This window comes from Legionella steigerwaltii, assembly GCF_001468065.1.
GTDB lineage: Bacteria > Pseudomonadota > Gammaproteobacteria > Legionellales > Legionellaceae > Legionella > Legionella steigerwaltii.
Genome location: NZ_LNYZ01000005.1, coordinates 1 through 57,671, shown reverse-complemented (window position 1 = coordinate 57,671; position 57,671 = coordinate 1). Strand labels below are relative to the sequence as shown.

Genomic DNA, 57,671 nt, shown 5'->3' with positions numbered 1-57,671 from the left:
AAACATGGCCTGGCAAGGAATAGACCTTACCTTCGCTATCAAAAAAGAGAATTTGCTGGTTTGAGCGCGCCATGGCTTGCGCTTTGAACTCATCACCTGCTTTGTAACTTAGCTCACTACCAAGAACATCATATCCTTTAGCCGCTCTTACCCAGCCTTTTTTGGAGAGCACTACAGTAATAGGCTCATTCGGTAAAATATCCTCTTCTTTTAATGCTTGTGATTCTTGACGGGCAATAATTGGAGAGCGGCGGCCATCGCCAAACTCATCCCTGTCTCTAATAATTTCCTCTTTAACCAACGCTTTTAGGCGTTGCTCTGAAGCGAGGATGTTTTGAAGATTATCTCGCTCTGCACAAAGTTCATCCAGCTCGCCACGTATTTTTATCTCTTCCAGTTTTGCCAAATGGCGCAATTTCATTTCTAAAATCGCTTCGGCTTGACGATCACTGAGATTAAAGCGAGCCATTAATCCTTGTTTCGGTTGTTCGTGCTCACGAATAATTGCGATAACTTCATCGATGTTCAGATAGGCAATCAGTAGTCCTTCCAGCACATGAATACGATCCAGTACTTTTACCAAACGATATTCCAAACGTCGTTTCACTACAGTTAATCGATAAAACAACCACTCCGTTAGGATATCCAGTAAATTTTTTACTTTGGGTTTGCCATCAAGTCCTATCATATTGAAATTAACACGATAACTTCGTTCTAAATCGGTAGTGGCAAATAAATGAGACATTAAGCCTTCCACATCGACTCGATTTGAACGCGGGATAATGACTAACCGAGTTGGATGTTCGTGATCGGACTCATCGCGCAAATCCTCTACCATAGGCAATTTTTTCTGTTGCATCTGCAATGCGATTTGTTCAATTATTTTGGCACCAGATACCTGATAAGGCAGAGCGGTGATCACTATATTTTGTTTTTCCTGGCTGTAAACCGCTCGCATTTTTATTGAGCCATTGCCTGTTTCATACAGCGTGGCAATTGCTTCAGGTGGCGTAATGATTTCAGCTTCAGTCGGAAAATCTGGTCCCTTGATATGCTGGGTAATTGCAGCCAAATCTGCTTGAGGATTATCCAATAAGTGCACACAAGCATTGGCTACTTCGGTTAAGTTATGTGGCAGAATATCCGAAGCCATCCCGACCGCAATACCGGTTGCACCATTTAATAAGATATTAGGTAAGCGTGCTGGCAATAATGCGGGTTCTTGTAACGTTCCATCAAAATTGTCAACCCAATCAACAGTACCTTGCAATAGCTCTGAAAGGAGCACTTCCGCATAAGGAGATAATCGAGCCTCAGTGTATCTCATGGCCGCAAAAGACTTAGGATCATCAGGAGAACCCCAGTTTCCTTGGCCATCGACAAAAGGATAACGATAAGAAAATGGCTGGGCCATTAATACCATAGCTTCATAACATGCGCTATCACCATGCGGATGGAATTTACCCAGGACATCCCCGACTGTACGTGCTGATTTTTTATATTTAGCCGTGGCTTTCAAACCAAGTTCCGACATGGCATAGATAATACGTCGCTGAACTGGTTTTAAACCATCTGCAATATGGGGTAAGGCCCTATCTAAAATGACGTACATTGAATAATCAAGATACGCTTTTTCTGTAAACTCAGTTAATGCTTTTCGTTCTGTAACTTCATTCATTGTTTTTTTATTCATGAAAATAATTATGTACTATTTAACCATTGGGATGCTCTATTGCAAAGTAATTTTAGCAAAGTTCGCATAGTGCATATAGAGAAATAACTTATATATTGTGAGTAACTTTACTCTTTCTTCGATATTCATTACGATTTAATTCGTAACCAACTGAAAATTAAAGCATTTTAAAAGATGTTGTTTTTTAAGTCACTTTTTGCCTGTGGATAACTTTGTGTATTGTGATTGAATAACCGTGCTAAGTCTTTGTAATTACCATAAAAAATTATGGCTTCTTTTTACTCACAATTTCCTATTGCAACGAATTGCCTGAATAATGATATATAATTGAATAAAGGGAAGAACAATTAATGGCTTGCCATGGCAGACAGCAAAAAGCAAAATCCAGACTCGCTAGTCACAGATTCTCGATTCAGCAAATTTCTGTTGTATTTTATTTTCATACCGGCACTGACTCTCGTATTAATTACCACAATCAATTAATTTGCAATCATGTGCACGTCTCAAGCGAAGAAAGCTCAACCTATCTTTGTGTTCCCCTAATGGCTCAGAATGATATTTACGGTTTATTGTATCTGGAACTCACCCAAGAAACTTCCTTTGCATTTTCTGAAAATCAGCAACTCTTAATTAATGCATTCTCCGAGTTAACTGCCTTAGCATTTGCAAACGTACGCTTAAGAGAAAATCTCCGTTATCAATCAATGCGTGATCCTTTAACTGGGTTATATAACCGTCGTTATCTAGAAGATTTTCTTTTAAAACAAATTCATCAAGCAGAGCGTACTAAATCCCCGCTTTCAATCTTACTGTTGGATGTAGATCACTTCAAAAAAATAAATAACTCGTACGGCCATGATGCGGGTGATGCTGCCTTAAAGGAATTAGGAAAAGTATTACAAGATGATATTCGTGTTGGAGATATTGCCGCTCGTTATGGTGGCGAAGAATTTATTATTGTTTTTTATGACACCGATGCGGAAACGATCAAAACTCGTGCTGAAAGCATTAGCCATCAAATTTCTCGACTACAAATAAAATACGGTGCTCAACATGTAGGTCCTATCACTATTTCTATTGGTATTTCCGTATATCCTACGCACGGGCACACAGCAGAGGCATTAATCGAATCAGCTGACAAAGCGTTGTATTTTGCAAAGGCAAATGGGAAAAATCAGGTTGTTTTATATTCGGATATAAAAACAAATGAAGCAAATACGAAACTTGATAAAGCCTAACATACAAGTACAGCTTTATTGTACTTAAACCAATGTCTGTGGGTATTCTTTTAACCCCGTAGTAAATTTATCTAAACTGTCGATGCTCTCTCCAAAAAATCTATCCCTGGATGACCATTAAAATCAAATTGTACTGAACTAATTCTATACTTCCATGATTTATTAGAACTCTGGAGCATATTCAATTTTGCTGTTCTATAATTAAACACATAAGTTAATAAAAGGTGGTATATCGTGGAATCAAAAACTGAATCAGCAAAACCAATGAATCTATCGAGTCTTACACTCACGGAATTGCAAGCAATTCACCTTAACTATGGAAATAACAGGTTGTTCAAAGCCAAACTTGAAACTGACATCTCAGGACAAGCAAGTTCAATATCACAAACAACAGCTATTAGTATCTTACAATTTCTTAAAAAAATATAGATCAACTTGATTTAAATGAGTCTTTTAAAGAAAAACTGAGGAACTACAAAGGAGAAGAAGTAGATAAAAATGGTGAGTTGTTTTATCTTGCTGGTCTTATTTTTGCATCCACAAGAGCCTCATATGATCCAGCACTTGATAGAATGTTCAAAACATCTACAGAGGCAGGGCGCAAATTACAATCTGAAGCGCTTGATTTTGCTGAAAAAACTCATTTGCTCAGTACCTTTAATAAGAATGGGTTTGAAACAATTACCCCTGCTGATTACAGTAAAGTAATGTCTACTGAACTAAAGACTCTAGCAGAGTACTATGAACGATTTGCAGCACAGCTTCTTGAATCAAAGGGCGCCACCCCAAAGGATGAAATCGATAAAGATGCCAACAGAACTCTTGATGCTTATAATAGTCTTGTTGAAAGGATAAAAGGAAATGGAATTTTGAGACATGGTGATAAAACCAAATTAATCGACCAAGAATCACATGTAATTCAAAAAGCAGCCAAGAATCACTATGCTTACCATCATCCAAAGTATGCACAAATAGATCGATTTATGGACATGAAAATCGATGCGCTTGATAAAGTTTCATTAAGTAAATTAAAGCTCCCTACCAACATAAAAAATATCTGGGAAATGATCAATTTATTAGCCAATTCCAGTAAAGAATCTTGTAAAGATCTTTGTGCCTACATGCATGAGCTGACATGGAATAAAACTGAGGACATCTCTAGTGAACAGTTAACTGAACTTCAGAAAAGATTTGAATCCGCCATAGAGGAATCTGCCAAAAAGCAATTTGGCGCAACCAGTTCAAAAATGATGGGTATCATTCACACGGCATACAATCAATTGAGTAAAGAACCTTTGGCTTTACGCCTCTCGGAGGAGCATATTAAGCTGATGGAAAGACATTCGCCCATTGCTGATTTTAAAGCGCGTTTCCAGACGTTTATCCCCAAGTTTGGTTCGAAGGATGAAGTAGACTCACCCGAACCGAAGATGTAATTACTCTTAGTGAATATACATTCAAGTATTACGTATAGCAACTGTCTAATTCATCGAAATAATATTGAACTAGGATATGATACAAAAACACGCGATCACATCAGTAGCGCTAGAACTCTCTTACTTCAATTTTAAATCCAGCCTTTTTTTATATCGAAACTTAACGTAAGCATTAAGATACCATCTTTTTTAAGTCATCATTTAACTGTTAAATGGACAACGGCTGTCTGTAGCCGTTGTCCCTAATTATAAACAAACTACGGCTAAGGAGGTCCGGTACTCACAATTGATTGTGGAACAGCTGGCGGATTACTAAAACCAAATTGAGTACACCAGGCAGGGTTAGAAGCAGGAGAACTACAGGACGTAATATTTGCTTGCGATAATGGCGCAACAGAGTTCAGTGTGAATTGGTAAACTCTACTGAGCGAATCCTGTAACGTTATTTGACAAGGATAATAGTCTTGTGGATATTCGATTGTAATTGAGCCACCTACTGCGAATTGATTTGGTGCTGTTCCAGCGCAGTCAGGTGTTTGTCCTGATGATGGGCAGCATACACCAAAATTTGTAAAGAACGGGCTAGTTGCTGGTGTACCAGGACTAACCACTGTTACAGCACTGTTACTAAATTGCAGTTGATTCGTCAAGCCGTCTGCACCTCCAACAGTTATATTGAGTCCGTTGCCTGTAGTGCTGACAAAAGCTACGGAATCATCTACAGAGAAGGCATATACATTCATATTCAGGGTTTGATGTATAAGCTGAGTATAAGGGTTGAAGTCCTCTACATAGCCTGGAGGCATGGTCAAGTAATTGTATTGTAATGCTATATAGGAGTTAAATGCTGCACCGCTGCTAGGTAGTACTTGGGCGGCGCAGAAAGATGCATAGCCGTAAATATTAGTTAGTAATTGGGCTGTCGGCGGAGATCCAGGATTACCACAGGCAGTCCAGTTGTTCTGGAACAAGTTGTTTACAGCCAGACAGTTCGGATCATTAGCAGCGATACAAGCATTCCAATTGTTTGTAAGCAAGGTGGTTACAGCTGTGTTGCTCGTTAGAGACGAACCGCCTACCATAGCATTAAAGGCACCAGGAACTCTTGGGAAAGGAAGATTGGCATATACAGGCCAACCTGTCTGAGTTACGAAATCACTCAGATTAGTCCTAAAGTTGTTCAGAGTAGCAGTCGAACCCATATAACCAACCAGGTTAGAACCGAAAGGTCCCATTGCTGCCGGCAAGTAAATTTGATCAACACCGGAAATATCGTAATTAATTTGAACCAGATAAGTTGGATAGGGAGGAGGCGAACCCGTAATTACAGACGCAAAAGTGTATTCCGTTAACTGATAAGGATCGTTAAGTGGCAGTATCCCCGTTGCGCTAAAATAGGATGTTGGCGCTGTGCAACCACTAATACACGTTATGCCAGGAGATTGCAATGTGATCGGAGTACCTCCGGCGTAAGACTGTGATGCTATCAAGTTCGATTGCACATCATAGAGATAGACGCGCATTGATTTCCACCAATCTACATACTGATCTGGGACACTGCCTCCAGACGGATTAGCAACCAAATCACTGTAAAACGGCACAGAGACAACTGTTGTTTGCCCTGGAGGTATTCCAACGGTTCCATTAACATAAGCCCTGTGTAATTTAGTGGCTGTAAATGTGTCTGTGCCTACATTGGTCACAGCAAATAAGCCTTGCATCCATGCATCCACATTCTGAATTGGCGCCTCAAAAACAGGATAGATTGTCTCGGTGGAATTATTATGGAAAGCAATTGACTTAATCGGTATAGGAGATACTTGAACAGTAAATGGCGTTCCTGCTACTGGAGCCGCATCATCTGCGGTTGCTGTTATCTGGATCACAGTAGTTCCATTAACGCCTGCTAAGGTGAAATAACCCGATTGTATGCCAACAATAACTCCCGGACCTGATATGATTGCAAAGGTGTAGGTAACAGTATGTCCTGAACTATCGGTAGCATTTGCAAGAAAACCACCAAAGCCATTTTCAGTGCTATCAGCTTGCGCAAAACCGCTATTAAACCCGGGCCATGTAATCGTAGGAGAAGAGGGTTGGGAAGTTGCTGTTGTCGTCACGGCAGGGAGGTTGATGTAGTATAAGCTGCCAACTGACACTTGCAGACGGTACGTCTGTGTCCCTTTTTTGGGTGTAACATTGAGCATAAATTGACAGCTGCGGCCTGAAGCCAATTTTTGCGTAGCGCAACTTCCAGTTACTGTCGCAGCCGGGTTGTCCACTGTACCCACTAACTGAATCGCTGGAAAGGACGCCGGGTAAGTGCTAGTACACGTATACGTATTTGTATAAGTCTGACCTGCTTGAGACTTGTCAGGAATCCCCTTATTCGTGAGAGTACAAGTAATGTGATCGACAGCATAACCCGTCATCGATATAAAAAATGTGATGGTAAAGATAAAATAACGTATATATTGTGTCACAGTCTTATCCTTAAATAATCTTTAAAATTTCGTTAATCCTGAACATTCAATCTGTAATTAATTAAAGAAATATGTTCCCTTTACAACGACTCCATTCGAATTAAGATTGTTTTCAAGATGATTATCACTCAATGTGCCTTGACCATCACCAGTCCTGGCTTTTCCATAATAAGCCAATTCATACCCGACACTGATTTGAGCGTTGTAATTAAACCAGTAGTCCAGCCCTGCACCAAAAGAACCAGCAAATTGTGTGGTTGTTGTGGAAGAAAAGCCAAAACGTCGCTCCATTACCGTAGCTCCGGGAATGGGGCTATCGGAATAATCGGAAACACGATTCAGTGCAACACCTACACCACCTGAAATATAAGGCATGAATTGTTTCCACTGATATAAATCCAATTTAAGTTTAGCCATGGGCAATTGCTGTGTAATATCGTATTTATAAGTGAAATTTTTAGCATCGGGCAGATCATTAACGAATATTACGCCATTGATGTGAATAGGGAAGGTATAGGTGTATTCAAAACTTAAACTGGTTGCAGGGAACCAAAGAGCTGCTCGTCGCCATTGATAACCGACAAAACCAGAAATTTGCCCTGTACTGTCTGAACTATTGGTGACATAGCGATCATCCGGAAAGCCAGGCATCCCTGAAGAAGCAAAATTAGTGGCATCAGTTCCAAAAGGATCCATCCATCCTCCTCCCACACCAATAAACCAATGATTTGCTGGCAGAACCCCATCCTTATCTTTATAAACAGGAACGACAGGATCTTTTTTTGTTACTGCAACGGGAGCTGAATTTTGAACCACAGGCGCAGAAGGACGAGTTATTTTCGCTTTAGTAGTGGGTGTGTTTTGACTCACTCGCTGCATTGGTGTAGTAACGCCAAACTCTTGAGCGGCAGCTCTCACTTCGGTTGTAGAGTGGAAAGGGCCAAGCAAAATTTGGTAATAACCATTTTTTTCCTTTAACAAAACCGGATAATTTGATTTCCTTTGTATTTGTGATTTTGCGCGCAAAGCATAGGATTTATTTTTATAACTCGCTAATTGAATATAAAAATCACTAGAAGTATTACTTCTAAATTGCCTAGCCTGGTGTAAACCATAGATAGTCTGAGCTGACAATGAGGAAAAACTAATGAGTGAAAATCCAATAGCTACCGAGAGTTTTGAGTAATACTGCCACTTCATTTATCGTCCTTAAAATTATTTGGAAATTCCATAAGTTATCTAGTCTATCATTAGCCCATTGATTTTCAAGAATAAATTTAAATTTAGTTCTCGAAGCTTTATGTAGCCTGGCTGCTGCAATCAAGGAGGAGTGATTCAATGTCTAATCCCTTTCACAAGCAATCAGGCTACACATTCTTGATGTTGCTTAAGTTGACGCCGTTGAGTGAACACTTACTCTAGAATAAATGTTGTCTCCTGTTAATTCACCATCAGGAGACAAATCATGAAATCACTGCATTACTTAGGTAATAGATTATTATTTGATATTTTTTCTTACTTTTTGAATCGCACGAATCTGTGCAACAGCGCGAGCGAGTTCTGCAGCAGCAACCGAATAATCCATTTCACCGCCCTTACCGGCCATTGCCGCTTCGGCCTGGGCTTTCGCTGCAAGTGCAGCGGACTCATCAAGATGATCAGCGCGCTCCACCACATCGGCAAGAACAGTAACACTGTTCGGTTGAACTTCCAGCATTCCACCTTGAACGTAGTAAATTTCTTGGTGGCCACCAGGCAAAGTAACTCGTACTTCGCCTGGTTTTAGAACGGTAAGCAATGGCGCATGGCCTGCTGTAATGCCTACTTCACCTAATTCTCCGGTTGCAACAACCATTTCGACTACACCGGAGAATATTTCATGTTCGGCACTAACAATATCTAAGTGCGTTGTTCTAGTCATATTTGCTTACCTCATAAGGTCTTAGCTTTAGCAACTGCTTCCTCAATGCTACCAACCATATAAAATGCTTGCTCAGGTAAATCATCATACTCACCAGCAAGAATACCTTGGAAGCCTTTAATTGTATCTTTTAATGATACGTATTTTCCTGGAGAACCAGTAAAGACTTCAGCAACGAAGAATGGTTGTGACAAGAATCTTTGAATTTTACGCGCACGGGTAACAACACGTTTATCTTCTTCAGATAATTCGTCCATACCAAGAATCGCAATAATATCTTTTAATTCTTTATAACGTTGTAAGGTTTGTTGTACACGACGAGCTGTATCGTAATGTTCTTGTCCTACAATGAGTGGATCCAATTGTCGAGACGTTGAATCTAAAGGATCTACTGCAGGATAAATACCCAATTCAGCAATTTGTCGAGACAATACAACTGTAGCATCCAAGTGAGCAAACGTAGTTGCTGGAGATGGGTCAGTTAAGTCGTCAGCGGGTACGTATACTGCTTGAATTGAAGTAATAGAACCTGTTTTGGTCGAAGTAATACGTTCTTGCAACATACCCATTTCTTCAGCCAATGTTGGTTGATATCCTACAGCTGAAGGCATACGGCCCAACAACGCAGATACTTCAACCCCTGCTAAGGTATAACGATAGATGTTGTCAACAAACAATAAAACATCCCGGCCTTCATCGCGGAATTTCTCAGCCATAGTCAAACCAGTTAATGCAACACGTAAACGGTTACCTGGTGGCTCATTCATTTGGCCATAAACCAATGATACTTTATCCAATACATTGGAGTCTTTCATTTCATGATAGAAGTCATTTCCTTCACGAGTACGTTCACCCACACCGGCAAATACTGAGTATCCGCTGTGCTCAATCGCGATGTTTCGAATTAATTCCATCATGTTAACGGTCTTACCTACACCGGCACCACCGAACAAACCTACTTTACCTCCTTTAGCAAAAGGACAAAGCAAGTCAATTACTTTAATACCAGTCTCAAGCAACTCTTGGCTGCCTGCTTGTTCTTCGTAACTTGGTGGCTTACGATGAATTGACCAATGCTCTTCTGCGCCGATTGGACCCGCATCATCAACAGGACGACCAAGAACATCCATAATTCGACCCAAAGTTTTCTTTCCAACAGGCACTTGAATAGGATTGCCTGTATTTTCAGCGCTTAAACCACGCTTAAGTCCTTCCGTTGTTCCCATAGCAATAGTACGTACTACGCCATCACCAAGTTGTTGCTGTACTTCAAAAACCAAATCACCATCAACAAGTTTTAATGCATCATTGATTTTAGGGACATTCTCACGGGGGAATTCCACATCCACAACCGCGCCAATAATTTCTACTACAGTTCCTAAGCTCATTTTATACCCTCTTATAAAGCGGCTGCGCCACCGACAATTTCTGCCAATTCTTGCGTAATTGCAGCTTGTCGAGCTTTGTTATAAGCCAATTGAAATTCTTTAATCAAATCACCGGCATTATCTGTTGCATTTTTCATTGCAATCATTTTCGCCGCTTGTTCACAAGCAATATTTTCAACTACTGCTTGGTAAATCTGCAATTCGATAAAACGTTCTAAAAGATTATCCAGCAATTCTTTAGCATCAGGTTCGTAAATGTAGTCCCAATGATGCCCCATTGTCTTGCTGTCTTCTTCTGATTTTGGCAATGGTAGTAATTGTTTCACCACAGGTTTTTGCGTCATGGTGTTAACAAATTCGTTGTATACCACATGCAGCGCATCGATGGTGCCATTGTTAAACGCATCAAGCATCACTTTAACAATACCAATAATGTCATTAATACCTGGTGTATCACCAAGATGATCTACAGAGCCAAGAACATTACTGCCAACACGCTTAAAAAATGCTTGTCCCTTACGACCAATGACTGCAAGATCAACCTCTTTACCTTGTTCCTTCCAGTGACGGATAGTACGTACTGTTTCACGTAGCAGGTTTACGTTTAAACCACCACATAAACCACGATCTGTAGTAACAACGATAAGACCAATACGATTAATCTCACGATGGCTCATAAATGGATGTCTGTACTCTGAGTGCGCGCGAGCAATGTGCTTTACTACGCTGTAGATTTTACTAGCATACGGTTTAGATGCACGCATCCTTTCTTGAGTTTTACGCATCTTGCTTGCTGCCACCATTTCCATTGCACGAGTTATCTTTCGAGTTTTGTTAATACTCGAAATTTTCGAACGGATTTCTTTTGCTCCAGCCATAATAACTTCGCCTTAAATTGCTCAAATCTGTCTATTCACCATGATTTGGAAATCATGGTGAATAGATACTTACCAACTTGCTGTACGCTTAAAGTCTTCTACAGCTTTTTTCAATTTTGCTTCAATATCATTATCGTAAGCACCTGCTTCATTGATCAGTTGCAACAGATCAGGATGAGAGCTGCGCATATAGTCGTGTAATGACGCTTCAAATGCCGCAACTTCATTGACAGGTACATCATCCAAATAACCTTTTTCAACCACAAACAATGCTGTACCCATTTCTGCAACAGATAATGGAGAGTACTGTTTTTGTTTCATGAGTTCAGTGATTCGTTGCCCGCGCTCTAATTGTTTACGAGTCGCGTCATCAAGATCCGAAGCAAATTGAGAGAACGCTTCTAACTCTCGGAATTGAGCGAGTGCTAAACGGGTACCACCACCTAATTTTTTCATGATTTTTGTTTGTGCAGCACCACCCACACGAGATACAGAAAGACCTGAGTTAATTGCAGGACGAACACCTGAGTTAAACAAATCAACATCAAGGAAAATCTGACCGTCTGTAATAGAAATAACGTTAGTTGGTACGAATGCAGATACGTCACCAGCCTGGGTTTCAATAATTGGTAATGCGGTTAATGAACCTGTTTTGCCTTTTACTGCGCCCTTAGTCAACTTCTCTACTTCATCTGCATTGATTCGTGCCGCTCTTTCTAATAAGCGTGAATGTAAATAGAAAATATCTCCAGGATATGCTTCACGACCTGGAGGTCTTCTTAATAATAATGATATTTGTCGATATGCCCATGCTTGTTTGGTTAGATCATCATAAACAATCAATGCATCTTCGCCATGTTCCATGAAGTATTCACCCATAGTACATCCAGCATAGGGGGCAATAAATTGCAATGCGGCAGAATCAGACGCACCCGCTACGACAACGATGGTGTGCTCTAAAGCACCGTGCTCTTCAAGCTTACGAACTATTGCTGCAACAGAAGAAGCTTTTTGTCCTACTGCAACGTATATACACTTAACACCAGTACCTTTCTGATTAATGATTGCATCAATAGCAATCGCAGTTTTTCCTGTTTGACGGTCACCAATGATAAGCTCACGCTGTCCACGTCCAACTGGAATCATCGCATCAATCGCTTTTAATCCTGTTTGCACGGGCTGATCTACTGATTTACGTGCAATAACGCCAGGAGCTACTTTCTCAATGGGTGACATGCCTGCAGCGTCAATTGGTCCTTTACCATCAATAGGATTACCTAAGGCATCAACAACTCGGCCTAAAAGCCCTTTACCTACAGGAACCTCAAGAATACGTCCAGTACATTTACCTTTTTGACCTTCAGCTAAAGAAGAATATTCACCAAGAACAACCGCGCCCACTGAATCTCTTTCAAGGTTAAGAGCCAAACCAAAAACGCCGCCTGGAAATTCAATCATTTCACCAGCCATTACATCTTCAAGGCCATGTAAGCTCACAACACCGTCTTTTAAGCTAACAATAGTACCTTCATTTCGTGCTTCAGATACTACGCTAAAGTGTTCAATTTTCTTTCTGATTAATTCACTTATTTCAGAAGGATTTAATGCTACTTGTTCTGACATGGAAACTATCCTCTAAATTATGCGGCCAATTCAGTACCAAGCTTATTAAGCTTGCCACGAACTGAACCATCTATAACTAAATCGCCCGCCCGAATTATTGCTCCACCAAGCAAGGAAGGATCAATACTAATTTTTAACGAGACCTTACGCTGTAAGCGCTGACTTAATGATTCGATTAATCGTTGTTGTTGTGCACTCGATAAATCTGAGTAACTGCTTACATCAACAGTCAAGGTTTTTTCTTGCTCTGCACGATGTACTTCGTAGAGTGCATAAATATCAGGCAGCAACATCAATCTTTTATTGGTAGCCAGTAACGTGATTAAATTGTTTAATGGCTTGTTTTCATTTGATTTTGCACCCATTGCTGCTTGCAACAACTGGATATGTTGTTCTACAGTTGTTGCCGGATTAGCAATAAATTGCTCAGCTTCTGGCATCAGCACAGCTTGCGCAAGATTTCTCAAATGTGCTGACCACTCAGCTAATTTCTTTTCCCCTAAAGCATATTCAAAAGTTGCTTTGGCGTAGGGTCTGGCTATGGTGGTACTATCAGACATTTTAAATCTCTTCTATCAAGTTATCTAACAATGCAGTATTTGCCTTAGCATCTACTTCGCGCATCAAAATCTTCTCAGCTCCTGTTATAGCTAAGGTTGCAACTTGTTTGCGCAACGCATCTTTTGCATGATTGATTTGTTGCTGTAATTGCTCCTGTGCCAATTTCACTTGCATTTGCGCTTCATGTTTCGCTAATTCTTTTGCTTCTTCAATAATTTGCGCAGCACGCTTATTTGCTTTATCAATGATATCAACAGATTGAATTTTGGCTTGCTTTAATTCATCTTTTACGCGATGTTGTGCTAATTCTAATTCTTTTCGACCACGTTCAGCAGCAGCTAAACCATCAGCAATCTTGTCTTGTCGTTCTTCCATAGCTTTTGCCAATGGAGGCCATACCAATTTCATAGTAAACAAAACAAAAGCTGCAAAAACGAGCATTTGTACAATTAATGTTAAATTAATTTCCACCGTTTAATCTCCTGTAACAATTAGGGCGCTATGCGCCCCGATCATGTGTTATCAAGAACCCAGGTTGCTTAGGAAAGGGTTTGCGAAAGTAAAGAATAATGCGATACCCACTCCAATCATGGTTACGGCGTCTAACAAACCTGCAACGATGAACATTTTTACTTGTAACATTGGAACCATTTCTGGTTGACGAGCTGAGCCTTCAAGGAATTTGCCACCAAGCAAACCAAATCCTATCGCAGTGCCCAATGCACCCAAACCAATTAACAAGGCAACCGCAACAACGGTCATACTTTGAACTTGTGCTATTAAACTAGCGGCTTGCATATTTATCCCCTTTACAATGGATGAAAATTAAATCGGTTAATGATCTTCGTGTGCTAAACTCAAGTAAACAATCGTTAGCACCATGAAAATAAATGCTTGCAATGTAATTACCAATATGTGGAATATCGACCAAGCCAGCGCCAAAATAAATTGTGCTGAGCCTAAAGTCGCCGTACCCAGTGTTGATGATGTTGCAGCATTTAAGGTTAACAGAGCGATTAATATGAATATCAATTCGCCTGCATATAAGTTTCCAAATAACCGCAGTGCCAATGAAATGGGTTTAGCAACAAGACCAACCACTTCAAGCAACAGGTTAAAAGGTATGAATCCAGGATGATTAAAAGGCTGTAAGGTAAGCTCTTTTATGAATTTTTTGGTTCCTTTTATCTTAATACTGTAAAAAATAATAAGAATGAATACAGAAATTGATAAACCAAAAGTTAAGTTCAAATCGTTAGTTGGTACTACTTTAAGGTAGTGAATACCACCCGTCTGCGCGATGGCGGGTAATATATCCACGGGCAATATATCCATGAAATTCATCAGGAAAACCCATAAAAATATTGTAAGTGCGAGCGGGCCAATCAAATTATTTTTGCCGTGGAAGCAATCTTTTACCTGATTATCAGCAAATTGCAGCATAATTTCGGCAAAATTCTGTAACTTTCCGGGAATTCCTGTTGTAACCCTGCGTGCACCAAAATACATCAGTCCACAAACAAAGATTCCTAAAACGATTGAGAAAAACAGAGTGTCGAGGTTCAGTGTCCAGAAACCACCCGAACCCAATTTCATATCACTAACGTTGTAAGTAAGGTACGTTAAATGATGCTTGATGTAGTTTGTGCTAGATACCATTTCAGTCACTTTCGGGCCTATTCTGTTTATTTACAATAATCAACGGGGTAAACCAATGCGTCATCTGTATCATAATGTATGATGCAAAAAACGCTAACGGCGTAATTTTAAATAATAAAAACACCGCAGTGAACAGGAATATGGATATAACTATCTTAAACGCTTCGCCTTTATAGAAACTATTTACGATCTGCTTGGCTGAACGAGCACCTTGATACTTAAACAGTTTGCTTGCAAAATACGCATTAGGAACAATACAAACTATACCACCAAGCAATGCTGAACTTCCTGCATTAGTACCATATACTAGTGCACATAAAGCTGCAAAAATCAATGTAACGCATGATTGTAGGCACCATAGCCGCACAATACCGCGCTTACTTAGCTGTTTGTTCACATATTCACCTAAGTTTCACCGCGCGAATTATAAAGCAATCAGTATGAATAATCAATGCCATATTTTATACATGCATGATTCTTTATTACCAATGACCAGTATTAGGTGCTGATGCCCAAGGTTCCTGGATAGGTAAAGGCTCACCTTTTTGCAGCAATTCGATGGAGATATTATCTGGTGAGCGAATAAATGCCATATGACCATCTCGAGGAGGCCTGTTAATTACTACCCCTGCCTTTTTTAATCGTTCACACGTCGCATAGATATCATCCACTCGATATGCTAAATGACCAAAATTGCGGCCCTCTGGATAATTTTCTGGATCCCAGTTATAGGTAAGCTCTAGCAGGGGCGCATTTGCATGTTTTGCGTGCTCAAAATCATCCGGTGATGCAAGAAATATTAAAGTATATCGGCCATTTTCATGGTCGGAGCGTTTCACTTCAACCAGCCCTAATTTATTGCAATAAAAATCGAGTGATTCATCTAAATTGGAAATTCGTACCATCGTATGCAAATAATTCATCATTTTCTCCCTTATTTGTTTGTATTTATCCCGTAGTGATGCCGCTTATACTAGATTTTAGCGTCTATAATTAAAGTGTGGAACTTATTATCGCGACTCAGGTAATAAGTAGTGCTATTAACCTCGCAAAAGGAAAGAACATGCCTGATAAGATCCAACATACTGCAGCCAGTCTGCAGCAAAAAATGCTCGCTCGTTATAGCGATGGGTTACATCATAAACATAATAAACATCATCTAGAATATCGACAACACTGTAGATCCCACCCATGCAATCAACCTAATGGTTTGGAAGAAGAGGAAGAATTAGCTGGTTCTACGGGATTGTTACGTCAGTTTAAATTGAGGAAAATACGTAAACGACCTGACAAAGGGCATTTCCATTAATAAAAAAAGCGTCCTAGAAAAAGCAGTTGTATGCATCTCCTTTACATCAATTGCTTTTTTTAGGATTAACCAACCGAGCTACTTTCATAAGTAAAATATTTCAGAATTTTTACCACACGAGCAACATCACTTGTTTGTCTTGCCATATTAATTACTTTTTCGGCTTGCTCTTGATGCACATCACCCATTAAATAAACAACTCGATCTGAGGTCACTACCTTAAACGCGTTCGGATCAATAGAACCATCAGCGAAAATTTGACTACGAATCTTCGCGGTGATCCAGCTGTCTTGCATCGAATTTGAGGCCGAAACACTTACTCTTACTTGATTAAATAGACGTCTGTAACCTTTTACTGTAGCCAATCGTCGTTGTAATTCGGCTTGCAGTTCAGGAGTAGGGACATGGCCAGCCAATAAAACATCACCATTGAAAATAGCGATATCAATAACACAATTATTATTTTTAAATGTATTATCAACGGTTATCGCATTGTTCACTTTGAGGAATAACTTGTAGTCATCCAATTTTTTATACACGTCGTGTCTGTCGTAAACCATAGAGGCGCCTGTCCATAAGCTGCCCATGCAGCCAGACAAACACAATAGAGCGCAAGTAAGTAGTACAGCAAAACATCCTTGTTTTAACATATTATTTAACGAATATACTGAAAAGTTTTAACCACTTTACTCACACCATTAACTCGCCGTGCTGCATCAACAGCAAGTGCTGCTTGTTGATCGTTAACGATACCCATGAGATAAACTACTTGATTTTCGGTCACAATACGAATGGAGCCCGACTCGAGTCCTTTTTTAGCCAACAATCTGGTGCGAACCTGGCTGGTAATCAAACTGTCTTTAGAGCGAGCGGTAAGCGGTATGGGATATCCAACCGATATTTCATTGTAAATGCGTTGAACGCCCGGTGTTCCTCGTGCAATTTTTTCAGCCAAATCACGTAAAGATGATGTAGGGGTTTGTCCTACAAGCAATACAACACGATTAAAACTCGTCACGAGAACTCGTGAATCACTAAACTGGTGGTTTGTTACTATTGCTTTATGAATTACATGAAATAATCGCGCATCTGCTTCCATGGTGATTACACCACGCCGATCATAAACCATTCCTGCAACTGCACCAGTTACTACGGCAGCAACACATCCTGTCAACAGAGTCGTCACTAAAAGAAAAGCCATCGATTTTAATTTGAAACTCATTTTTCACCCCAAAACTTGACCAAACAATGATTGGTCAATTAAATCACAAAAACAATGTAAGATGAACAAGTGCATTTCTCTAATTCGCGCTGAACTATCTGATGCAACACGAAGTTCAATATCCTCAGGGCCTAAATGATTTGCGAGCACACCTCCATCACGTCCGCTTAAAGCAATAGTATCCATTCCTCGTTCATTTGCAGCATGAAGAGCGTGCAACATACTGTCTGAATTACCTGAAGTGGTTAATAAAAGCAATACATCATTTTCTTGTCCTAGCGCCTGAATTTGTCGTGCAAAAACTTGGCTGTAATGATTATCATTAGCGGAAGAACTTAAGCTGGTTGAGTCAGTACTCAAATTAATTACGGGGAGAGAGGGCCTTTCTACTTCAAATTGATTCAGCATGGCACTGGCAAAATGCATGCAATTGGCACTGGAGCCCCCGTTCCCGCACAATAATATTTTTCCATCTGCAAGCAAACAATTCACTAAACGTTGCCCAGCCTTGGCAATTGAATCAGATAAAGAATCAGCAAGCGCTATTTTGGTTTCTATGCTCATACCAAACAAATGCCTTACTCGTTCTTCCATTTGTACCATCATATTCAAACCTCTACTTCATATTTTTTGTAGCCTGGGTGAAGCGAAGCGGAACCCGGGTTTTCTGTTCTTATAAAAATTCCCGGGTTCCGCTTCGCTTCACCCAGGCTACATTGAATTAATAATTAATCAATAATCTGCGCCAAACGCATCTTTTATCCAGTTAATGGTCGCTGATTTTCCATCAATACTTAGTACATCAAAACGTAGGGCAAATTGGTCATACTTTTGATGTTCCAGCATATAATATGTCGCTGTCTTAAGTATTTTTTGTCTTTTAGTGTAAGTAACACTAGCAATTCCCCCACCAAACTGTGTAGATACTCGCGAACGAACCTCTATAAAAACCAGCTGGTCCTTGTCGCGCATAATTAAATCAATTTCGCCCAAACGACAACTGTAATTTTGCGTAATGAATTTAAGTCCTTGCTTTTTTAAATATGCCAAAGCTTTTTCTTCAGCAATGCGTCCTTTCTGTTGTGTTATCAATTACACCGTCTCACCTAAAGAATGAACCAATCCTTGTTTGAACTGTCCCCACTCCAATACGCGTGCAACCTGTTGTGATGGTTTGAGATACAAAATACCCTCTCCATTGCGCGATTGATCTGCTGGGAATAACATCAGTTGGTTCAATTGGGTAGCCAAAGTATAACTGTCCATTCCTAAAGCATACAATCGATTATAACTGTTAAATTGTTCTGGCCAATTGCGTGTACCTGCCTGGTGCGCGAAAACCCAAGGAATATCGCAGAAAATAATTCCATCAAGATCCTTATCTTTCAATGGGTTAGCACTACCACCGTAAACGCTTGCAGTAGCATATACCGGAACATCTCCTGCATAATAGTAATTGAGCAAAGGCATAATTTGCCGCGCTTTGGATGGATAGGCTAATAGAAATATCATATCAAAGTCTTGTCTACGGCTAATCACTGGTTGGATTTTTTGTCCTAATAACTCTCGTATATTTTTCTCGCGTTGCTGGCTGTTGCTGATTTGCAGAAAATCTTTCATTTTTTTATTTAAATCATCCTTTGCACCATATAAAAAAGTATCAACAACACGCCCACCACTTTTTTGCCATTGTTGAGTAAACGCTTTAGTTACTTCTTTGCCCCAGTCATTTCCAGGTGCAATAATCAATGCGCGGCTATACCCCTTATTTTTTGCTCTGATCGCGACCTGGATCGCTTCATTTACAGGCGAAAGTCCGAATAAATAAGAATTTTCCTGGATATTGGTATCCGCATCATTTAATAACAAGGTAGGAACGGGGTGTTCTAATGCTGCAACTACTGCTACTTGTGATTTTGTTAATGGCCCCACAACATAATCGGCGCCTTCATTGATCGCATTTTGATATAAAGAAGCAACATCACCTTTGCTGGTATCATAGGTTTTCACCTGCATGGGTGTATTGCTGTTATTGCTCTTATATGCAGCCATAAATCCATCACGTACTGCGGCTCCTGGCCCCTGTAACGCGCCACTTAAGGGAAGCAATAGAGCAACTTGTTTTGGCTGGCTGCGCATTTTATTGGCAATTGAATCCAATGGATTGGGCAAAATATGATTTGCAGGATGATTAGTAAAATGAGATTGCCACTGATCTAAGGCTGCAAGCAAAGACTTTGGATTATCACGATACTTACGTGAGATTAGTGCGAGCTGGAGCCAACCTTGTAAAACAGATTGATCAGATGCTTTAGCTGCTAAAGAGTTTAATTCAGCTTGAGGAACATGAGTTAAAGTTAACCAAAGGGTACGTCGATTATTGGCTTGGTTCTCTTCATCGGTTAACAATGATTCTAGTTTTATACGCTCTTCGATCGACTCCAGAGGTTTATCTGTACCACGATAAGCTTGCGCTAAGAGCTCATGAAATTGAATCTTTTGGTATGGAACAAATTCATCACGTTCGGTAATACTGGTTAATTTGCTCAATGCCATTTTAGGACGATCGCGAATGAGATCAATTTGCGCTAATAAAAGATTTTTTTGATCCATAAGTGTCGGTGTTAAGTCAGAAGTCTGTGCTAAAATAGCAGCACCTTGTCGCCATTGACCTTCTGAAATCAAACGTCCTGCTGCAAGGAGTAGCGATTGTTGCTTTTCACTGCCTTCTTGATTTTTGGCCTGTGTCAGGTAACTTGCCGTAGGTTTGGCATAAGGACTCGCTATTTTTTTCTTCTCCACTTTTGGCACATTTACTGGAGCAGGCGTGGCTAATTCTGGCGAATTAACTGCTGTGGTGCATTGACAAAGAAAAAAGGTTGATGTCAGTAAAAAAAATGCGCGAATTTTTATTAGGCCTCTTTTGAAACTCGCTGCAAAGAGAGAAATGCAAGAAGACACGGAGCGCAGAACCGGAATGTACACATCAGTACATGAGGATTCGAGCACCGTATCGACGAAGCAGGTCTCCTTTGCAGTAGAGTTTCGAAAGAGGTCTATTGATTTTATTAACATATTTTTTAGAATTGAATAAGCAATAACGCAAGAGGATAAACCATGACTAACTCACTAGCAACAGGCATAGGAACTCTCTATATTGTTGCAACTCCGATAGGAAACCGTGAGGATATTACGTTTAGGGCATTAGAGGTGCTTAAATCAGTTGATTTTATTTTAGCGGAAGACACGCGTCATTCCATACAACTGCTCAGTTCGTTAGGAATAAAAAAAAATCTTGAATCACTCCATGCCCATAATGAAAATGATAAAAGTAAATACATTATCGAAGAACTTTTAGCAGGAAAATCTGTCGCCTTAATTAGTGATGCCGGCACCCCATTAATTAGCGATCCAGGGTTTTTATTAGTTAAATTAGCGCGACAGCATCATATTGATGTTGTCCCTATTCCTGGAGCGTGTGCATTAATTACTGCACTTTGTGCGGCAGGTATCCCTTGCGATTCTTTTCTTTTTTTAGGATTTCTCCCAGCGAAACAGCAGGCGCGGAAAAGTAAATTGGAATCGTTACGGGCAGAACCTCATACTTTGATTTTTTATGAATCAACGCATCGCATTCTTGAATGCATAGATGACCTAAGTGAAATTTTTGGCGAATCGTGTGAAATGGTCCTCGCAAAAGAATTAACCAAAACTTTTGAACGCTTTATTACCAGTACGATTACGGGAGTTAAAAACTGGCTTTTGGCTGCACCTGCGCATGTAAAAGGTGAATTTGTTTTGCTTATTCCCCCGCGTCCAACTGTTTCTGAGCCGGATAGTCATGAAAAACTACTTGAGGTGTTGCTGAGTGAGTTACCTCTGAAACACGCTGTAACTATTGCGTGTAAGCTAAGCAATGGCAGTAAAAATGAATTGTATGAAAAGGCATTAGCGATAAAAAATAGATCAGTGTAACTTGGGGTATTGTAGCCTGGGTGAAGGCGAAAGCCGTAACCCGGGTTCCGCTACGCGGCACCCAGGCTACACTAATTATGGAAAACAACAGTTTATTTCAGTCTCGTCAATCTCTTCTACATAGTACTCTTTCTCTTGACTCTCTTTAATAGGACTATCATTACCAGGTCCTTCCAAAGCTAATGGAGCTTTTGTACTGTTATGCTGATCATGAGCGTGATAAATCTCATAACCTAGATACACCACAGTTAAAGCGATAGCTGCAGGCCAACATACTGCAAAAGTCGCGATTAAAAGGGTAGGCATTACCGTATTTTTTATCATCGTAAAGATAAAATCATTACGTGCAGCTTCGTATTCATTAAGAGCTAATTGAAGATCTTTTCTTGTATTTTTAGCTTCATCCAAACGTAAACTTTTCTCGTGTAATTTCGAGTACGAATCGGAAGAAAGATACATAGCTACTGCAAGAGTACAAACAAAGAAGCAAGCAACAGGTATTCCTGGTCCCGTCAATAATAGTGAAGCGCTAAATCCAATCATCAATAAAGAAGCTGCTGCCGCATTAAAGTAAAAAGTTCCTTCTTTTGTCTGCCAGTTTATTTCCAGTTCATTAAGTTGCAGTTCGAGCATTTCTTTATGCCGCTTTATATCCATACCTTGAAACTTTTCTGGATGCAGTGTGTACTCTCGCAACTCCGTCTCGTATTGTTCCTTCTTTAATAAATATTCTTGTTTTGCTAAGTGGCATTTATACAAAGTTAAGCACACATCAAAACCCAAAAAGATTGCGGTAATATATCCGGCTGTTGGATCTGGGATGTTGGTAATATGGTTAAAATTAGTTATAAAATTTACTGTAGCCCATACTAAGTCATTGGCAAAGTTACAATGTCGTTTATAAAATTCATATTTAAATCGCTCAAGGGCCGTAGTTTTATCCTTTTTTTCCAAGTCTGTTGGAAACCAAGTGTGTTGAACTAAATACCCAAAATCGATTGCAAAGCGCATTAAAAACAAACCCACACTAAAATAATTCAGCAAGCCATTAGGCGCTTTAATAAAATCAATTATTTTATCAGCATCGGTATGTGTCCCTAGAATTGCATCCAACTTTTCAAGAAGTTGCAACTCTTTTGCTAAAGTAAAGCCAGATGTTAAGGTTAAACGACAAAAAACCCAATACACACGACATAAATTCACATAAGCCACATAATCACGAATTCGTGATAAATGTGCAGGTGCGGTGAACAAATTACGAAAACCATTAATATAGCTCTTTCTTAAAGATTCTATAAATTCTTCTTCATCTTTTTTATCCTGCTTAGCCTTCTTTAAGATACGATCCATAATCTTCTGTTTATTCTCTCTATCTTTTTCTACTTTAGCATGTTGAGAATACGCCAGATGAAAGGCCTCTAAAAGTGAGCTGCAATAGTAACAATACTTCCAAAATGCGATGTTTTTTTCATCATCGTCATTTTTTTGTTTGTTTAGTATGTAAAACAAATGGTTAAATTCGGCTTCAAGTTCTCTTTGATTTTTTAATATAAAGCTATAACTTACCCCACTAGCTCGGTCATCAATTTGTTTAAAACTTTCTAATTCTTTATTATGAAGTTGCGTAAAAAATTGAAACTTATCGTCAGTAAACGTAAACACCTCATTTTGTTTTGAATAAGCCATAGCAACCTCACAAAAAATATACAGGGAGTTTACGGTATCACTTGATTTTTAGTTTTACAAGATTTTTTTGTTTGTTTTTTTATCACAATGTTTCAAATCAGTTAAAATGTTTCAAAAAAGTAAAGAGATGATAAATAGTAGATCATGGGATCTTTTTTTTGTTGAAAAAATTATACTCAGAGTGCGCTTTCGATGACTATTGATATTCATAAAAATAGATATAAAAACAACAATTAGATTTGTTTTTTAGTCAATAAGAGATATTTTTAACATTTTATATTCTGAATTTTTTGTTAATTGACACGAATTAACCGCGATTAATGTTGAAATCGTTGGTGGGACAGGATGTACGTTAAATTATTAAATATGTATCACGCTGAGTAATATGGAATTAAATCGAATCAGCTCACTTGTTTCCCCCCATAAATGACATTCCCATATTCACACCATCTTCTACGTCATTTACTACGTCATCTACTGGTGATGAACTTTGCCCACCTCCGCTTACATTCTGCAAAACACCATCTATACCATCGGACAGCATACCTGAGGCTACCTGCATAAGATTTGTATCACTTGATGAAGGCTCATCCATATCCATGTTTTGGTCATCAGTAGATTGGTCATTATTTTGATTTTGTATCATATTTAAACCATCGTTTACTATGTCTAAGGAGTCGTCTGCTATCTGCTTGACTACCCCTTCGGCTATATCGGCCATAATGAATACCTCGTATATAAAGCTCTATATATAAGAATAGCACAAAAAACAAACAATCTTCACATTATAGGCGCTGTCAAGCGATACAGTCCTGGTAAGCGTTTTATTTCCACTGAGTACTCTCAAGATCAATAAACTTATTTACCAATGCAGAAACTAGAAAAAATACGTCCCAATAAATCATCCGAACTGAATTCGCCAGTAATCTCACATAAGCGTTGATGTGCTTGCCGTAAATCTTCTGCTAATAATTCTCCAGCACGGTGTTCAACCAATTGTTGCTGCCCCGTTGAAAGTATATTTTTTGCCTCATCTAATGCCTGCAGATGACGTCTTCTGGCAAGAAAGTGTCCCTCATTCGGTTGATAACCCACAACGTGTTTTATCAATTGTTTCAAACCATCAATTCCTTCTCCTGATTTTGCAGAGATGTAGACGGTATGATCTTGTATTTGAGTATTATGTCCCAGGGTATCAATTTTATTGAATACGGTAATAATAGGAACTTCTGGAGGTAACGCAGTCTTAATTTCTTTGGTTAAATGATAATGCTGTTCCAAATCATTCACATCAACAACGAGTAAAACACAATCCGCTTTCTTTAACTCTTGCCACGCTCTTTTAATTCCTTCTTTTTCGACTACATCATTCGATTCACGTAGCCCCGCGGTATCGATGATGTGTAGCGGGATATCATCCAGTAAAATATGTTCACGCATGACATCACGTGTAGTGCCTGCAATTTCGGTAACTATCGCGATATCGCGTCCAGCTAAGCAGTTGATTAAAGTTGATTTGCCGGCATTAGGTCTTCCCGCAATCACCACGGATAAACCTTCGCGTAAGATCACGCCTTGATTTGCCTGAGCGCGTATCGCCTCTAATTCAGTTAAAATAGTATCTAACAAATGAGCTACTTTACCGTCATTAAGAAAATCAATTTCTTCTTCGGGAAAATCGATTGCCGCCTCTACATACAAACGTAAATAGATAATTTTTTCATTTAATTGATTAATTTTATTTGAAAACTCGCCTTGCAATGATTTTAAAGCCATGCGTGCTGCAGTTTGCGAACTGGCTTGAATTAAATCAGCGATTGCTTCAGCTTGAGTTAAATCAATTTTATCATTTAAAAACGCACGCTCAGAAAACTCTCCTGGCTGCGCCAAGCGCGCTCCGAGTTGAATACATGCTTTGGTTAGCATATCAAGAACAACAGGAGATCCATGTGCTTGAATTTCAACAACATCCTCTCCAGTAAAAGAGTGGGGCGCTTTGAAATAAATCATGATCCCTTGATCGATTAAAGAATCTAAAGTTTGCGATGTCTCATTCTCTGACAAGGAATAGAAGGAACAAAAAGTAGCCAAGCGAGGTTGTAATGTCTTATTTCCATTAAGTGAAACAGCAATGGAATATGCCTTTGAGCCTGATAATCTGATAATTCCTACCCCACCTCTTCCAGGTGGGGTAGCTATAGCTACTATTGTTTCTGTAGACATCTATTTAGCTGTAACAAGTTTTTTTGCAGGTTTTTCATCAGAGTACTTACGTGTAATGTACCATTGCTGCAATATGGACAAAGTATTATTCACAATCCAATACAATACCAAACCGGCTGGAAAATTCCAAAACAAGCCTGTAAACAACACGGGTAAAAACATCATGACTTTTGCTTGCATCGGATCAGGAGGTGCTGGATTTAATTTTTGTTGAATCAGCATCGTAGCCCCCATAATCAATGGTAATACATGATAGGGATCGGCTGAGGCCAAATCTTTAATCCAGAAAATAAATGGTGCTTGTCTTAACTCAACACTTTCCAATAAAACCCAATACAGAGCGATAAAGACTGGAATTTGAATCACGATAGGTAAGCAGCCACCTAAAGGATTTACTTTTTCCTGCTTGTATAACTCCATAGTAGCCTGGCTGATTTTTGCTTTATCATCACCATAACGTTCGCGCAAGGCCTGTAATTTAGGTTGTAATTTACGCATCCCAGCCATTGATTTATAGCTTGCAGCAGATAAACGATAAAATGCCAATTTAATTAATACGGTAACTAAAACGATAGACCAACCCCAGTTACCTACAAAATTATAAATCGCTCTCATCAACGAAAATAATAGGGATGATAAAAACCATAGAATTCCATAATCCACGGTAAGATCAAGTGATGGAGCAATATTTTTTAACACGCTGGTGATTTCTGGGCCTAGATACAATTTGGCACTGACATTTTTTTGCTCTTCGGGTTTCAGTGTAATCGGTTGGCTTACAGCACCAATGGTATAATCATTATTCACAGCGCGAGTATAAAACTTATTATTCGTATCAGCAGTTGGAATCCAGGCAGTTAAAAAATAGTGTTGCTGCATGGCAATCCAGCCACCTTTACTGTCCACATCCAGATTTGCTTTGTTCATATCGCTAAAACTTACTTTTTGATAACGATGTTTTCCTGGTTCTGAATAAGAAGCACCTGTATATGAGCCAACATGAAATACACTTGACTTGTCCTCTTTGGGTGAACTGCGTAACAACTGAGTATTCAAATATCCAGTCCACTCAGTATTGCTGTTATTAACAATCTTGTAATTTACATCAATAAGATAACTTCCTTTAGTAAAAATGAGTTCTTTTTTTACTTCGAGTCCTTCGTCATTTTTACCGCTAAGTGTCACTACCAATTGCTTCTGATCAGGAGCCAATTCGTATTGCTGTTGTGGTGTTGTGAAGTTCAAGTTGAGCATTTGGGGATTTTGTCCTGAAGGAACAACAAGACTGCTGTTAGCAACATAACGCTCACCAGGCTGATTTTGTAAAAGAAGAAAGGGTTTATTTTTTTCGTCTACGCTTTGAGGATAATCAAGGAGCTTCCCTGAAACTACGTCTCCATTCTGCAGATCAATACTCACATCTAAAACATCTGTTTTAACGCGAACTAATGGTGCATTACCGTTTTTAGGTTGTTCAACAGCTGGAGTTGTTGGAGTTGATGCTGATGTTGACGTATTCGATGGTGCTACTTGAGGTAACAATGGCTGCCCATTATTCTCTTGGCTCATCACATTTTCAGTTGGCATAGGTTTAGGAGGATAATCAACTTGCCAGGCATTCCAAAGTGATAAACTAACTAGCGCAAGCGCAATATATAAAACAATACGTCGTATATCCATCAATGATTCTCGTTGTTGGGGAGCACCGGATCGTAACCACCACGTGACCATGGGTGGCAACGCAATACTCTTTTTAAAGCCATCCATAAACCTTTGGTTATGCCGCATTGTTGGATAGCGCTTTCAGCATATTGTGAACAACTTGGGTAATATCGGCAACTTGGCTTTAACAAGGGGCTAATCAAATATTGATATAGTTTGATGGGTAAACAAACTATTTTTCGTAACATGAGATTAATTTTTTCCATGTTTTGCCCATTCTAGCGTTTACAATTGCATTTGTTTGTTTTGCTACGCCTTGTCTTGCTAAAAAAACCACATCGACTGCAGGTAATTCTTTTTGTCGAAAGCTTTCTCTTAACAGCCGTTTGATACGATTTCGGTCATGAGCTTTTGCTATCACTTTTTTTGATAACGCCAGCCCAAGTCGCGCATAACCTAAATTATTCTCTCTAAAGAGAACGATAAATTCGGATGTTACTATTTTTTTTGCTTGTTCAAACACATGATTATAATCTTTTTTTGTTAATAATCGTTGTGTTTTTTTAAATGCAAACACTTACGCAGTCAAACGTTTACGGCCTTTAGCACGACGACGTTTAATTACTAATCTACCTGCACGAGTAGCCATACGCTCACGAAAACCATGATCACGTTTGCGTTTTAAATTACTGGGTTGAAAGGTACGTTTCATGATGAACCTGCTAATAAATTATGAGGCTGGCAATGATAGAGAACTTTTTTTCTACTGTCAATTTTAGCATTTGATTATTTTTTGTATACGTTCCTTTTTTTAATTTGAAATATGCTGGCTGTTAATAACTTTATTAAATTTATTTTTTAAATTTTATTTTATTATTATGTATTTTATCTCTTGTTGATAACTTTATTATTTTTATAATAATCAATATCTTAACTTAAAATAAATCTTGTTTGTAAGCTCTTTTAAAGCCTGTGACCTATTTGTAGGTATTTTTATTTTTTGATTTATTCATTGTTTTATTATCATCTTATTCCCGTTATTCGATCGGGTTTATTCATAGCTAACTTGATGCAAGGTGATTTTATTTTTATCATTTATTAAGGGGTGATTAGGCAAGATCTGGTTCTTTTTCAAGAATAAAGAGTATTGGAAACCAATTACACGTATAGAATGTCTCTATAAAAAATGGCATTTACATCCATCTTCCTTTTGAAACGAAACCTAAATTGGGTTATATACTTTAAGGTTATTAATATTGTTCAGGGTGGAACTATGTATCTAAAGCTAATGGAAGGAATACAGCGTTTTCAAACTCAAGAATATAAAAAACGTAAAGAATTATTCGCAACTTTGGCAAATGGCCAACGTCCTGCGACTCTTCTCTTTGCTTGTTCCGATTCACGAATAATTCCAGCTCTTGTTACTCATACAGGGCCTGGAGATATATTTATTACACGTAACGTGGGTAATATCATTAACCCGTATTCTTCAGATCCTTCAAGTACAGCTGCAGCTATTGAATTTGCTGTAAAAGTACTTGGGGTACAAGAAATAGTAGTATGTGGTCATTCACGTTGTGGCGCCATGAATGGCTTGCATACTCCTCATCTTGAAGAAACCTTGCCTGCTGTTGCTGCCTGGTTAGCAGAAACAAAATCCATGCTAAACGTACAGGATGACTTACACAATCATTCTTTAGAATGTACTACAGAGAAAAATGTCCTGACACAAATTAAAAATTTAAAAACACATCCTGCAGTAATTGAGCAGCTTGAAACAGATAAACTAAGCATCCATGGTTGGATTTACGAGTTTGAAACGGGCAGAATACTAGCCCATGATCAATCAACAAGCCAATTTTTGCCTATTGAACAATTGAACCACTCTTTAGTACCTAGCAAAGCTTTACTGACGAGCAAATTATTAGATGGGGTGCTTCATTTTAGAAAAAATGATTTTCCAAAAAAGAAGGAATTATTTCAATCCTTAGCACAAGGGCAGCATCCTAAAGCGCTTTTATTTTCTTGTTCTGATTCGCGTGTGATTCCCTCTTTAATCACGGATACAGATCCTGGTGAGCTATTCGTTACCCGCAATGTAGGTAATCTTGTGCCATTTTATACTTCTATACCCTCTGGAGAAGCAGCTGCAGTGGAATATGCGGTAGATGTATTGGGAGTACAAGACATAATTGTATGTGGTCACTCCCATTGTGGTGCAATGAAAGGACTAATGGATCCTGATCTGGAGAAAGAATTACCCGCTGTTGCTTCATGGTTAATTTATGCAAAACCCACCTTAGAAAGGCTTAAAAGAAAATTTCCTGAGTACACGGAACATTCTTTGGTTTGCACTACTAAAGAGAATATTCTGCTGCAAATAGAAAATTTGCAAACACACCCAGCAGTCATTAGGAAGCTCTCTAATAAGCAGCTTCAGCTGCATGCCTGGTTTTATGATTTTGAGTCAGGAGAGATTTTGATTTATAGCCAGGAAAAAAAAGATTTTATCTCTTTTAATGATGCAGTAACAGAGATACTCCTCAGCGATGAAGTACTCACTAAAATGCGTACTATTGTTGAAGAAGAGGCTATGAACTATCTAAAAAATTTAGCCTCACCACAAACCGCAGATGATTGTAGAAGGGTAATGCCAGTATTGAATTACATTCGATTTAAAGGAATCTCGGTCATTTGGGACCAAATTAAAGCGCCCATAACCTCAAGGATTAAAGCAGAATTTGGTGGGTTATGTCCTCATCATACGGATGAACGGATAATTTCGCTGATTGAGAAAGGGTTAGAAGTAAAATTACCTGATATTAGGGATTTACAAAAATATGTAATGGCCTCTCCTGGCTATCATAAATTCAGTGGCCAAATGATGAGGCATTTTATTACCATGCCAAAACCACAAGAGCTGTCTGCGCAAAAAATTGAACTTGCAAAAACCATTTTTCAGCTATGAGATTTCGTCAAGTTAAGGAAGATATGTGGTAAATTCTCCCCTTACGGTTCAAACTAGGTAGACTGGTAACACTACTCCAGGAGCAAAAGGTGTTACCAATGAATTGGCTGAATGCAAAGGCAGAAATTAAGAAACTCTTGCACTGAAAGCTGAGGAAATGTAAGAAATTTATTTTTGAATTAGGAGAAATACATGTGGGTTAAGGAGTTATTTATTGATATCCCTACACGCGATAATGCACCAGAAACTAGATTGCACATACGGATAGTCTGTGAAAAGGAGGAAAATCTCGACAAAATGCCTTACGTTTTTATGCTTCCTGGCGGCCCTGGTGCCAACCATTCTCATTATAAGGATTATGAATGCCTCTGTACTACAGGCAATATGGTATTTATTGATCCCAGAGGATGTGGATTAAGCGATAAACAGGAGCCCTCATCATATACCATGGACAATTACATTCAGGATATTGAAGAGATTCGTAAACATCTCGATTTAGAAAAAATAGTTTTATTGGGTAAATCTTATGGAGCAATGTGTGCCTTAGGATATACCCTGGCTTATCCGGGACATGTTTCCAGCCTAGTTTTGGCAGCAGGTTCCCCAAGTTTCAGAAATCTTGAGTCAGCGCGTCTAAATGTTGAAAAAAGAGGTTCCCTGGCTCAACAAAAAGCCTGTGAGCTATTATGGGAAGGGAATTTTAAAAGCGATGAAGAGCTGGATCATTTTTTTGATGTCATGGATTCCATGTATTCCTGGAAAAAAAGACATAATCTTCCGGTAAGTCGACCCGCTCCGGATTATATTTTTGCGCATGAACCTTTGAATCAGGGATTTGGCGGATTTTTACGAACATTTAATTATGAGGATCGCTTGCATGAAATAGCATGCAAAACGCTCATTCTGGTCGGTGAAGAAGACTGGATTACTGATAAAAGACATTCCGAATTCATGGCGAGCAGGATACCTGATAATCAATTTATCGTGTTTCCCAATGCAGATCATTCCATGGAGTCTGATGTTCCAGAAGCATTCTTTTCAAGCATACACTCTTTTTTGAAAAGCCAGTTTGAAAAAAAATTGCATCATCATTTTTTTCAGGAAAAAGAAAATGCCAGGGAAAAAAAATATAATTTGACTGCGGATAAAAATTTTTCATTCAGTTGAAAAATTATCTGAGAAGCGTGTTTTTCTCTTAATATTTAAGACTAATAAAGTCTTCTTAGGTCTGTTTAAAAAGTTTAATCAACAAGCGCTCGGGCCTTGGCCCGACCTACCTTATTTTGGAATAGCCTTATTCGCTTAATACTTTTACAATAGCAGGCCACCAAGAACGGGTTAGAAAAGTATAAGTACTCACAATAACAAATGCATTAGCACAAGCAAGTAAACTGCCACCAATGTACTGATATGTTAGACTTAAAGATGGAGATTTGTTTTTGGCAATAAGCCCTGCCACATAGAGATTAGGGAGATAAAAGAAAAATGCCATAAACTGGTCAAAGTATCCATGAAAGTCTTTAGTATGCCCCCTTATACACTTGAATTAATGGGAATGAATTCTAACTTTTTTAGTTTTGGAGTTAATTCGGTAATCCCCTCATGTTCATTGCCATTACCATGCACTAATATTATCCCCCCTGGAGTAATGGGTTGGTGTTTTGCTATCCACGCATCAGCACCTAATGGTATCAAGCCATATTTCTTTATTTTCATAATTAATTTTTTATTGGAAATAAGACCAGGGAATCTAAAGAAAATGGAAGGCACCTGATTTTGTTCTAGGAGATATTTTTCAGTTAACAGGATTTCACTCTCTTCATTAATCATTTCTGATAAAAGAAAGTTATTTGCGTAGGGCAAATCATCGTAATAAGGATGACTAAAGGAATGGTTGACCCAAGTAATCGCTAATCGATTTTTTGCTTGCAGATCCAGTAGGTATTGAAACTCGTTTTGATGCATCAATAACCACAGTCCTGACATAGATACAGCCACAGGAATAGGTTTTTTATTAGATAAACTGGCTAATTGGTCAAAAAATTCTTTTTCAAATGGTACAGAAGACTGACACATATCTATAGTTAAGATGTTGCCTATAACATTACTTTTGGCATGCGTTAAACCGTAGTTTTCCATTACATAGGGTTTTGACGAGTATTTTTGCAGCAATTGATAATAATTTGTACTTGCAATTTGCCACTGAGCATAATCACCAAGTCGGTTACTATTTTTTCCATCAGTAAGAGAAATTTGGGTGATTGGTACAACACGGGTATCTAAGTTAGTTGTATTAACGATTAAAAATGAAGGAACATTATTTTTTTTGAATGTACGCAGAGCAATAGAAAGGGTCCCATCTTTAGTATAAACAGGTATATAGGTTCGTTGATAATCAGTAATCGTGATGTTTTCAGAGTATAAAGTTGTTGAAATGCAAATTAACGCAATATAAAAGATATTTTTTAAAAAATTCATTAATAATCAATAATGTTTAAAAAGGTTATCTATTTTAAATCGTTCCGAAATTAAACACAATTTTTACTTTTCTTAAGCTTAATAATGGTTTTTCGAATGGGAAATTTAAGGCGTTGATTATATGTTGTTATCACATGTAATCTGTTCATCTATTCTGGTAAAGTTCCATCTATCAAAACAAACTAAAAAATACAAGACATGAGACTATCTACAAAAGCTATTTTGGGCGCGCTAGGAAAACCCGCTGCCTCAACAAAAGAGTTTCCCATTGATCCCAATGAGCTTACAACGGAATATGCGCTCGCTGAGGCGATTGATGCACAACATGTGTCATTAGAAGATACGGATATGGTGGTGATTCTTTCCGGACGCAGTGGATTTTCAGGTAGCTATTTAGAGGTGGCAGCGGATAAGTTCGTTTTATGCGAAAATGAATACGATGAGACCGACACGGTTCGTCGAATGGAATATGGAATTAATATTGCAAAGCAATGCACGCAAAACAATCGAAATAAGGGTATTACTAAACCCGTTTATGTTTATTTCAATGGAGTTCAGCGACAAAATGAGGAACTGAGGAACATATTGAGAACAAAAGGGGAGTTCAATGGGTATCCTGCTGAGCTATTTATTATTGATGCGATTCCGTTTGACAATACTCTAGGGCAAGTTCTTGGCTTGAGCCGATTTCTTGATACGTACTGGAGTCATTTTTGCAAAACCTACAACTTAACTCGTTCGCCAAATCTAGTTATTTGTACCAGCAGCTATCATGTTCCTAGGGTAACGCTTGCTCACGGTGCAAACTCCCCTTTACTCACTGCTGCTTTTTGGCTTAAACAACCAGAGCTAGTAAAAAAATTATCTCATCAAATGCAAAAATATGTTTTAAATCCCGGCGAGATTCTTAAAAAATCAACTTTAATTGTGTTGGGTTGCGACCGACAAATTACCGCAAATCCATGTTGGGAAAAAGATTTAAAGGGGGATATGGAAGCTCGGGTTCGCTACTCATATCTACAAAAAGTTCCCTCCATAGCTCAAAATCGTGCTGATAATGATGTGACAGTTAAAAACGCTCTCGTGTTAAAGAGTTTTTATAATCTGTTCAGAGCTCCGTCGTTTTTTGCAGTGATTCAAAATCCAAAATCGGATAGGGAGCAAATAAATCAGGCTCAACAGGAAAAGGCAATTCAAATCAATGGGTCGTTAACAGTATCGTAGGATTTGCAAATTAAGATAAAGTTCTTTACAAAGTACAATATGAATCATTTGAGCTGTTTTCATTACCTAATGATTCTAAATTATTGGGACATTCATGAAACTTCTCAAATCTGCTTTGAATGCTATTGGATCAGGAGCCGGTGTTGCATGGCCATTGTATGGTATTGTATTTAGTGTACTCGGTGGGGCTGTCGCTAGTTTTTTTTCTTTAACTTTTGGGATTATTTCAATTTCTTTATTTTTTGCTGTGGGTATTCCTATTTTTTATTTTTCATATCAAGAAATGAAAAAGAATGAGGAAATTTTCCAAGCGCAATTAGATAAAAATCAACAAAAATTATTAACAGATATTCAGGAGTATATAAGCAGTATTGATAATTACGCGCTGTATGAAAAATGTACGGCAGATTTTAATGAAGTATTTGCAAGAATACTAATCATGGACCTTAATAAAATAGCGCGCGAAAGTCCTAATTCCCCTTTATGCCAAATTCTGTCGCTTTTTTATGAAGAATATAAATTAAAGCAAGCTATCCCAAATAATAAAGTTATATTAGAGCATATTGTTCATAATGTATCGCAACATTCTGTTCCCTTATCCAAAAAGATAGTTCCTTCTTTTTTTGCTTTTGTAGGTACTTTTGGTCCTATAGCAGGGTGTAGTGCTGGAGTTTCAGGATTATTGACAGGTATGGGGCTGTTTTCAAGTTTTGCAGCATTTCCTTTATTAGGATGGGGTATTTTAACAGTTGCATTAATTAGTGGGATTATAATGGCTTCTGAAGCCATTATTCAATCGAGTGACGATTTTAAAAAGAATGAGTTAAATCAAACGATAAAAAATATGCATAGTCAATTAAGCAAGGCAACAATGGAACGTGATTTAAATACAAGATTATGCTATCCCTTCTTGTCCTTAAAAGAGCAAAGTAAAGAAAAAAGATCATTTGAACCTATCAAGCAACCCATTTTCCCCAATTCTTTTATTAACCGTGCAAGCGATAAGAAGCCTAAATTAACTTTTTTATCTTTTTTTAATATGAATCAATCTTTTTCCAGCAGTGCACAAGATGAAGTAAATGTTTATAGTCCTTCTTGAATATCCCTTTTTTCAATGCGAATTCAAGTATTTTTCACGTCGAACTTGATTATTCTTTTGAAACGAGATTTCATATAAATCCTATTTATTTATGAGATATCGTTTATTTAGCGAGTTCACAATAGTTCTTTCGAACTCGAGTTATAAAAATATCCACACTTTTTTCTGTGGATAACTTTTCTTTATCCTCAAGCCTGAGTATAATTTGCTTGCAGCAGCACCTTAGTGAACTGAATAGGTTTCTTTCTTTGCTTCATGTGAAGTAATTTTCATGCTTAATTATCTTGCTGTCCAGGTACTTTCAGTGGCATATTTAAATGCTGTGGATAATTAGTTTTAATATTCTTTTTACCACCCTTCTTTGATGAGGAGTTATGTTGTGTCAGCATCTGTTTGGCAAAAATGTTTAGGACTGTTACAGGATGAATATTCTGCTCAACAATTTAATACCTGGTTGCGTCCTTTACAGGCTCATACAGACGATCAACGTTTAATTTTATTTGCACCGAATCGATTTGTTGTTGATTGGGTAAAAAAACATTTTTTTTCTCGAATCGAAGAATTGATAAAGCAATTTTGTGGTGATGAGATTAAATCAATTTCTATCGAAATCGGGAGCAAGGTTTCCAGCACCGACTCTGATTCAAGTTCTTCGGGTTCTTTTTCATCTGAAGTAAAAGCATCTGTGCCAACGAGCCCTACAGAAGTTAAGACTGCACCTAAAAAAGCGGTTGATTATAAGAGCAGCCACTTGAATAAAAAATTTGTTTTTGAAAGCTTTGTCGAAGGTAATTCCAACCAGCTGGCTCGAGCAGCGTCTATGCAGGTGGCGGAGCGGCCTGGTGATGCATACAATCCATTATTCATTTATGGGGGCGTGGGTTTAGGAAAAACACATCTGATGCATGCAATTGGTAATGCCATACTAAAGAATAATCCTGATGCCAAAATTCTTTATCTTCATTCTGAGCGTTTTGTTGCGGATATGGTGAAGGCTATTCAGACCAATTCAATCAATGAATTTAAACGTTTTTATCGTTCATTAAATGCATTGCTTATTGATGACATACAGTTTTTTGCAGGTAAAGACCGGTCTCAAGAAGAATTTTTCCATACCTTTAATGCTTTATTAGAGGGGCAACAGCAAATTATTTTAACGAGTGATCGTTATCCTAAAGAAATTGAGGGGATGGAAGAACGTTTAAAATCCCGATTTGGCTGGGGATTAACTGTGGCGGTTGAACCGCCTGAGCTTGAAACTCGAGTTGCTATTTTAATCAGTAAGGCAGAGCAGTCAAATATAGAATTGCCTTATGAAGTTGCCTTTTTTATTGCGAAACGGATTCGTTCTAACGTTAGAGAGTTAGAAGGTGCATTACGCAGGGTTATTGCGAACGCTCATTTTACAGGCAAACCAATTACTATTGAATTTGTTCATGAAGCCTTACGGGATCTTTTAGCGCTACAGGATAAATTGGTTACGATCGAAAATATTCAAAAGACGGTAGCTGAGTATTACAAGGTCAAAGTGGCTGATATATTATCAAAGCGGCGCAGCCGCTCTATTGCTCGGCCTAGACAGATGGCTATGGCTTTAAGTAAGGAATTAACCAATCACAGCTTGCCTGAAATTGGTGATCATTTTGGTGGTCGTGATCATACAACGGTTATTCATGCGTGCAGAAAGGTTAAGGAATTGATTCAGGATGACAGTGATTTTGCTGAAGATTATAAAAATTTAATGCGTATTTTGTCTTCTTAAGACCTATTCTCTTGCCTACGTCCCGCGACTTGTTCGCGGGATCCAGGAATCTGTTATATCACTTGATCCCACGAACAGGTCGCGGGACGTAGTGATGAGGTTCAGCTCCTTAACTTAAAAGTGAGTTGTGGGAGGTGTCGATGAAGCGATTTTTTTTCGTTATTTAGGTAAATATGGAGTTCTATCTTGTTTGAATTCGCGATTAAAAAAGAGGACTTGCTTGCCCCAATCCTTACAGTTGCTGGTGCTGTAGATAAAAAGCAATCTTTAGCTATTTTGTCGAATTTTTATTTTAAATTGACGGATGGCTTATTGAACATTACTGCTACTGATTTAGAGATTGAAATTTCTGCTCAAGTTGCTTGCGAGTCTGGACAACAGGCAGGAAGTATTACGGTACCTGCTAAAAAATTTATCGATATTATCCGTTCTTTAGATGACGAAGCCAGCCCTAACGTGATTGTCAATAATGGCCTTTTAACCATTAAGCAAGGACGTAGCTCATTTAAGCTAGCGACTTTACCTGCTGATAGTTATCCTCTTAGTGAAGATGAATGTAATGAAGTAGAGTTAACTATTCCTCGCGTGGTTTTGCTTAAATTGTTGCAATCGACTCATTTTGCAATGGCGCAACAAGATGTACGCGTTTTCCTTAATGGCTTATTTCTTGATTTTGAACCTAATCTTATTTCTGCCGTTGCTACTGATGGGCATAGAATGGCTATTTGTCGTCATCAGTGCTCCAATTCTAATGATAAGAAATTATTGCTGCCGAAAAAAGGGATTCAAGAGTTGTTACGGCTTCTGACCAGTATTGATGATGAAGAAGTTTTATTAGCTGCGGGTAAGTCACATTTTAAATTAGTATCTCGTCAGTTTGTGTTTTTATCGAAATTAATCGAGGCGCGTTTTCCTCCTTACAATAAAGCAATTCCTAAAAATCAAGACAAGCAGATTGTTATTGATTGTTCTGTGCTTAAACGTTCTTTGTCGCGCATTGTTATTTTGGCTCATGAAAAATCTAGAGCAGTTATGCTTCATCTACAACCGGGCATGTTGACTTTAATTGCTAACAATAACGAACAGGAAGAAGCAGTTGAATCTTTAATTGCTGAAACTCAAGGAGATGAGTTAAAAATTGGCTTGAATGCAACCTACTTACTCGATGTGCTTTCTCACTTTGGGGAGGGACAAATCCGTTTATCCTTATCGAATACGGACAGCAGTATTTTAATTGAGTCATTAGATGATGATAATTATCAATATATTATTATGCCCATGAAAATATGATTCTGTCTGAATTAAAAATTCATCACTTACGTAATCTCTCTTCGGTACAACTTAGCTTAAGTCCGAGATTTAATTTTATATTTGGGCCAAATGGAAGTGGCAAAACATCGATCCTCGAAGGGCTGTACCTTTTAAGCTGCGGCCATTCATTCCGCTCTCGTGAAATCTCTCCGATTATCTCATATGATGAGTCTTCTTTAGTGGTGTTTGCTCGTGCGCAACAACATGAAACAATCAGTATTCAAAAATCTGATTCTGAACCCACTCAAATCAAGTTGAATAATCAATTTTGCTCCACTACAAGCCAATTGGCGTATGCATTGCCTTGTCAGGTTTTTTATTCCGATATTTTTCAAATTATAGATGCAGGCCCTTCAGTGCGCCGAAGCTTACTGGATTGGGGGTTGTTTCACGTGAAACATAATTATCTTTCTATTTGGAAAGAATATAAAAGAGTGCTGAAACAACGCAATGCTCTTTTGCGGCAGCATGCCCCTTATGCTCATTTCATTCCTTGGGATAAGCAGTTAAGTCAATTGGCTAATCAACTGCATCTACTACGAGAAGAATATTTTGCACGTTGGGAGCAGGCATTTATTGACGTTTTAAACGAATTAAGTCCGCTTGATTGCAAGATAATATATTCTAAGGGCTGGGATAAAAAAAATACTGGAAAAGAGTTAGTGCATATCCTAGAAGAAAGTTTTACCAGTGATAGCCAAAAAAGCTATACTCAATTTGGTGCACATCAAGCAGATATTCTCATAGAGGTAAATCAAAACAAAGCCAAGCAAGTATTATCACGTGGCCAACAAAAAATTATTTTGTTTGCATTACGTTTAGCACAAGGAAACTTGTTGCAACAAGATTGTTTATATCTGATTGATGATCTGCCTGCAGAGCTTGATGAGCATCATCAAACTCGATTAATGTCCTACTTATCAAAACGAGCAGGTCAATATGTAATTACCTCAACTGCTTACCCCGATGTGCTGCTTTCAACTATTTCCTCAGAGGAGCATTTAATTTTTCAAATGGATGACGGTACATTAACTCAGCAATAATTGTTTCACGTGAAACAAAACAAATTGATGGTTTATGGGATGAAAGACCGGGCACTATGAGTCTATAGTTCATAGATAATATATTTCATCATGCACTTCAATCTACATTACGTAAAGATCTTCGATGAGATATAAACAAAGCCCAAAATATGCTATGATAAAGTATTCAGAATAGAACACCACGAAAGGGTTAAGAGGACCTCCTAATGAGCGTTGATGCCAGTTACGATTCAAATAATATTAAAGTCCTAAAGGGTTTAGATGCGGTAAGAAAGAGACCAGGGATGTATATCGGTGATACTGATGATGGCACCGGTCTACACCACATGGTTTTTGAAGTTGTAGATAACTCTATAGATGAAGCACTGGCAGGCCATTGCAAAGAGATTTTTGTAACCATACATTCAGATGAATCAATCACTGTTAAAGATGATGGGCGAGGAATACCTGTAGATATTCATAAAGAAGAAGGGCGATCAGCCGCTGAAGTGATTATGACCATTCTTCATGCAGGGGGTAAATTTGATGACAACTCTTATAAAGTATCCGGTGGACTACATGGTGTAGGTGTGTCCGTAGTTAATGCTTTATCAGAAGAGTTACATCTAACAGTGCGTCGTCATGGCAAAATACATGAGCAACATTATCGTAATGGAGTTCCAGATGCCCCAATGGCAGAAACAGGCGATGCAACTACTACTGGAACGCAAATTTGGTTCAAGCCAAGTGCTGAAACATTCTCAAACATTGAATTTCATTATGATATTTTAGCAAAACGCCTCAGAGAATTATCCTATTTAAACTCAGGTGTTTGCATTCACTTATACGATGAACGCTCACAAAGACAAGACACATTTCATTATGAAGGTGGAATAATGGCATTTGTGGAGCATCTCAATAAAAATAAAAATGCCATAATGCCAACTGTTTTTTCCATGACCGCTGAAAAAGATAATATTGTTGTTGAGCTTTCAATGCAATGGAATGACTCGTACCAAGAAACACTTTATTGCTTTACAAATAATATTCCACAGCGTGATGGTGGAACACATATGGCTGGTTTCAGAGCTGCATTAACCAGAACTCTAAATAATTACATTGAAAGTGAAGGTTATGCTAAAAAAGCTAAAGTGTCACCAACGGGAGATGATGCTCGTGAAGGACTAACAGCCGTTCTTTCTGTTAAAGTACCCGATCCTAAATTTTCCTCACAAACGAAAGATAAACTTGTTTCTTCTGAGGTAAAATCCGCTGTTGAATCTAGTGTTGCCGAAAAATTTAATGATTTCTTACTGGAAAATCCATCCAGTGCGAAAGCGATTGTCGGTAAAATAATTGACGCTGCGCGTGCAAGAGAGGCGGCGCGGCGAGCTCGAGAAATGACGCGTCGTAAGGGTGCGTTAGATATAGCAGGATTGCCTGGAAAACTCGCTGACTGCCAAGAAAAAGATCCTGCCTTATCAGAGCTCTATCTCGTTGAGGGAGACTCAGCAGGCGGTTCGGCAAAACAAGGGCGTGATAGGAAATTTCAAGCAATTTTGCCGCTCAAAGGAAAAATATTAAACGTAGAGAAAGCACGGTTTGATAAAATGCTTTCATCTCAAGAAGTTGCTACCCTGATTACCGCTTTAGGTTGTGGTATAGGGCCTGATGAATATGATCCAGATAAAGTGCGTTATCATCGCATCATCATCATGACCGATGCTGACGTCGACGGTTCACATATTAGAACTTTACTCCTTACGTTCTTCTACAGGCAGACACCCGAATTGTTGGAACGTGGTTATATTTATATCGCGCAACCACCATTGTATAAGGTAAAACGAGGAAAACAAGAGCAATATGTGAAAGATGATGAAGCTTTGTTCGAATATTTAACACAAAGCGCATTAGATGGTGCAGCATTCTATCCCGGAAAAGATATTCCTCCAATTACAGCAATGGCTTTGGAAGAGTTGGTTAAGCAGTATCGACGCGCCGAGAAAATAATCAAACGCTATAAAAGAAGGTATCCTACTGATATTTTGAAGCGTGTAGCCTATTTACCCATGCTGCATAATGAAGATTTTAGTCAACAAGAAAAAATAGCAAATTGGTGTAAACAATTACACTCAAGCATGCAACAACTTGGAAGCAAAACAGAACAATATCAAGTAGAGGTGCATTCAACAGCAGATACGAATCAGTTTATACCTCGAATTATTGTTACTCAGCATGGAATGGAGAACTATATCCCTATGAATGCTGAGTTCTTCTATTCCAAAGACTATAAAGAGTTAGTTAATCTGGGGTCTAAATTAGCAAGCCTTGTGGAAGAAGGTGCTTATATTAAACGGGGTGAAAAAGAATTAGCTGTAGAAAACTTTGAGCAAGCCTTAGATTGGTTAATGGACGAGGCGAAAAAAGGCCAAGCTATTCAACGTTATAAAGGTCTTGGAGAAATGAATCCAGCTCAACTCTGGGAGACAACAATGGATCCCGCAGTGCGACGTATGCTGCAAGTGAGTATTGAAGATGCAGTTGCTGCGGATGCTATTTTCACCACGCTAATGGGTGATAATGTTGAACCTCGAAGGGAGTTTATTGAAAGTAATGCTTTAGAAGCAGAAAATATTGACGTCTAAAGTCTCTCGCGTGGTCATTTCATATGAATGATCACGCAAAATTCTTCAAAACAAATCATTAGCTAAATTCACCATCTTCAAAGTAAAAAAATCTTATAAATCAAGGGAATATGTTTTCTTAAAACATTTCTGGACAAATGATATCACCTATGACAGGATATCTGTCACCATCAAATGCATGATAACCATAATACAACTTATGGAATGTGACAGTCTTTGTAAAACCAAGCCAAGTTGATAAGCAGTTTAGTAACTAATTTGTTGTTCTGTATTCAAGTACATCGTAGATTTATGGTTGTAAAGGATTTAACTATATAAGGAGATGTTATGAAACAAAAACTAAATGGGTTGCCATTTAAACTTCTAATTACGCCAGTTGTATTAGGTTTAATGAGTGTGCAAGCTTATGCCTTGCCAAAAGCGCCAGGGATAGCACATCATCCAATCCATTATAAACCCAACGTTCAACATATTATGCCTTCCGGATTAACTCCAAGCCAGGTAAGTGTGGCTTATGGTTTTAATTCTCTTAGTTCACAAGGCCAAGGACAAGTTATTGCGATCGTAGATGCATTTGATGATCCTAAAATTGAAGCAGATTTAGGTGTGTTTTCAAAGCAATTTGGTTTACCCGCATGTACTACCGCTAATGGTTGTTTCAAAAAGATTTATGCAAGCGGTAAAAAGCCAAATACAGATGCTGGATGGGCTGGTGAAATTGCTCTAGATGTGGAGTGGGCTCATGCTATGGCTCCTGCAGCAAAAATTATTCTAGTCGAAGCAGCAGACGACAGCATGGATAGTTTATTTAAAGCGGTGCAAGTTGCTGTAAATAGTGGTGCTACAGTTGTTTCAATGAGTTGGGGAGGCAGTGAGTTTGCCGGACAAACATCCTATGACGCACTATTCAACAATCCCAAAGTAACCTTTACTGCCTCTTCTGGAGACAGCGGTGCAGGAACAATTTATCCCGCATCATCTCCATATGTTTTGGCCGTAGGTGGAACTACTTTATATGTAGACTCATATGGAAACTATCAAGGCGAAGATGCATGGTCTGGGAGTGGTGGTGGAGTAAGTTCTGTTGAAACATGGCCTGCTTACCAACAAAACCTGCCAATTCCACAATCAAATAACATGCGTGGGGTCCCTGATGTAGCCTATAACGCTGATCCAGAAACGGGATTCTCGGTTTATAGTTCAGTTCCCGGTGATGGAGGGGTGGGTTGGACTGTTGTCGGTGGCACCAGCGCGGGCGCACCTCAATGGGCTGCAATTATTGCAGTTGCAAATTCTATGAATGCGACTGTATATGGTGGCAACTTTGCTAACATATTATATGCCGCAGCCAATCCAGCTGGAAATTATTATTATAATTTTAACGACGTTAATTATGGAAATAACGGAGATTGTGGCTACTATTGCACAGCACAAGATGGTTATGACTATGTAACTGGTTTAGGCTCTCCAGAGCTCGGAAGTTTGATCCCAGACTTACCAAATTATCAACTGATAGATATTCCTCTGCGTAATAAGTAAAACCTAACTCTTGGTTGAGTTCTAGACTCAATCAAGAGTGCTTTTCGTCAAAAACTTTGTCAAAGAATTTTCTGAGAAGAAAGCAGGCGAAATCACCGCGCGTTTAAAGCCAAGAACATCGCTACCGATACAGTATTGCAGTGTTAGGCCTTGGCCTCGCATTTCCTTATGTGCGCATTATCGTGTTTTTTGTGTTGGGGCCAAGGCTCGGCCTACATCTGCAATACCGTGCTTAGAATAGAAAATCTCTCTTCATACCAACCCTGGAAGGAAGAGAGATTTTTTTTCTTATGGAGAAATAAGATATATTAAGCGTTTAGCGTGCTGCATCCTTGCAGCAGAGTACATCCCATGTACTGGTCCCTTAGTTTGACTTCCTGTCAGACGTATCCGTGTCATCCCTTTGAGTTACAGTATAGCTTTTTGGCTGTTGTTGTCATTGCGTGGATAGAGCAACAAAGTGTAAGAAATGTCTCAAAGAGTAGTGCGTGTTGTCTTAGAGCCTCTTTGGCTCCTGTTGGGTAATGCAATGAATACCCCCTCCTCCAGCAAATACATCCAGCGCATCAATTTGCGTAATATGATAACCAGGATATAATTGCGTGAATAACTGGTAAGCTGCTTTGTCGTGTTTCTCATAACCAAAAGCAGGCATAACAATTCCTTTATTTGCTAAGTAAAAATTAATGTAGGATAAGGTTAATCGCTCTCCACCAAGATAGGTTGCTGGTGGTTGCTCCACAGTATAAACCTCTAGCTTTCGCCCTTTTGCATCAGTCGTTGATTTAAGAATATCCAGATTCTCATGCAAGGTTGCATAGTTGGGATCTTCCTTATCATGAGTGATAAGACATAGCACTTTTCCTGGGGCAACAAAACAAGCGATTTCATCAATATGACCATCCGTTTCATCCCCTAATAATCCCTTGTTTAACCAAATAATTTTTTGACAACCAAGGAAATCAAACAGGTAACTTTCAATCTCTTGTTGGCTGAGATTGGGGTTGCGGTTCTCATTAAGCAGGCATTCACGTGAAGTGAGTATGGTTCCTTCACCATCTACATGAAATGAACCACCTTCCATAACCAAAGGTGCCGAAAAGGTCAAAGCATGGGTTTGCTTCAAGATTGCCCCTGCAATTTGGTTGTCCAGCGCACAGTCTTGATAGTTACCACCCCAGGCATTATGAATCCAATCAACCCCAGCTAATTGATGCTGCTGATTTAACAAAAAAGTAGGCCCCGTATCTCTGGTCCATGAGTCATTAATGGCTAAGGTAAACAGCGTAATTCCATCACCGCATAAACTTTTGGCTGATTCCTCATCTCCTGGGTTGACCAGCATGGTTACTGGCTCGTATTGTGCGATGGCTTGAGCAACCCGTGCATAAGCCACTCGTGCTTTTTCTAAACCGACTTTAGACCAAGTTTCAAGATGACAAGGCCACGCCATCCAGCAACGCTCATGAGGATGCCACTCAGCTGGCATGAAAAATCCGCTTTGTTTTGGCGTCATCTTATCTTCTCCGAATATGTTCATCTAAGTAGGTTAATTGAGAAAAAATGCTTCTTAATTCATTCAAATACAAAAGCGTTGTTTCCTTAGGTAGGTCCGCATGAATTAATTGTTTCTCATAAGATTGAACTAGTTTTTTTGTATCAAAATGAGCGAGATTCAAGACATTAGTTACTGTATCACCACTAACCAAGTCATTGAGTTCAAATTGCCCATCGTCAGAGAGCTTGACGTCCAAGGAATTGGTATCGCCAAATAAATTATGCAAATTACCCAATATCTCCTGATAAGCACCTACCAAGAAAAACCCTAATGAGTATGGATTGTTACTATCGTACGGAGGAAGCATTAACGTTGAGTTGACACAAGAACTACCAAGATATTCTTTAATGGTGCCATCTGAATCGCAGGTTAAATCTTGCAACACACTGTGCATCGCCGGTGTTTTTGTAAGCTGCGAAATCGGGGCGATTGGAAAAATTTGACCTATAGCCCAAGCATCCGGAATCGATTGGAAAAATGAAATATTACAAAATACCTTAACCGCCATATCTTCATTAATTTTTGCTAATAAAGTTTCTTCAGTGGGGTTCTCTACATTGAGGCGTTCTTTAAGTTCCATGCATATATTGGTATAGAATGCCTCTACTTTCGCCTTCTCCTGCAAACTAATCACCCCATGCTTGAACAAAGAATGTGCTTCATTCAATGAGTGTTCTGCATAGTTATAGATCTCAATGGGTGAGCTTGCTGTAATGGAGTGATAGGTATCGTATATATCACGGATTACATGTGAGTCTTCGTCAGTGATTTCTGGAAGAGAGGGTGATTTATTAATGATCTCTATATCGCTAATATCAGAAATTAAAACAGCATGATGTGCTGTTAATGCGCGCCCAGATTCTGAAATAATGTTGGGCTCAGGGACATTTGCTTCGTGGCAAAGATGTTGAATGGCAAGGAGGATATGTGTGGCATATTCATGGATGCTGTAATTCATAGAGCAGCCTTGATTTGAATGCGTTCCTTCATAATCCACACTGAGTCCGCCACCAACGTCAATCGTATCGATGGGTGCATTTAATTGGCGTAGCTCGACATAGTACCGAGATACTTCCTGCATGCAATGGCGAATATCATGAATGTTGGCAATTTGTGAACCCAGATGACAATGCATGAGTTGTAGGCAATCAAGCATATTATGAGCTTTTAATTGATTCACTAACTCAAGTACCTGCTTTGCATTAAGGCCAAACTTGGATTTGACGCCACCGGTGTGTTCCCATTTTCCGGCGCTTTTACTAATTAAACGGATACGAACACCAAGAGAGGGTTTTACTTTTAAGCGTGCAGATTCTTTTAAAATAATATCCAGTTCAGATATCTTTTCAATAACAATAAAGACCTTATGCCCCATTTGCTGAGCGATTAACGCCGTGCGTATGTAATAACTGTCTTTATAACCGTTACAAACAATCGTACCGTGTTGGTGGTTGCTCAGCATGCCAATTACTGCCATGAGCTCGGGTTTCGAACCTGCTTCCAACCCTATAGAGTGATTGGGCGATTTCAATAACTCTCGAACCACACTTTGTTCTTGGTTTACTTTAATGGGGTAAACCAGTTTGTAGTGTCCTGTATATTCGTTTTCTTCTATGGCTTGCGTGAATGCATCGTAAATACGGTGCACACGGTCATGCAGAATATCAGAACAACGGATAAGCAGCGGCAAATGGAGCCCCGCTCTGCTCGCCTCATTCACAATGGCTTGCAGCTCAACACCAGGCTTCCCCGGCGCCTTGCTTATTTCGATATTCCCTTGAGCATTAATACTGAAGTATCCTTCACCCCAGTTGTTGATGTTATATAAATTTTCTTCAGGTGATACACTGGCGTTCATATGTCGATTTTCCAAAGGCATTAACGTGGTTTTACAAGGTCATGGTAGGTAGAAGGCTCTCGCTGCTGTGCAAAAGGAAATAATCTTCCCCATAATGCACGTTGTCCAAAGTCTAATTCGGCGACTAATACTGCAGGTTTATCTCGAGATGCTTGAGCTAAAATTTCACCCATAGGTGTACTAATGAAGCTGCTACCATAAAATTCTAGTCCGTCTTCACATCCAATTCTATTGGCTGCAATGATAAAAGTATTGCTCATGATTCCCTGTGCAACCATAACTTTTTGCCACATGGGTTGCGTATTGACTTCAGGAGCAGTAGGTTCGCCCCCAATTGCAGTGGGATAAACCAAAACTTCCGCACCTTTTAAACCGTAAATTCGTGACAATTCTGGAAACCATTGATCATAACAGGTAGGTAAACCCAATTTATGTCCCGCAACCAGGTGGATTGGGTAATCGGAATCTCCAGGTTTAAAGTAGAAATTTTCATGGTATTTTTCCCCGCTGGGGATGTGTTGTTTTCGGGTTACGCCAATAAGCTCTCCCTTATTGTTATAAGCCACAGCCGTATTGTAACCTGCCTTTTCAAATAGTGAGGCGGTGATGCAAATATGATGTGCTTTTGCCATTTGACTGACGAATTGAGCTGTAGGGCCTGTATGAATATCTTCCATAAATGGGGTGGGATCTACATTCGAGCGCGTACAAAAATAAGGGCTAAGGGTAAGCTCTTGCAAACAAACAATGGCCGCTCCTTGCTGGGCGGCGGCATTAATTCCGGACGCCAATTTGTCTTGATGTTCTTTAGGGTTTTCATGCCATTTTTCTTGCACTAATGCAACAGTGAGTTTTTCTTGTGTCATTAATATCTCTCTTGAAATTAAGGATCAAAATAAAGTGCCCTTACTTTGTAAGGGCGGGCGTGTTTAAAACGGGGTGAAATAAGATTCTTCAACATCTTCTTCCTCTTCCTTCTCAGATGATTCACCATGAGAGAGTTCTTTTTCGTCGTCAGCTTCTCTACTACCCGATTCAAATTGCTCCAGAGACAGCGATTTTACACTCAGTGGAGGTGTTGGCGATCTTTTATATAAAAAGCCATTTGGATTACTGGCCTGAGAGCCATTTTTCTTTTGCACAGAGCTTTCTTTTGCACTGATGGCATCAGCAATTAATTTAAATGGACTGGTTTCATCAAATGCTTCGGTGTGCAGTAAGTCTAGCTCACGTTTAATTGCTGATAGGCTAGTAGATTCTAAAGCACACAATTTTTCGCCAACGGATTCTTCATGGCCATTTAATAAGGTACGAAACATATTGGCGAACATTTTGCAGGTATCCGCATTATAATCACGGCTGGTAAAAAATTTTTCTGGATTATCGCTTAATAACAACCGTTCTATATTCCCACGCAACATAAATGCATGATGAATTTTTTCTGTAAGAACGCTCTTAGGGAACGCAATACCTAGATTATGAGCTATTTGACTGCGATCCTGTTTCGGTGCACACAAGGCTAATCGTTCTGCAATTGCTGACTCATTACTTTCTAAGACTTGTTTGGTAAGCGCGCTAAATTGATGGAAGGGCGCAGGATTAAATTCCTTCGCTAAAAATAAAGCATGGGGTGATTTATTTCGAGGGTCAAGTAAGGAATTAATCCGTTGTCTTACTTGGTATGCTTCAGTGATGACGTCGTGGAAAGCCCCCTCACGTTTAGTTAAGCTATCTAATGCTTTAATATGATGGCCGTATTGTTTGAATTTTGCTTCCGGACAAGCAGCAATTATCTTTGTCGCCATGGCAATTTGCTCTTTACTGTTTAATGCATCGAGTACTTTCGCATTCTCGGCCAATGCATCACTATTGCTCAGTTGTTCATAGGGATTTTCTAGTGCAATTATTTGTTCATAAGTAAATGCCATTTAATCCTCCTTAATTTAAGATGAGAAAGAGTGCTGAACCATTAATGATGTTAACTTAAGGAATCGTAGCCCTGTAGCCTGGGTGGAGGCGAAGCCGGAACCCAGGTTTTGTTGGTGCAGGTTTCCCCGGGTTACGGCTTCGCCTCCACCCAGGCTACATGTGGTTAGAAGGCTTAATTTGACGCCATTAACTGAACCATTATACAAAGGAGTTACTCCTAATCAAAAATAATAAACATTTTTCTCCTTTGTCTTCTTTCGGCTAGGTCTGTTTACAATTCTATTATCTTGGCCCAAATGCCGCGATTTTATGTGCTCCGATACTCACATACTTCATGTATGCTACGTTTCGGTGCTCTAAAATCACAGCATTTGGACTCAAGCTAGCGAATTGCAGAAAGACTCACTGGATTTAAACCGAAATTCCTTTTATTAACTTCAGAGTTAAATTTGCAAACTATATTAACGGATTAAAACCGAACTGTCATGAAATTAATCTAAAGTTTTACGAAAAAATGTCGAATAAGTGATCAGATGCATGTTTTGCCTTTTAAAAATACAATAACAATAAGGAGTGGGCAATGTCTAAAACTCATTTATTACAAGACCCCTTTTTAAACGAATTACGTAAAGAAAAGGTGCCTGTATCCATTTTTTTGGTAAATGGAATTAAATTACACGGTATTGTGGATTCTTTTGATCAGTATGTGGTGATGCTGAAAAATTCGATTACACAAATGGTTTACAAGCATGCGATTTCTACAGTTGTTCCATCACGCGCCATAAAAATGCCTGTTGAAGACGAAGATTCTGGGAATGAAGGGGCTGTGGAAAGCTAAAAATGGGACGTGCCGCGAACTTACCATTACGTTAAGAATTCCCCTCACCCATTTGTGGGCGAGGGGTGAGGACCCTCATCCGCTCTAGCGAGTGCTTTCTCCCCGCGCGGAGAAGGGAATTTCACCTAATGGCAGTAATTACAAGCCTGACCTAAGTATACAGAACCAATTTGCATTGCTTATTGCTCCATCTAGGTTTATTGATGGCCCCTCGCTAAACAGTAATAACAGTTAATGCTGTGTTAATAAATTTTATTCTATAATAATAGTCATAAACTGATCACATTTGATGATTTTTATTCAGGAGTGGGTCTATGTCTATGTCTAAGGTTGAACCTCAACTTTATTATCTTGACGATACAGTTGAGAATCTCTACAAAGCCCTCGGCTTAGGGAGCATGTTGAAAAGAGATGTTCAAGAAACTAATCATCAAATAAAGATCGATTTATATCCGCGAGTGCCAATGTTTCGGGTACACCAAATTAGGGAAAAGATGGAAGAACATTTTTTACCGAAACCGGAGAAAGAGGACCCGTTTGACCCAATTAGAAATCGTTATATGCAAGGTGACATGTATGGTGAAAATTTAAAATTTCTATTGGGGGATATGCCCTTTTATGACCTAAATGATCCAGAGAGGGGCGAGGATACTCCCAAAGTTATAAACGTAGGTGCTGCGTACATTGATTCCAAAGACAGCCCTTCAGGTCTAACAATTCTTTATCGAAAAGGTAGACCGGATCAATGGATGATTATAATAGCTAAAGATACCCATTTGCCACCAGAGAAGCGTCATGCTTGCGTCTTGTCTTCAATAGATCCAAACAATTTTTTACCAAATAACTCGGACAAAGTTACGGTTGGTGGCATGCAGCAGTTGTCTGTTTTGCAAAAAGCAGCAGACTCAACGGCTATAAGTGCAATAATAGGTAGCATTGTTGATGAAAATGGAAATATAAAAGAACACGCTAATATATTTCATGCATTATTTACAGGACATATTCTTGAACACGAAAAATTTGATGATGATGAAAAGTGGATGAGTTTTATTGAGAAACATGCTTCAGATATCATGAAAAATCGTTGTTTAATCGCTTTACACTCAATGGGCATGAAATTAAGCCTGGAGCAAGTTGAAGCATGTCTTAATGAGAAGAGTGAGTTATATCAAATACTGACCTCCATTCTGGATAACGTCAAAATACAGCAAAAAAGTCTATATATAGACTTGGCGCTTAACCTACATCAATTAAACCATGTAGATGGATTTTCTCTACTTGAAGGTGAATCAGAGAAATTCATTGATTTTTTTAACAGACTGGCGAGTGATTCTAAAAATCATGATTTGTTAGGATTAATTTTAGAAAAAAAAACAGGGATCGATTTTTTACGCTTAATTCACAAATGCACGAATGCAAATGTATTAATGCAATTAATTCTGGATGACCCCAACCCTCTCGATAAACTGGAGAAACTTAATCAATTTGCTAAAGAAGTAGTGCAATATAAATTTAAGAATGAAAATATTTTGTCATTAACTGTTCAATTTTTATTAACATATCCAGATAGAGTATTAGAATATCAAAAGTTGATTAGTTTTTTAAATGAAACCCCAGGAATTGAAAAAATTAAACCGGAATTACTGATTGAATTTTTATCTGTAAATTTAGACAATAGTCAATCATTAAATTCAGTTCAAGAAACTCTTACAAAACTCGATGCGCTAAAAATATCAGATTCTAAATCATATGAGCTGGCTCTAGGATCGCAGGAATTCAGAAAGATAGTTGATATTTTCGGCACTAAAGGCGCTAAAGAAGGCGTTAAAGGCGCTAAAGAAGGCGTTAAAGGCGCTAAAGAAGGCGTTAAAGGCGCTAAAGAAGGCGTTAAAGGCGCTGAAGAAGGCGTTAAAGGCGCTGAAGAAGGCGTTAAAGGCGCTAAAGACTCCGCGAAAGAAGAGAAAGAAATTCAAGACAACCAAAAACGTATTGAATTGGCCAAAAATTTGCTTGACCTAGGCTATTTGTCAGTTTTTTCCCAATTATCTACTAACTTAAGCTGGGTAAGCTCATTTAATCAGTTTGTAAAAAATACAGCATTAAAAGCTATTTTGGTTGAAAAACTAGCCGCCAATGATGTTCCAGCATGTAAACTGATATTAGAAAATTCCTTATTGAACGAATTAGTTGCTGCGAATATCGCGGTCGATAAGGATCTGGTTGACAAAATCCTCAATCCAAAAAATGAACTGGCCAAGAAACTTCAGACGATTACTAAAGAAACAAATCCTGAGAGAAAAAAAGCTTTATATCAATTGGCCATTGATCTGGATCGAATAGGTGTTCTGGGGGCATTTGGTAAGTTTAAAAAGGATAACAACGAATTTTTGAACGTGTTTCATAAGCTTGTCGCGATTCCTAATAGTAACGTATTGTTAAAGCAAATGTTATCCAGGGATAATCAGGGAATCGATATATTAAGGTTAATGGCCAGTACTGATAGTGATAAAGCGGTTAAATTTTTTGAAGAGTTCAGTAAACTATCTTCAAGCGAGCAAACATTTAAAAATGTAAATGATCAACTACTTTGGCTTAAAGGTGCCAATCTACAGCCCAAAGTCGTGTTAATGGCAATAGAACTTTTATTTAAACATCCCGACATTAAGCATGAAGAATTCAAAGATGTGGTTCTTGAATTTCTAAAGGGTTCGCCTACGCCAAATTTTGGCACCACGGAAGTTGCACGCAAGCTGCGAGAATTCCCATCTCAGCATTATCAAAATAAGGATAAGGAGTTGCGTTCAGAGGTGAAAGCGAGCTTTCATAAACTTGCCGAAAATAGTGTTAATGGTGAAAAGTACTATGGTTATGTTTTAGAAAGTCCGCCTTTTAGAGCGATTGTGCTAAGCTTACCTCCGATAAGCGAGGGTAAAGAGTCCTGCGGTTTTTTTAAGACGGACGGTACTCCTAGACAGGACGAGTTAAACAACAAGACTCCACGTTATATTCTTACTGATAAGGCACTATTATACTATACAGGTCAGAGGCTTCTGACTATATCGGAAGATCTGTCAAAGATAGCATCATTAAATAAAAAATTTACCAATTTACCTATTGATAAATTAACAAAAGAGCAGTTTAAACAACTTACAGATATTGTTCCTATTAAAGAATACAATGAGGAACACATTAAACTGGCAGGCCATCTTTATAAGTTTGGACATATAGAAAAATATCATAAGCTTGCTGATAATAATCAGTTAGCATCTTATTTTAACCAATTTATGGCGTATCAGAATCTGGAAGATGTGTTACGAGAGAAATTAAAGATTAGTGTAGCAGCAACTACAGCTTTCTTAGGCAATAAGCGCTTAAGAGCTATGATGGACGCAAATATTGAACCTAACACTTTTGCTTCTAAAGCCCAAATCCGGCAATTGTTAAATCCTCATCACGAGAAGTCAAGGGCGATGGATATATTATTGGAGCTTAATTTAAAAAATAATACAGCCTACCAATGGACGTTTGTTGATACCCCTGCAGCAAAAAACTTTAGAAAAATTTTGTTTGCGATCCATGGAAATGAAACAATTGAACTAGCAACACAATCCAAAATGATTGAAACCCTTTGCTCGGTCCAGTTGGCTGGCAAAGATGTTTTTAGCCTGTATTTACGTGACGGGGAACAAGGCGAAAAATTTAAAAAAATAGTGCTTAATTTACCTCCTGTAAGTGAGGGTGAAGAGTCATGCGGTTTCTTTAAGATGCCAAAAGCTCCTACACGGGATGAGCTAAGCACATACACAAGTTCACGTTATATTCTTACCGAAGAAAATGGTCTTTTATATTTTAACCCTGCAGATAAGAAGCTTTTGACTATAACGAAAGATAAGTCGCAGATAGACGCATTAAATAAAAAATTTACTCAACTACCTATTGTTGAATTAACAAATGAGCAGTTTAATCAACTCACAGAGATTGTGCCTATCAAGGAAAATAATGCGCAGCGAGTTATGTGTGCCTACAATCTGTGCGAGTTAGGACACTTAGACAAATATGATCAGTTTACAGACCCAGAGCAGATTTCCTACTTTAATAAATTCTGTGATTTCCCTAACCTAAAAGCTATGTTATCAGCGAAATTAAATATTAGTGTAGAAGAAACTAAAGTTATATTAGACAACAGACGCTTAAGGGTTATGATTGATGCAAATATTAACCATGTCGATTGTGCTATATTTACCCCGCAACTACTAGATCAAAGTCACCCAAAATCAAAAGCCATGGATATATTATTGGCGCTTAATTTAAAAAATAAAGAAGCTATTAATTGGGCATTTACCGATACCCAAACAGCAATAAATTTCAGAGAAGTTTTGTCTAAAATTGCCGCGATAAATGATAAAAATATCACCCCAGAATCTAAAGCTAAAATGATTGAAACCCTTTGTTCCCTTCAGAAGGCTGGCAAAGAGGTTTTTAGTATGTATTTAAATAATAATGTGCAAGGCGAAAAATTTAGGGATTCTCTATCCAAAATTGAAATGGCTTGCACGAAAGTAACCTCTCGCTGGGAACAAGAAAAATCAGAGGATGCTCAAGCAAAAACTAGGGCATTTGCAGCGGAAGAGCAAAACTATCGAAGAGGTTTATATGAGGTAGTCTTTGATCATCAGACAAAACCGATGGCTAACAAAGTTTTCGAAGCTAAAATTGCGAAGGCTTCTGAGAATATGTTGTCTGTTGTTGATGTGCGTCGGCGATCTTGGATAACAGCCATTTTAGAGACTTTGGCTGAGGCTTTAAATCTTATTTCTTGTACAAAACTAAGTCGCGCCACTAAGGGAACAACCTTTTTCTCTCGGACCACATCGGGTCAAGAAGTTCGTAATTTAAACGAGTCTCTTAGCGAGAAAGATACTAAGAAGATCACGAAAGAGTATAAGGAGCGTATGGAACTGGGTAACCCGTCGAAGGATCCAGTTAATGACCCTGAATTTGTTGTAAAATAATGTGTCCTTGTGGTTCATTATTTCTATTTTTAGAGAGAATAGCAGAGGGATTTTCTCCATTTCTTGAATAGTGTTTTTTTTTCTCTTTTGCCATAATACTTATTCCTTTCGCTCCTTGTGGGTATGGGAGTGTAAGCTCTAGGTAACAGTTCGAGTTAACTGGAGCAATAAAAAAACTTTTTTTTCGGAGAATAAGTTAGTGTTTGAACGTCCTCAAGGTGGTGAACGAGCGATATTGGTGCAATTGACACTACCAGGAATTGATACCGATAAGGCATTGCAGGAATTTGAAGAATTAGCTCTTTCAGCGAGCGCGGAAATATTGGATTGTGTTTTAGGGACGCGAGCAACCCCAGATGCCAAGTTTTATATAGGTAAAGGTAAGGCGGAAGAGATTGCGCAGCTCGTTAAAGCGCTTGATGCAGAATTGGTGCTCGTCAATCATGAATTATCCCCCTCACAAGAACGAAACCTAGAGCGTTTATTTGAATGTCGTGTGGTTGATCGAAGTGGTTTGATCCTCGATATATTTGCTCAGCGTGCGCGAACGTTTGAAGGAAAATTGCAAGTCGAGTTGGCGCAATTACAGCATTTATCAACCCGTTTAATTCGTGGCTGGACCCATTTGGAACGACAAAAAGGGGGTATCGGATTACGAGGTCCTGGTGAAACTCAATTGGAAACAGACCGTCGCTTATTGAGAGAACGCATCAAATACATTAATAAGCGTTTGGAAAAAGTACGCAGCAATCGTGATCAAAACCGTCAAGCTCGGCGTAAAGCTTCTTTGCTTACCGTGTCTTTAGTGGGTTATACCAATGCGGGTAAATCCACTTTATTTAATGCATTGACTGGTGAAAGCATTTATGTGGCGGATCAGCTGTTTGCTACTTTGGATCCCACCATGCGTCAACTCAATTTACCTGGATCTTCCCCGGTGATTTTAACCGATACAGTAGGATTTATTCGTGACTTACCCCATCAATTGGTAGAGGCATTTCGTGCAACTTTAGAAGAAACGCAACAGGCGGATTTATTGCTGCATGTGATCGATATTTCTGATCCTCATTGGCGCGATAACGTTTTTTCAGTACAACAGGTTTTAGATGAGTTATGGGTGCATGATATTCCTGTAATTCTGGTATTCAATAAAATTGATTTAAAAGAAGGGTACACGCCCAAGGTCGATTATCAGGAAGAGAAATGCAAAGTATGGATTTCCGCTGCATCAAATTTGGGGCTGGATTTACTTAAAGAAGCAATTAGTACCCAATTGCATGGGACAGTTCTTATTGAGAATGTAATCCTTAAAGCGACTCAGGCAAAATTACGCGCACAACTATACGAATTAGGTTCTGTTTTAAGCGAGTCGCATAATGAAAACGGTGATTGGTTGTTGAAGATTCGTATTACTCAAGATCAAAAACAACGTTTGTTTGCGCATGAGAATTCTTGATTTTTACTTGTAGCCTGGGTGCAGCGCTGCGGAACCCGGGACTGAGACATTTTATTCAAGATCAAAAACCCCGGGTTTCGCTGCGCTGCACCCAGGCTACAACTACGATGATTTATGCCTTCTCTATTGCAGTATCTAAGGTTTTAATATCTTGGCCACCATAGAGCGTATCAACAAGCTCCCCTTGTGGATTAATAATAAACGTTACCGGTACGCCAATAATATCACCTAACCCTAAAGCAAGTGCTGGATCGGAAGCGAGCGAGGGATAGAGGATATTGAATTTTTGAATGAGCTTTTTTTGTTTGTGTATTGGAAGTCCATCGTAATTGACTGCGAATAAGACGACAGGATCATTTTCATGTTTTCGATAAAAACGGTTCAACTCGGGAATTTCATCAATACAGGTTTTACACCAGCCTGCCCAATAATTAATAAGCACCCATTTCCCTTTTAACGATGAAAAAGGAATCGTGTTGCCCAGGGTATCTTTAAGCAGAACATCTGCCTGGCTTATGGACGTGATGCTCATTAAGATAAATGCGACAAATAAGTTTTTTATTTTTGCGTTCATAATTATCTCATGCAATATTCGGAAGTTATTCCATTCTATTGTAAGTACTCATAGGAAAAAATATTTTTTTGTACTATACCAAAAAATAAGTTCAAAATCGATTTACTGAATTAGTGGTAGCCTGGGTGCAGCGCAGCGAAACCCGGGATTAAGAAGTTTTTTCAGGTTTTGAAAACCCGGGTTTCGCTGCGCTGCACCCAGGCTACAATTATGACATTATGAATTTAGCTAACATGGTAGATCATCGATAGATGATTTAGGTATGATGTGTGTAGTTCAAAAAAACTGAAATCCTATGGCAAAGCTCTATTTTTATTTTGCAGCAATGAATGCAGGGAAAAGCACCGTTCTTTTGCAATCAAGTTATAATTATCGCGAGCGCGGAATGAATACCTTGTTGTTTACGCCCTCGATAGATAATCGCTATCAATATGGCACAGTTCATTCGCGTATTGGCTTATCTGAACAAGCTTTGATTTTTAATCCAAATGATGATTTGTATCAACAAGTCTTAGCCCAAGAAACAGAATATGCCTGTATTTTGGTTGATGAAGCCCAGTTTTTAACACGTGCACAAGTCCATCAATTAACGGAAGTTACCGATGAACTTGGGATTCCTGTTCTTGCGTATGGATTACGTACCGATTTTCGTGGGGAACTATTTGAGGGAAGCCAATATCTCTTGGCATGGGCAGATGAACTTGTTGAGCTCAAAACCATTTGTCATTGCGGCCGTAAGGCAACAATGAACTTACGATTAAATGCTCATGGTGATGTAATCACTGAGGGTGAACAAGTTGTTATAGGCGGTAATGATATGTATTTATCAACGTGTAGAAAACATTTTAAGCAGGGAGAATCAGGGCTTAATCGAAGCATAAAAGAATCATCGACGGAAAGTGTTTAACTCTTTTATGCACGGTATCCAGAAAGGTAGCCTGGTGAAGGTCTTCAGGACCAAACCCGGGTTTCACTTTGTTTCACCCAGGCTATATTAAGTTTATAATTGCAGTGAACTGTCGGCACTTGGTGGTACAACTGGTTTTTTTGCAGTACATGCATGGATTTGAGAAGCTGCATATTCAATGAGTTCTGGGGAGCCAACGGGTATATTTTTCGGAGCACTTTTTAATACCATCGTTTCTTCTGTCGCCTCGTATCCATCAGCAAGCTCTCGATATTTAGCGGATCCCATCAGAGTAGAAGCATCTTCTATTGTTAAAATTCTACTGTCAGTTGCTATTAATCCTAAGTCGTGTGCTCGTTTATTCATTTCATCTAAGTCTTGTCCCTTAGGAGAGCGTGTTGTTGCAACCTGTATTGACATTATTCTTGGACGGAAGTCTGGGTTTGTAATAGTTATTACCCTGGCGTCTAAAAGTTATTGATTTTATGTGATATTCTACGCGCTTTTGACTAAATCAATTTGTTGAGATGAGTA

General features: G+C 38.8%; 51 protein-coding genes and 1 pseudogene (1 of these 52 running past the window's edge). 18 read left to right on the top strand and 34 right to left on the bottom strand.

Features of this window, described 5'->3' with window-relative positions; all coding sequences use genetic code 11:
* A protein-coding gene (gene parC, locus Lstg_RS03595) for a DNA topoisomerase IV subunit A (protein WP_058476300.1) crosses the window boundary here: on the bottom strand, positions 1-1,693 show its 5' portion. Its footprint begins 560 nt before the window's first position; only the first 1,693 of its 2,253 coding nucleotides appear in the window; it begins with the start codon at positions 1,691-1,693; its stop codon lies beyond the left edge, outside the window.
* Between the two features lie 440 nt (positions 1,694-2,133).
* Here parC and Lstg_RS03590 point away from each other — a divergent pair.
* The 3 genes and pseudogenes from Lstg_RS03590 to Lstg_RS03580 all read left to right on the top strand — a co-directional run.
* Positions 2,134-2,931 (top strand): annotated as a pseudogene (locus Lstg_RS03590) (GGDEF domain-containing protein); the annotation flags it as partial.
* Between the two features lie 234 nt (positions 2,932-3,165).
* On the top strand, positions 3,166-3,360 hold the full coding sequence (locus Lstg_RS03585) for a hypothetical protein (protein ID WP_058476298.1): 195 nt from the start codon (positions 3,166-3,168) through the stop codon (positions 3,358-3,360).
* Between the two features lie 143 nt (positions 3,361-3,503).
* On the top strand, positions 3,504-4,367 hold the full coding sequence (locus tag Lstg_RS03580; protein WP_133129183.1) for a hypothetical protein: 864 nt from the start codon (positions 3,504-3,506) through the stop codon (positions 4,365-4,367).
* A 263-nt stretch (positions 4,368-4,630) separates the two neighbouring features.
* On the opposite strand, the gene Lstg_RS03575 is transcribed toward Lstg_RS03580, so the two are convergent.
* The 12 genes from Lstg_RS03575 to Lstg_RS03520 form a co-directional block, all read right to left on the bottom strand.
* Entirely contained in the window at positions 4,631-6,850 is a 2,220-nt protein-coding gene (locus Lstg_RS03575; protein WP_058476296.1) for a hypothetical protein, read from the bottom strand.
* A 57-nt stretch (positions 6,851-6,907) separates the two neighbouring features.
* The gene (locus Lstg_RS03570) at positions 6,908-8,050 is read right to left on the bottom strand and encodes an SPOR domain-containing protein (protein WP_058476295.1); all 1,143 of its coding nucleotides are present in this window, start codon (positions 8,048-8,050) and stop codon (positions 6,908-6,910) included.
* A 298-nt stretch (positions 8,051-8,348) separates the two neighbouring features.
* Positions 8,349-8,771, bottom strand: coding sequence for a F0F1 ATP synthase subunit epsilon (locus tag Lstg_RS03565; protein WP_058476294.1), 423 nt, complete (start codon positions 8,769-8,771; stop codon positions 8,349-8,351).
* 11 nt (positions 8,772-8,782) lie between these two features.
* The gene (gene atpD, locus Lstg_RS03560; RefSeq protein WP_058476293.1) at positions 8,783-10,159 is read right to left on the bottom strand and encodes a F0F1 ATP synthase subunit beta; all 1,377 of its coding nucleotides are present in this window, start codon (positions 10,157-10,159) and stop codon (positions 8,783-8,785) included.
* A gap of 11 nt (positions 10,160-10,170) precedes the next feature.
* Positions 10,171-11,037, bottom strand: coding sequence for a F0F1 ATP synthase subunit gamma (gene atpG, locus Lstg_RS03555; protein WP_058476292.1), 867 nt, complete (start codon positions 11,035-11,037; stop codon positions 10,171-10,173).
* Positions 11,038-11,106: 69 nt separating this feature from the next.
* Positions 11,107-12,660 (bottom strand): F0F1 ATP synthase subunit alpha, encoded by a 1,554-nt coding sequence (gene atpA, locus Lstg_RS03550; protein WP_058476291.1) that lies wholly within the window; start codon positions 12,658-12,660, stop codon positions 11,107-11,109.
* 17 nt (positions 12,661-12,677) lie between these two features.
* Positions 12,678-13,220, bottom strand: a complete 543-nt coding sequence (locus Lstg_RS03545; RefSeq protein ID WP_058476290.1) for a F0F1 ATP synthase subunit delta — start codon at positions 13,218-13,220, stop codon at positions 12,678-12,680.
* Between the two features lies 1 nt (position 13,221).
* Positions 13,222-13,692, bottom strand: a complete 471-nt coding sequence (locus Lstg_RS03540; RefSeq protein WP_058476289.1) for a F0F1 ATP synthase subunit B — start codon at positions 13,690-13,692, stop codon at positions 13,222-13,224.
* 51 nt (positions 13,693-13,743) lie between these two features.
* Positions 13,744-14,019 carry a F0F1 ATP synthase subunit C gene (gene atpE, locus Lstg_RS03535; RefSeq protein ID WP_006869493.1) on the bottom strand — a complete coding sequence of 92 codons (276 nt, stop codon included), beginning with the start codon at positions 14,017-14,019 and terminating at the stop codon, positions 13,744-13,746.
* A 36-nt stretch (positions 14,020-14,055) separates the two neighbouring features.
* Positions 14,056-14,880, bottom strand: a complete 825-nt coding sequence (atpB, locus tag Lstg_RS03530; RefSeq protein WP_058476288.1) for a F0F1 ATP synthase subunit A — start codon at positions 14,878-14,880, stop codon at positions 14,056-14,058.
* A 1-nt stretch (position 14,881) separates the two neighbouring features.
* Entirely contained in the window at positions 14,882-15,277 is a 396-nt protein-coding gene (locus Lstg_RS03525; protein ID WP_058476287.1) for a F0F1 ATP synthase subunit I, read from the bottom strand.
* 85 nt (positions 15,278-15,362) lie between these two features.
* Positions 15,363-15,803, bottom strand: a complete 441-nt coding sequence (locus Lstg_RS03520) for a VOC family protein (protein WP_058476286.1) — start codon at positions 15,801-15,803, stop codon at positions 15,363-15,365.
* A 140-nt stretch (positions 15,804-15,943) separates the two neighbouring features.
* Between Lstg_RS03520 and Lstg_RS03515 the strand changes: the two genes are divergently transcribed.
* A complete protein-coding gene (locus Lstg_RS03515) occupies positions 15,944-16,189 on the top strand; it encodes a hypothetical protein (protein ID WP_058476285.1) in 246 nt (81 codons plus the stop codon).
* A 65-nt stretch (positions 16,190-16,254) separates the two neighbouring features.
* On the opposite strand, the gene Lstg_RS03510 is transcribed toward Lstg_RS03515, so the two are convergent.
* The 5 genes from Lstg_RS03510 to Lstg_RS03490 all read right to left on the bottom strand — a co-directional run bounded on the left by Lstg_RS03510 (position 16,255) and on the right by Lstg_RS03490 (position 20,372).
* Positions 16,255-16,839, bottom strand: a complete 585-nt coding sequence (locus Lstg_RS03510) for a BON domain-containing protein (RefSeq protein WP_058476284.1) — start codon at positions 16,837-16,839, stop codon at positions 16,255-16,257.
* Between the two features lie 5 nt (positions 16,840-16,844).
* On the bottom strand, positions 16,845-17,411 hold the full coding sequence (locus Lstg_RS03505) for a BON domain-containing protein (RefSeq protein WP_058476283.1): 567 nt from the start codon (positions 17,409-17,411) through the stop codon (positions 16,845-16,847).
* A gap of 3 nt (positions 17,412-17,414) precedes the next feature.
* On the bottom strand, positions 17,415-18,014 hold the full coding sequence (locus Lstg_RS03500) for a D-sedoheptulose-7-phosphate isomerase (RefSeq protein ID WP_058476436.1): 600 nt from the start codon (positions 18,012-18,014) through the stop codon (positions 17,415-17,417).
* Between the two features lie 129 nt (positions 18,015-18,143).
* Positions 18,144-18,500, bottom strand: coding sequence for a YraN family protein (locus Lstg_RS03495; protein WP_058476435.1), 357 nt, complete (start codon positions 18,498-18,500; stop codon positions 18,144-18,146).
* A gap of 3 nt (positions 18,501-18,503) precedes the next feature.
* Positions 18,504-20,372: a penicillin-binding protein activator gene (locus Lstg_RS03490; protein WP_338011240.1), complete on the bottom strand. Its 1,869-nt coding sequence runs from the start codon at positions 20,370-20,372 to the stop codon at positions 18,504-18,506.
* 156 nt (positions 20,373-20,528) lie between these two features.
* On the opposite strand from Lstg_RS03490, the gene rsmI reads away from it, so the two are divergent.
* Entirely contained in the window at positions 20,529-21,386 is an 858-nt protein-coding gene (gene rsmI, locus Lstg_RS03485; protein WP_058476282.1) for a 16S rRNA (cytidine(1402)-2'-O)-methyltransferase, read from the top strand.
* A 75-nt stretch (positions 21,387-21,461) separates the two neighbouring features.
* Here the strand turns inward: rsmI and Lstg_RS03480 are convergent, their stop codons facing one another.
* The 7 genes from Lstg_RS03480 to rpmH all read right to left on the bottom strand — a co-directional run bounded on the left by Lstg_RS03480 (position 21,462) and on the right by rpmH (position 27,669).
* A complete protein-coding gene (locus Lstg_RS03480) occupies positions 21,462-23,072 on the bottom strand; it encodes a hypothetical protein (RefSeq protein ID WP_058476281.1) in 1,611 nt (536 codons plus the stop codon).
* Positions 23,073-23,478: 406 nt separating this feature from the next.
* Positions 23,479-23,793 carry a hypothetical protein gene (locus Lstg_RS03475; RefSeq protein WP_058476280.1) on the bottom strand — a complete coding sequence of 105 codons (315 nt, stop codon included), beginning with the start codon at positions 23,791-23,793 and terminating at the stop codon, positions 23,479-23,481.
* 137 nt (positions 23,794-23,930) lie between these two features.
* A complete protein-coding gene (mnmE, locus tag Lstg_RS03470) occupies positions 23,931-25,295 on the bottom strand; it encodes a tRNA uridine-5-carboxymethylaminomethyl(34) synthesis GTPase MnmE (RefSeq protein ID WP_058476279.1) in 1,365 nt (454 codons plus the stop codon).
* Positions 25,296-26,975, bottom strand: coding sequence for a membrane protein insertase YidC (gene yidC, locus Lstg_RS03465; protein ID WP_058476433.1), 1,680 nt, complete (start codon positions 26,973-26,975; stop codon positions 25,296-25,298).
* Positions 26,975-27,223, bottom strand: coding sequence for a membrane protein insertion efficiency factor YidD (gene yidD, locus Lstg_RS17485; protein ID WP_082650793.1), 249 nt, complete (start codon positions 27,221-27,223; stop codon positions 26,975-26,977). The genes yidC and yidD overlap by 1 nt, the downstream gene beginning before the upstream one ends.
* Positions 27,190-27,534, bottom strand: coding sequence for a ribonuclease P protein component (gene rnpA / locus Lstg_RS03460; protein WP_058476278.1), 345 nt, complete (start codon positions 27,532-27,534; stop codon positions 27,190-27,192). The genes yidD and rnpA overlap by 34 nt, the downstream gene beginning before the upstream one ends.
* The gene (gene rpmH, locus Lstg_RS03455; protein WP_019232681.1) at positions 27,535-27,669 is read right to left on the bottom strand and encodes a 50S ribosomal protein L34; all 135 of its coding nucleotides are present in this window, start codon (positions 27,667-27,669) and stop codon (positions 27,535-27,537) included.
* 561 nt (positions 27,670-28,230) lie between these two features.
* Between rpmH and Lstg_RS03450 the strand changes: the two genes are divergently transcribed.
* Both Lstg_RS03450 and Lstg_RS03445 read left to right on the top strand, forming a co-directional pair.
* On the top strand, positions 28,231-29,925 hold the full coding sequence (locus Lstg_RS03450; RefSeq protein WP_058476277.1) for a carbonic anhydrase: 1,695 nt from the start codon (positions 28,231-28,233) through the stop codon (positions 29,923-29,925).
* Positions 29,926-30,117: 192 nt separating this feature from the next.
* Entirely contained in the window at positions 30,118-31,092 is a 975-nt protein-coding gene (locus Lstg_RS03445) for an alpha/beta fold hydrolase (RefSeq protein WP_058476276.1), read from the top strand.
* 127 nt (positions 31,093-31,219) lie between these two features.
* Here the strand turns inward: Lstg_RS03445 and Lstg_RS03440 are convergent, their stop codons facing one another.
* Positions 31,220-31,417 (bottom strand): hypothetical protein, encoded by a 198-nt coding sequence (locus Lstg_RS03440; RefSeq protein ID WP_058476275.1) that lies wholly within the window; start codon positions 31,415-31,417, stop codon positions 31,220-31,222.
* Positions 31,418-31,458: 41 nt separating this feature from the next.
* Complete coding sequence (locus Lstg_RS03435) at positions 31,459-32,403, bottom strand: polysaccharide deacetylase family protein (protein WP_058476274.1); 945 nt, start codon at positions 32,401-32,403, stop codon at positions 31,459-31,461.
* Between the two features lie 198 nt (positions 32,404-32,601).
* Between Lstg_RS03435 and Lstg_RS03430 the strand changes: the two genes are divergently transcribed.
* The 7 genes from Lstg_RS03430 to Lstg_RS03400 all read left to right on the top strand — a co-directional run bounded on the left by Lstg_RS03430 (position 32,602) and on the right by Lstg_RS03400 (position 43,005).
* Positions 32,602-33,627 carry a hypothetical protein gene (locus Lstg_RS03430; protein WP_238585363.1) on the top strand — a complete coding sequence of 342 codons (1,026 nt, stop codon included), beginning with the start codon at positions 32,602-32,604 and terminating at the stop codon, positions 33,625-33,627.
* Positions 33,628-33,721: 94 nt separating this feature from the next.
* Positions 33,722-34,726, top strand: coding sequence for a hypothetical protein (locus Lstg_RS03425; protein WP_058476273.1), 1,005 nt, complete (start codon positions 33,722-33,724; stop codon positions 34,724-34,726).
* 379 nt (positions 34,727-35,105) lie between these two features.
* The gene (gene dnaA, locus Lstg_RS03420; protein WP_058476272.1) at positions 35,106-36,488 is read left to right on the top strand and encodes a chromosomal replication initiator protein DnaA; all 1,383 of its coding nucleotides are present in this window, start codon (positions 35,106-35,108) and stop codon (positions 36,486-36,488) included.
* Between the two features lie 186 nt (positions 36,489-36,674).
* Positions 36,675-37,778 carry a DNA polymerase III subunit beta gene (dnaN, locus tag Lstg_RS03415; protein WP_058476271.1) on the top strand — a complete coding sequence of 368 codons (1,104 nt, stop codon included), beginning with the start codon at positions 36,675-36,677 and terminating at the stop codon, positions 37,776-37,778.
* On the top strand, positions 37,775-38,842 hold the full coding sequence (gene recF / locus Lstg_RS03410) for a DNA replication/repair protein RecF (RefSeq protein WP_058476270.1): 1,068 nt from the start codon (positions 37,775-37,777) through the stop codon (positions 38,840-38,842). Before dnaN ends, recF begins: the two co-directional genes overlap by 4 nt.
* Positions 38,843-39,048: 206 nt before the next feature.
* On the top strand, positions 39,049-41,466 hold the full coding sequence (gene gyrB / locus Lstg_RS03405; protein ID WP_058476269.1) for a DNA topoisomerase (ATP-hydrolyzing) subunit B: 2,418 nt from the start codon (positions 39,049-39,051) through the stop codon (positions 41,464-41,466).
* A gap of 327 nt (positions 41,467-41,793) precedes the next feature.
* The gene (locus tag Lstg_RS03400; protein WP_058476268.1) at positions 41,794-43,005 is read left to right on the top strand and encodes a S53 family peptidase; all 1,212 of its coding nucleotides are present in this window, start codon (positions 41,794-41,796) and stop codon (positions 43,003-43,005) included.
* Positions 43,006-43,501: 496 nt separating this feature from the next.
* Here the strand turns inward: Lstg_RS03400 and Lstg_RS03395 are convergent, their stop codons facing one another.
* The 4 genes from Lstg_RS03395 to Lstg_RS03380 form a co-directional block, all read right to left on the bottom strand.
* The gene (locus Lstg_RS03395) at positions 43,502-44,521 is read right to left on the bottom strand and encodes an agmatine deiminase family protein (protein ID WP_058476267.1); all 1,020 of its coding nucleotides are present in this window, start codon (positions 44,519-44,521) and stop codon (positions 43,502-43,504) included.
* Between the two features lies 1 nt (position 44,522).
* Entirely contained in the window at positions 44,523-46,421 is a 1,899-nt protein-coding gene (speA, locus tag Lstg_RS03390) for a biosynthetic arginine decarboxylase (RefSeq protein WP_058476266.1), read from the bottom strand.
* 20 nt (positions 46,422-46,441) lie between these two features.
* Positions 46,442-47,287 (bottom strand): carbon-nitrogen hydrolase, encoded by an 846-nt coding sequence (locus Lstg_RS03385; RefSeq protein ID WP_058476265.1) that lies wholly within the window; start codon positions 47,285-47,287, stop codon positions 46,442-46,444.
* Between the two features lie 63 nt (positions 47,288-47,350).
* The gene (locus Lstg_RS03380; RefSeq protein ID WP_065235597.1) at positions 47,351-48,349 is read right to left on the bottom strand and encodes a lpg0008 family Dot/Icm T4SS effector; all 999 of its coding nucleotides are present in this window, start codon (positions 48,347-48,349) and stop codon (positions 47,351-47,353) included.
* Between the two features lie 581 nt (positions 48,350-48,930).
* On the opposite strand from Lstg_RS03380, the gene hfq reads away from it, so the two are divergent.
* Together hfq and Lstg_RS03370 are read left to right on the top strand one after the other, a co-directional pair.
* Entirely contained in the window at positions 48,931-49,188 is a 258-nt protein-coding gene (gene hfq, locus Lstg_RS03375; protein WP_058476264.1) for an RNA chaperone Hfq, read from the top strand.
* A gap of 314 nt (positions 49,189-49,502) precedes the next feature.
* Positions 49,503-54,200 (top strand): hypothetical protein, encoded by a 4,698-nt coding sequence (locus Lstg_RS03370; RefSeq protein ID WP_058476263.1) that lies wholly within the window; start codon positions 49,503-49,505, stop codon positions 54,198-54,200.
* Here Lstg_RS03370 and Lstg_RS18095 read toward each other — a convergent pair.
* Positions 54,172-54,294, bottom strand: a complete 123-nt coding sequence (locus tag Lstg_RS18095) for a hypothetical protein (RefSeq protein WP_274519317.1) — start codon at positions 54,292-54,294, stop codon at positions 54,172-54,174. The genes Lstg_RS03370 and Lstg_RS18095 overlap by 29 nt on opposite strands.
* Positions 54,295-54,399: 105 nt before the next feature.
* Between Lstg_RS18095 and hflX the strand changes: the two genes are divergently transcribed.
* The gene (gene hflX, locus Lstg_RS03365) at positions 54,400-55,656 is read left to right on the top strand and encodes a ribosome rescue GTPase HflX (RefSeq protein ID WP_058476262.1); all 1,257 of its coding nucleotides are present in this window, start codon (positions 54,400-54,402) and stop codon (positions 55,654-55,656) included.
* A gap of 112 nt (positions 55,657-55,768) precedes the next feature.
* Here hflX and Lstg_RS03360 read toward each other — a convergent pair whose 3' ends face one another.
* On the bottom strand, positions 55,769-56,230 hold the full coding sequence (locus Lstg_RS03360; protein ID WP_058476261.1) for a TlpA disulfide reductase family protein: 462 nt from the start codon (positions 56,228-56,230) through the stop codon (positions 55,769-55,771).
* 295 nt (positions 56,231-56,525) lie between these two features.
* Here Lstg_RS03360 and Lstg_RS03355 point away from each other — a divergent pair, with 295 nt between their 5' ends.
* Positions 56,526-57,137 carry a thymidine kinase gene (locus Lstg_RS03355; RefSeq protein WP_058476260.1) on the top strand — a complete coding sequence of 204 codons (612 nt, stop codon included), beginning with the start codon at positions 56,526-56,528 and terminating at the stop codon, positions 57,135-57,137.
* 93 nt (positions 57,138-57,230) lie between these two features.
* On the opposite strand, the gene Lstg_RS03350 is transcribed toward Lstg_RS03355, so the two are convergent.
* On the bottom strand, positions 57,231-57,557 hold the full coding sequence (locus Lstg_RS03350) for a hypothetical protein (protein WP_058476259.1): 327 nt from the start codon (positions 57,555-57,557) through the stop codon (positions 57,231-57,233).
* Between the last annotated feature and the right edge of the window lie 114 nt (positions 57,558-57,671).

Coding starts and splice junctions, on each gene's coding strand:
- speA (WP_058476266.1), bottom strand. CDS start 46,421: ATGAACGCCAGTGTATCACCTGAAGAAAATTTATATAACATCAACAAC.
- Lstg_RS03355 (WP_058476260.1), top strand. CDS start 56,526: ATGGCAAAGCTCTATTTTTATTTTGCAGCAATGAATGCAGGGAAAAGC.
- Lstg_RS03515 (WP_058476285.1), top strand. CDS start 15,944: ATGCCTGATAAGATCCAACATACTGCAGCCAGTCTGCAGCAAAAAATG.
- Lstg_RS03370 (WP_058476263.1), top strand. CDS start 49,503: ATGTCTATGTCTAAGGTTGAACCTCAACTTTATTATCTTGACGATACA.
- Lstg_RS03475 (WP_058476280.1), bottom strand. CDS start 23,793: ATGGCCGATATAGCCGAAGGGGTAGTCAAGCAGATAGCAGACGACTCC.
- atpA (WP_058476291.1), bottom strand. CDS start 12,660: ATGTCAGAACAAGTAGCATTAAATCCTTCTGAAATAAGTGAATTAATC.
- Lstg_RS03445 (WP_058476276.1), top strand. CDS start 30,118: ATGTGGGTTAAGGAGTTATTTATTGATATCCCTACACGCGATAATGCA.
- Lstg_RS03500 (WP_058476436.1), bottom strand. CDS start 18,014: ATGGTACAAATGGAAGAACGAGTAAGGCATTTGTTTGGTATGAGCATA.
- Lstg_RS03505 (WP_058476283.1), bottom strand. CDS start 17,411: ATGAGTTTCAAATTAAAATCGATGGCTTTTCTTTTAGTGACGACTCTG.
- hfq (WP_058476264.1), top strand. CDS start 48,931: ATGTCTAAAACTCATTTATTACAAGACCCCTTTTTAAACGAATTACGT.
- atpB (WP_058476288.1), bottom strand. CDS start 14,880: ATGGTATCTAGCACAAACTACATCAAGCATCATTTAACGTACCTTACT.
- Lstg_RS03450 (WP_058476277.1), top strand. CDS start 28,231: ATGTATCTAAAGCTAATGGAAGGAATACAGCGTTTTCAAACTCAAGAA.
- Lstg_RS03570 (WP_058476295.1), bottom strand. CDS start 8,050: ATGAAGTGGCAGTATTACTCAAAACTCTCGGTAGCTATTGGATTTTCA.
- Lstg_RS03520 (WP_058476286.1), bottom strand. CDS start 15,803: ATGAATTATTTGCATACGATGGTACGAATTTCCAATTTAGATGAATCA.
- Lstg_RS03440 (WP_058476275.1), bottom strand. CDS start 31,417: ATGGCATTTTTCTTTTATCTCCCTAATCTCTATGTGGCAGGGCTTATT.
- gyrB (WP_058476269.1), top strand. CDS start 39,049: ATGAGCGTTGATGCCAGTTACGATTCAAATAATATTAAAGTCCTAAAG.
- Lstg_RS18095 (WP_274519317.1), bottom strand. CDS start 54,294: ATGGCAAAAGAGAAAAAAAAACACTATTCAAGAAATGGAGAAAATCCC.
- Lstg_RS03395 (WP_058476267.1), bottom strand. CDS start 44,521: ATGACGCCAAAACAAAGCGGATTTTTCATGCCAGCTGAGTGGCATCCT.
- Lstg_RS03380 (WP_065235597.1), bottom strand. CDS start 48,349: ATGGCATTTACTTATGAACAAATAATTGCACTAGAAAATCCCTATGAA.
- Lstg_RS03435 (WP_058476274.1), bottom strand. CDS start 32,403: ATGAATTTTTTAAAAAATATCTTTTATATTGCGTTAATTTGCATTTCA.
- Lstg_RS03580 (WP_133129183.1), top strand. CDS start 3,504: ATGTTCAAAACATCTACAGAGGCAGGGCGCAAATTACAATCTGAAGCG.
- Lstg_RS03400 (WP_058476268.1), top strand. CDS start 41,794: ATGAAACAAAAACTAAATGGGTTGCCATTTAAACTTCTAATTACGCCA.
- atpD (WP_058476293.1), bottom strand. CDS start 10,159: ATGAGCTTAGGAACTGTAGTAGAAATTATTGGCGCGGTTGTGGATGTG.
- Lstg_RS03545 (WP_058476290.1), bottom strand. CDS start 13,220: ATGTCTGATAGTACCACCATAGCCAGACCCTACGCCAAAGCAACTTTT.
- Lstg_RS03430 (WP_238585363.1), top strand. CDS start 32,602: ATGAGACTATCTACAAAAGCTATTTTGGGCGCGCTAGGAAAACCCGCT.
- Lstg_RS03360 (WP_058476261.1), bottom strand. CDS start 56,230: ATGAACGCAAAAATAAAAAACTTATTTGTCGCATTTATCTTAATGAGC.
- mnmE (WP_058476279.1), bottom strand. CDS start 25,295: ATGTCTACAGAAACAATAGTAGCTATAGCTACCCCACCTGGAAGAGGT.
- recF (WP_058476270.1), top strand. CDS start 37,775: ATGATTCTGTCTGAATTAAAAATTCATCACTTACGTAATCTCTCTTCG.
- Lstg_RS03480 (WP_058476281.1), bottom strand. CDS start 23,072: ATGGCTTATTCAAAACAAAATGAGGTGTTTACGTTTACTGACGATAAG.
- yidC (WP_058476433.1), bottom strand. CDS start 26,975: ATGGATATACGACGTATTGTTTTATATATTGCGCTTGCGCTAGTTAGT.
- Lstg_RS03425 (WP_058476273.1), top strand. CDS start 33,722: ATGAAACTTCTCAAATCTGCTTTGAATGCTATTGGATCAGGAGCCGGT.
- Lstg_RS03510 (WP_058476284.1), bottom strand. CDS start 16,839: ATGTTAAAACAAGGATGTTTTGCTGTACTACTTACTTGCGCTCTATTG.
- rpmH (WP_019232681.1), bottom strand. CDS start 27,669: ATGAAACGTACCTTTCAACCCAGTAATTTAAAACGCAAACGTGATCAT.
- Lstg_RS03385 (WP_058476265.1), bottom strand. CDS start 47,287: ATGACACAAGAAAAACTCACTGTTGCATTAGTGCAAGAAAAATGGCAT.
- yidD (WP_082650793.1), bottom strand. CDS start 27,223: ATGGAAAAAATTAATCTCATGTTACGAAAAATAGTTTGTTTACCCATC.
- Lstg_RS03565 (WP_058476294.1), bottom strand. CDS start 8,771: ATGACTAGAACAACGCACTTAGATATTGTTAGTGCCGAACATGAAATA.
- Lstg_RS03350 (WP_058476259.1), bottom strand. CDS start 57,557: ATGTCAATACAGGTTGCAACAACACGCTCTCCTAAGGGACAAGACTTA.
- atpG (WP_058476292.1), bottom strand. CDS start 11,037: ATGGCTGGAGCAAAAGAAATCCGTTCGAAAATTTCGAGTATTAACAAA.
- rsmI (WP_058476282.1), top strand. CDS start 20,529: ATGACTAACTCACTAGCAACAGGCATAGGAACTCTCTATATTGTTGCA.
- atpE (WP_006869493.1), bottom strand. CDS start 14,019: ATGCAAGCCGCTAGTTTAATAGCACAAGTTCAAAGTATGACCGTTGTT.